The sequence below is a fragment of the Pontibacter kalidii genome (genome assembly GCF_026278245.1).
GTDB lineage: Bacteria > Bacteroidota > Bacteroidia > Cytophagales > Hymenobacteraceae > Pontibacter > Pontibacter kalidii.
This window is the reverse complement of record NZ_CP111079.1, coordinates 115,344-173,014: the sequence shown is the minus strand read 5'-3', so window position 1 is coordinate 173,014 and position 57,671 is coordinate 115,344. Positions and strand designations below refer to the sequence as shown.

At 53.0% G+C, this 57,671-nt stretch carries 55 protein-coding genes and 1 tRNA gene (2 of these 56 cut by a window edge); 24 read left to right on the top strand and 32 right to left on the bottom strand.

The features are described from left to right. A protein-coding gene (pyrF, locus tag OH144_RS00780) for an orotidine-5'-phosphate decarboxylase (RefSeq protein ID WP_266204386.1) crosses the window boundary here: on the bottom strand, positions 1-450 show its 5' portion. It extends 378 nt beyond the left edge of the window; only the first 450 of its 828 coding nucleotides appear in the window; the start codon lies at positions 448-450; the stop codon falls past the left edge of the window. Positions 451-576: 126 nt separating this feature from the next. Here pyrF and OH144_RS00775 point away from each other — a divergent pair, with 126 nt between their 5' ends. Continuing rightward, entirely contained in the window at positions 577-1,095 is a 519-nt protein-coding gene (locus tag OH144_RS00775; protein ID WP_266204385.1) for a carboxypeptidase regulatory-like domain-containing protein, read from the top strand. A gap of 203 nt (positions 1,096-1,298) precedes the next feature. Here the strand turns inward: OH144_RS00775 and OH144_RS00770 are convergent, their stop codons facing one another. From OH144_RS00770 to xerD, 6 genes are all read right to left on the bottom strand, one after another. Further along, positions 1,299-1,943, bottom strand: a complete 645-nt coding sequence (locus OH144_RS00770) for a LolA family protein (protein ID WP_266204384.1) — start codon at positions 1,941-1,943, stop codon at positions 1,299-1,301. A gap of 27 nt (positions 1,944-1,970) precedes the next feature. Beyond that, positions 1,971-4,571 carry an FtsK/SpoIIIE family DNA translocase gene (locus OH144_RS00765; RefSeq protein ID WP_266204383.1) on the bottom strand — a complete coding sequence of 867 codons (2,601 nt, stop codon included), beginning with the start codon at positions 4,569-4,571 and terminating at the stop codon, positions 1,971-1,973. 75 nt (positions 4,572-4,646) lie between these two features. Continuing rightward, positions 4,647-5,678 (bottom strand): quinone-dependent dihydroorotate dehydrogenase, encoded by a 1,032-nt coding sequence (locus OH144_RS00760; protein ID WP_266204382.1) that lies wholly within the window; start codon positions 5,676-5,678, stop codon positions 4,647-4,649. 201 nt (positions 5,679-5,879) lie between these two features. Beyond that, positions 5,880-7,427, bottom strand: a complete 1,548-nt coding sequence (locus tag OH144_RS00755; RefSeq protein WP_266204381.1) for a beta-N-acetylhexosaminidase — start codon at positions 7,425-7,427, stop codon at positions 5,880-5,882. A 247-nt stretch (positions 7,428-7,674) separates the two neighbouring features. Then, positions 7,675-8,388 (bottom strand): VIT1/CCC1 transporter family protein, encoded by a 714-nt coding sequence (locus OH144_RS00750; protein WP_266204380.1) that lies wholly within the window; start codon positions 8,386-8,388, stop codon positions 7,675-7,677. A gap of 32 nt (positions 8,389-8,420) precedes the next feature. Further along, positions 8,421-9,320: a site-specific tyrosine recombinase XerD gene (xerD, locus tag OH144_RS00745; RefSeq protein WP_266204379.1), complete on the bottom strand. Its 900-nt coding sequence runs from the start codon at positions 9,318-9,320 to the stop codon at positions 8,421-8,423. A 189-nt stretch (positions 9,321-9,509) separates the two neighbouring features. On the opposite strand from xerD, the gene aroQ reads away from it, so the two are divergent. From aroQ to OH144_RS00720, 5 genes are all read left to right on the top strand, one after another. Beyond that, positions 9,510-9,956 (top strand): type II 3-dehydroquinate dehydratase, encoded by a 447-nt coding sequence (aroQ, locus tag OH144_RS00740; RefSeq protein ID WP_266204378.1) that lies wholly within the window; start codon positions 9,510-9,512, stop codon positions 9,954-9,956. A gap of 81 nt (positions 9,957-10,037) precedes the next feature. Next, positions 10,038-11,099 carry an aminotransferase class V-fold PLP-dependent enzyme gene (locus tag OH144_RS00735; RefSeq protein ID WP_266204377.1) on the top strand — a complete coding sequence of 354 codons (1,062 nt, stop codon included), beginning with the start codon at positions 10,038-10,040 and terminating at the stop codon, positions 11,097-11,099. A 120-nt stretch (positions 11,100-11,219) separates the two neighbouring features. Next, positions 11,220-11,780 (top strand): MarC family protein, encoded by a 561-nt coding sequence (locus tag OH144_RS00730; RefSeq protein WP_266204376.1) that lies wholly within the window; start codon positions 11,220-11,222, stop codon positions 11,778-11,780. A gap of 82 nt (positions 11,781-11,862) precedes the next feature. Continuing rightward, entirely contained in the window at positions 11,863-12,327 is a 465-nt protein-coding gene (gene rnhA, locus OH144_RS00725) for a ribonuclease HI (protein ID WP_266204375.1), read from the top strand. A 168-nt stretch (positions 12,328-12,495) separates the two neighbouring features. Next, the gene (locus OH144_RS00720; RefSeq protein ID WP_266204374.1) at positions 12,496-13,209 is read left to right on the top strand and encodes a tRNA1(Val) (adenine(37)-N6)-methyltransferase; all 714 of its coding nucleotides are present in this window, start codon (positions 12,496-12,498) and stop codon (positions 13,207-13,209) included. A gap of 46 nt (positions 13,210-13,255) precedes the next feature. Here OH144_RS00720 and OH144_RS00715 read toward each other — a convergent pair whose 3' ends face one another. Both OH144_RS00715 and OH144_RS00710 read right to left on the bottom strand, forming a co-directional pair. Further along, positions 13,256-13,642, bottom strand: coding sequence for a nuclear transport factor 2 family protein (locus tag OH144_RS00715; protein ID WP_266204373.1), 387 nt, complete (start codon positions 13,640-13,642; stop codon positions 13,256-13,258). Positions 13,643-13,721: 79 nt separating this feature from the next. After that, positions 13,722-15,071 (bottom strand): saccharopine dehydrogenase C-terminal domain-containing protein, encoded by a 1,350-nt coding sequence (locus tag OH144_RS00710; RefSeq protein WP_266204372.1) that lies wholly within the window; start codon positions 15,069-15,071, stop codon positions 13,722-13,724. Between the two features lie 128 nt (positions 15,072-15,199). On the opposite strand from OH144_RS00710, the gene cdd reads away from it, so the two are divergent. After that, positions 15,200-15,682, top strand: a complete 483-nt coding sequence (gene cdd / locus OH144_RS00705; protein WP_266204371.1) for a cytidine deaminase — start codon at positions 15,200-15,202, stop codon at positions 15,680-15,682. A 190-nt stretch (positions 15,683-15,872) separates the two neighbouring features. Next, positions 15,873-16,541 carry an alpha/beta hydrolase gene (locus tag OH144_RS00700; RefSeq protein WP_266204370.1) on the top strand — a complete coding sequence of 223 codons (669 nt, stop codon included), beginning with the start codon at positions 15,873-15,875 and terminating at the stop codon, positions 16,539-16,541. Here OH144_RS00700 and OH144_RS00695 read toward each other — a convergent pair. Continuing rightward, positions 16,531-17,745, bottom strand: coding sequence for a sensor histidine kinase (locus OH144_RS00695; RefSeq protein ID WP_266204369.1), 1,215 nt, complete (start codon positions 17,743-17,745; stop codon positions 16,531-16,533). The genes OH144_RS00700 and OH144_RS00695 overlap by 11 nt on opposite strands. A 116-nt stretch (positions 17,746-17,861) precedes the next feature. Beyond that, positions 17,862-18,260, bottom strand: coding sequence for a VOC family protein (locus OH144_RS00690; RefSeq protein ID WP_266204368.1), 399 nt, complete (start codon positions 18,258-18,260; stop codon positions 17,862-17,864). Between the two features lie 126 nt (positions 18,261-18,386). Here OH144_RS00690 and OH144_RS00685 point away from each other — a divergent pair, with 126 nt between their 5' ends. Further along, positions 18,387-19,229, top strand: coding sequence for a hypothetical protein (locus OH144_RS00685; protein ID WP_266204367.1), 843 nt, complete (start codon positions 18,387-18,389; stop codon positions 19,227-19,229). A 178-nt stretch (positions 19,230-19,407) separates the two neighbouring features. On the opposite strand, the gene lgt is transcribed toward OH144_RS00685, so the two are convergent. Beyond that, complete coding sequence (gene lgt, locus OH144_RS00680; protein ID WP_266204366.1) at positions 19,408-20,247, bottom strand: prolipoprotein diacylglyceryl transferase; 840 nt, start codon at positions 20,245-20,247, stop codon at positions 19,408-19,410. Positions 20,248-20,342: 95 nt separating this feature from the next. On the opposite strand from lgt, the gene OH144_RS00675 reads away from it, so the two are divergent. Continuing rightward, positions 20,343-20,672 carry an SdpI family protein gene (locus OH144_RS00675; protein ID WP_266204365.1) on the top strand — a complete coding sequence of 110 codons (330 nt, stop codon included), beginning with the start codon at positions 20,343-20,345 and terminating at the stop codon, positions 20,670-20,672. 190 nt (positions 20,673-20,862) lie between these two features. Here the strand turns inward: OH144_RS00675 and nadE are convergent, their stop codons facing one another. The 4 genes from nadE to OH144_RS00655 form a co-directional block, all read right to left on the bottom strand. Then, the gene (gene nadE, locus OH144_RS00670; RefSeq protein WP_266204364.1) at positions 20,863-22,749 is read right to left on the bottom strand and encodes an NAD(+) synthase; all 1,887 of its coding nucleotides are present in this window, start codon (positions 22,747-22,749) and stop codon (positions 20,863-20,865) included. Positions 22,750-22,997: 248 nt separating this feature from the next. Further along, positions 22,998-23,738, bottom strand: coding sequence for a ribonuclease III (rnc, locus tag OH144_RS00665; protein WP_266204363.1), 741 nt, complete (start codon positions 23,736-23,738; stop codon positions 22,998-23,000). Then, entirely contained in the window at positions 23,738-24,991 is a 1,254-nt protein-coding gene (gene fabF, locus OH144_RS00660) for a beta-ketoacyl-ACP synthase II (protein WP_266204362.1), read from the bottom strand. The genes rnc and fabF overlap by 1 nt, the downstream gene beginning before the upstream one ends. A gap of 56 nt (positions 24,992-25,047) precedes the next feature. Beyond that, a complete protein-coding gene (locus OH144_RS00655; protein ID WP_018477241.1) occupies positions 25,048-25,284 on the bottom strand; it encodes an acyl carrier protein in 237 nt (78 codons plus the stop codon). 154 nt (positions 25,285-25,438) lie between these two features. On the opposite strand from OH144_RS00655, the gene OH144_RS00650 reads away from it, so the two are divergent. Continuing rightward, complete coding sequence (locus OH144_RS00650) at positions 25,439-25,867, top strand: IPExxxVDY family protein (RefSeq protein ID WP_266204361.1); 429 nt, start codon at positions 25,439-25,441, stop codon at positions 25,865-25,867. Positions 25,868-25,869: 2 nt separating this feature from the next. Beyond that, positions 25,870-27,297 (top strand): pyruvate kinase, encoded by a 1,428-nt coding sequence (pyk, locus tag OH144_RS00645; protein WP_266204360.1) that lies wholly within the window; start codon positions 25,870-25,872, stop codon positions 27,295-27,297. Between the two features lie 444 nt (positions 27,298-27,741). Here the strand turns inward: pyk and rpsT are convergent, their stop codons facing one another. Both rpsT and OH144_RS00635 read right to left on the bottom strand, forming a co-directional pair. Next, positions 27,742-27,999, bottom strand: coding sequence for a 30S ribosomal protein S20 (gene rpsT, locus OH144_RS00640; protein ID WP_046310636.1), 258 nt, complete (start codon positions 27,997-27,999; stop codon positions 27,742-27,744). 396 nt (positions 28,000-28,395) lie between these two features. Beyond that, the gene (locus tag OH144_RS00635) at positions 28,396-28,815 is read right to left on the bottom strand and encodes a hypothetical protein (RefSeq protein ID WP_266204359.1); all 420 of its coding nucleotides are present in this window, start codon (positions 28,813-28,815) and stop codon (positions 28,396-28,398) included. A 132-nt stretch (positions 28,816-28,947) separates the two neighbouring features. On the opposite strand from OH144_RS00635, the gene OH144_RS00630 reads away from it, so the two are divergent. Then, entirely contained in the window at positions 28,948-29,904 is a 957-nt protein-coding gene (locus tag OH144_RS00630) for a YheT family hydrolase (RefSeq protein ID WP_266204358.1), read from the top strand. 17 nt (positions 29,905-29,921) lie between these two features. Here the strand turns inward: OH144_RS00630 and OH144_RS00625 are convergent, their stop codons facing one another. The 5 genes from OH144_RS00625 to OH144_RS00605 all read right to left on the bottom strand — a co-directional run bounded on the left by OH144_RS00625 (position 29,922) and on the right by OH144_RS00605 (position 33,348). After that, entirely contained in the window at positions 29,922-30,452 is a 531-nt protein-coding gene (locus OH144_RS00625; RefSeq protein ID WP_266204357.1) for a DUF4269 domain-containing protein, read from the bottom strand. 24 nt (positions 30,453-30,476) lie between these two features. Beyond that, positions 30,477-31,127, bottom strand: a complete 651-nt coding sequence (gene rsmG / locus OH144_RS00620) for a 16S rRNA (guanine(527)-N(7))-methyltransferase RsmG (protein WP_266204356.1) — start codon at positions 31,125-31,127, stop codon at positions 30,477-30,479. A gap of 122 nt (positions 31,128-31,249) precedes the next feature. Further along, positions 31,250-31,471 carry a hypothetical protein gene (locus tag OH144_RS00615; protein ID WP_266204355.1) on the bottom strand — a complete coding sequence of 74 codons (222 nt, stop codon included), beginning with the start codon at positions 31,469-31,471 and terminating at the stop codon, positions 31,250-31,252. A gap of 177 nt (positions 31,472-31,648) precedes the next feature. Continuing rightward, a complete protein-coding gene (locus tag OH144_RS00610) occupies positions 31,649-32,257 on the bottom strand; it encodes an RNA polymerase sigma factor (protein ID WP_073853209.1) in 609 nt (202 codons plus the stop codon). Further along, a complete protein-coding gene (locus tag OH144_RS00605) occupies positions 32,248-33,348 on the bottom strand; it encodes a glycosyltransferase (protein WP_266204354.1) in 1,101 nt (366 codons plus the stop codon). The genes OH144_RS00610 and OH144_RS00605 overlap by 10 nt, the downstream gene beginning before the upstream one ends. A 358-nt stretch (positions 33,349-33,706) precedes the next feature. On the opposite strand from OH144_RS00605, the gene tgt reads away from it, so the two are divergent. The 3 genes from tgt to OH144_RS00590 all read left to right on the top strand — a co-directional run bounded on the left by tgt (position 33,707) and on the right by OH144_RS00590 (position 36,965). After that, positions 33,707-34,837, top strand: coding sequence for a tRNA guanosine(34) transglycosylase Tgt (gene tgt / locus OH144_RS00600; protein ID WP_266204353.1), 1,131 nt, complete (start codon positions 33,707-33,709; stop codon positions 34,835-34,837). Positions 34,838-34,946: 109 nt separating this feature from the next. Beyond that, positions 34,947-36,023 (top strand): LptF/LptG family permease, encoded by a 1,077-nt coding sequence (locus OH144_RS00595; protein ID WP_266204352.1) that lies wholly within the window; start codon positions 34,947-34,949, stop codon positions 36,021-36,023. Continuing rightward, complete coding sequence (locus OH144_RS00590; RefSeq protein ID WP_266204351.1) at positions 36,024-36,965, top strand: DMT family transporter; 942 nt, start codon at positions 36,024-36,026, stop codon at positions 36,963-36,965. Here the strand turns inward: OH144_RS00590 and ispE are convergent. Then, a complete protein-coding gene (gene ispE / locus OH144_RS00585) occupies positions 36,921-37,736 on the bottom strand; it encodes a 4-(cytidine 5'-diphospho)-2-C-methyl-D-erythritol kinase (protein ID WP_266204350.1) in 816 nt (271 codons plus the stop codon). The genes OH144_RS00590 and ispE overlap by 45 nt on opposite strands. Positions 37,737-37,970: 234 nt before the next feature. Between ispE and OH144_RS00580 the strand changes: the two genes are divergently transcribed. Further along, positions 37,971-39,104 (top strand): aminotransferase class V-fold PLP-dependent enzyme, encoded by a 1,134-nt coding sequence (locus tag OH144_RS00580; protein WP_266204349.1) that lies wholly within the window; start codon positions 37,971-37,973, stop codon positions 39,102-39,104. 729 nt (positions 39,105-39,833) lie between these two features. On the opposite strand, the gene OH144_RS00575 is transcribed toward OH144_RS00580, so the two are convergent. The 6 genes from OH144_RS00575 to OH144_RS00550 all read right to left on the bottom strand — a co-directional run bounded on the left by OH144_RS00575 (position 39,834) and on the right by OH144_RS00550 (position 45,776). Continuing rightward, the gene (locus OH144_RS00575) at positions 39,834-40,964 is read right to left on the bottom strand and encodes a trans-sulfuration enzyme family protein (protein ID WP_266204348.1); all 1,131 of its coding nucleotides are present in this window, start codon (positions 40,962-40,964) and stop codon (positions 39,834-39,836) included. Between the two features lie 192 nt (positions 40,965-41,156). Then, on the bottom strand, positions 41,157-42,575 hold the full coding sequence (locus OH144_RS00570; protein WP_266204347.1) for a S8 family peptidase: 1,419 nt from the start codon (positions 42,573-42,575) through the stop codon (positions 41,157-41,159). Between the two features lie 363 nt (positions 42,576-42,938). Next, positions 42,939-43,184, bottom strand: a complete 246-nt coding sequence (gene atpC, locus OH144_RS00565) for an ATP synthase F1 subunit epsilon (RefSeq protein WP_266204346.1) — start codon at positions 43,182-43,184, stop codon at positions 42,939-42,941. Positions 43,185-43,258: 74 nt separating this feature from the next. Continuing rightward, entirely contained in the window at positions 43,259-44,770 is a 1,512-nt protein-coding gene (gene atpD, locus OH144_RS00560; protein ID WP_266204345.1) for a F0F1 ATP synthase subunit beta, read from the bottom strand. 199 nt (positions 44,771-44,969) lie between these two features. Further along, on the bottom strand, positions 44,970-45,470 hold the full coding sequence (locus OH144_RS00555; protein WP_266204344.1) for a hypothetical protein: 501 nt from the start codon (positions 45,468-45,470) through the stop codon (positions 44,970-44,972). An 81-nt stretch (positions 45,471-45,551) separates the two neighbouring features. Next, positions 45,552-45,776, bottom strand: a complete 225-nt coding sequence (locus tag OH144_RS00550; protein WP_266204343.1) for a hypothetical protein — start codon at positions 45,774-45,776, stop codon at positions 45,552-45,554. 258 nt (positions 45,777-46,034) lie between these two features. On the opposite strand from OH144_RS00550, the gene purL reads away from it, so the two are divergent. The 6 genes from purL to OH144_RS00520 all read left to right on the top strand — a co-directional run bounded on the left by purL (position 46,035) and on the right by OH144_RS00520 (position 52,490). Continuing rightward, positions 46,035-48,251: a phosphoribosylformylglycinamidine synthase subunit PurL gene (purL, locus tag OH144_RS00545; protein ID WP_266204342.1), complete on the top strand. Its 2,217-nt coding sequence runs from the start codon at positions 46,035-46,037 to the stop codon at positions 48,249-48,251. A gap of 108 nt (positions 48,252-48,359) precedes the next feature. Then, a tRNA-Gln gene (locus tag OH144_RS00540) sits at positions 48,360-48,432 on the top strand. A gap of 169 nt (positions 48,433-48,601) precedes the next feature. Further along, positions 48,602-49,531, top strand: a complete 930-nt coding sequence (locus OH144_RS00535; RefSeq protein ID WP_266204341.1) for a ribose-phosphate pyrophosphokinase — start codon at positions 48,602-48,604, stop codon at positions 49,529-49,531. 123 nt (positions 49,532-49,654) lie between these two features. Beyond that, positions 49,655-50,239, top strand: a complete 585-nt coding sequence (locus OH144_RS00530; protein ID WP_266204340.1) for a 50S ribosomal protein L25/general stress protein Ctc — start codon at positions 49,655-49,657, stop codon at positions 50,237-50,239. Positions 50,240-50,527: 288 nt separating this feature from the next. Then, positions 50,528-51,091, top strand: coding sequence for an aminoacyl-tRNA hydrolase (gene pth / locus OH144_RS00525; RefSeq protein ID WP_266206370.1), 564 nt, complete (start codon positions 50,528-50,530; stop codon positions 51,089-51,091). Between the two features lie 133 nt (positions 51,092-51,224). Continuing rightward, positions 51,225-52,490, top strand: coding sequence for an MFS transporter (locus OH144_RS00520; protein ID WP_266204339.1), 1,266 nt, complete (start codon positions 51,225-51,227; stop codon positions 52,488-52,490). 46 nt (positions 52,491-52,536) lie between these two features. Here OH144_RS00520 and OH144_RS00515 read toward each other — a convergent pair whose 3' ends face one another. Continuing rightward, complete coding sequence (locus tag OH144_RS00515; RefSeq protein ID WP_266204338.1) at positions 52,537-54,525, bottom strand: adenylate/guanylate cyclase domain-containing protein; 1,989 nt, start codon at positions 54,523-54,525, stop codon at positions 52,537-52,539. A 401-nt stretch (positions 54,526-54,926) separates the two neighbouring features. On the opposite strand from OH144_RS00515, the gene OH144_RS00510 reads away from it, so the two are divergent. Continuing rightward, positions 54,927-56,111: a Pycsar system effector family protein gene (locus tag OH144_RS00510; RefSeq protein WP_266204337.1), complete on the top strand. Its 1,185-nt coding sequence runs from the start codon at positions 54,927-54,929 to the stop codon at positions 56,109-56,111. A gap of 119 nt (positions 56,112-56,230) precedes the next feature. Here the strand turns inward: OH144_RS00510 and metG are convergent, their stop codons facing one another. After that, positions 56,231-57,671, bottom strand: the 3' portion of a protein-coding gene (gene metG, locus OH144_RS00505) for a methionine--tRNA ligase (RefSeq protein WP_407676620.1). Its footprint extends 599 nt past the window's final position; the window shows 1,441 of its 2,040 coding nt (coding positions 600-2,040); its start codon lies off the right edge, out of view; its stop codon occupies positions 56,231-56,233.

The following is a 57,671-nucleotide window of genomic DNA, read 5'->3' as shown; positions in this document are numbered from 1 at the left end:
GCTGCCGGCGTTGGAGGTCAGGGCCAGCAGAATCACCCACTTGCCGGCCTGCGTCAGGAAAGGCTTCACGGAGTCCGCTCCCATGTAGGGGGCCACCGTAATGGAGTCAAAATCCATGTTCTCGAAAAAGGCCCTGGCATAAAGCTCCGAGGTGTTGCCAATATCACCGCGCTTGGCATCGGCAATTGTGAAAATATCCTGCGGAATTACCTGCAATGTTTTTTGCAGACTTACCCAGCCCTGCGGCCCCTGTGCCTCATAAAAAGCAATGTTAGGCTTGTAAGCCACACAAAGGTCGGCGGTAGCCTCTATGATCTGGCGGTTAAATTCAAACACCGGGTCCTCCTGGTCCAGCAGGTGCTGCGGGAGTTTCAGCGGATCGGTATCGAGGCCGATACACAAGTATGATTTCTTGGTCAGAATCTGCTCGAAAAGCTGCTCTCTAGTCATGGTTTACAGGCGTGGTTGGTTTTTACAAAAGTATGAATTTGCTTCAGAGGCCGAAACTTTCCGGTTCCTTTCCTGTATTTGCAACCTATCTTTATGTTAAAGGGTCTATAGATTAAAGTAAAAGACATGAAAGTAGCCTCCTCCTTGCTTACCCTTGCCTTTTCGGCACTTCTCTTTGGCGGGTGCAGCAAAGCCGACAGCGAGGCAACTCCGAACCGCTGGATAAACAACACAGCGGAGCTGATGCAGCAGAACAAGAAGAAAGTTACCATTTCCCAGGGCATTACCGGCACGCTCACGCTGATAGAAGGTAATTGCATGCCCATCATCGGGCCGAACAGCACCTGCAAAGAGTATCCGGTCAGGCGAAAGGTTGTTATCTACCCTTACACCACCATGCAAGAGGCTAGGCAACATGACTTTGTCTACTATATCATAGCCGCCAAACCTGTTTTAACCGTGGAGTGCGATGCCGATGGTTTTTACCAGGCCAGGCTGGCTACGGGCACCTACTCTGTGTTTATCCAGGAAAACGGGAAACTGTATGCCAATGGCCTTGACGGACAGGGCGGCTTAAACCCGGTGCGTGTGGAGGAGGATGAGGTGGTAAATTTCAACCTCCGACTGAATTATGCGGTTTATTAACTGATGTTGCGCTAAGTGTACGGTTCGTGAAAGTATAAATCAAGCCATCAACGCAAGCTGAAAGCTTGCTCTATGGCAAACCACAAGTTGAAAACTCGCGGCAGGAATGTTTGCGTTGCACCAAACAACGGCCCCAAAGTATAAAAAGCAAAAAGGCTACCCCAATCAGGAGCAGCCTTTTTAGTATTATAAATCGGTTGGCTTTATCTTAAATCTACCACGCTTACGCCTTTATACTTGGCCTTGTTAAAAGTGAAGGCATCGGTGGCAAGCGCTGGGTTTGCCTCAAAGTTGCTGATGGTGTACGTATAGCGGTTGCCATTATTACGGAACATCTGCCAGCTCTTCAAAGTCTTGTCTTTCTGGCTAATGTACAGGCGCACTTTATAGATCGGGTTTTTGCGGTCTTCCGGCGCAAGCTCCACCACATCATGCTTCACGCCTCCCACCGTCTCGGTGCCCGCATAGGCATACTTGTAGCCTTTCTTATACATGTCGAAGATCTTACTTGGGGCCATGGCCTCTGCCTCTTCGTCTGACTCAGTAATGGTTACCTCGTTGGCATCCTTCAGGAAAGTATACAGGGTCTTGCCATCGCTGATGATCTCCTGCCCGCTCACTCCCAGTCTATACTTTTCGCCGCTCACGGTAATGCTGCCGTTCATGGTTTCCTTCACCTTGGCCGATGGGTTTTCCAGTGTCTGGGCAAAATCAGCTTTGAAGGCTTTCATAGAGCGGTACTTCTGGCTCATGGCGTTAAGTATCTTGGTCGCCTCAGGGTCTTGCTGTGCCTGGGCCACCGATACGAACATCAGTGCAACCAGCAGTAAAGAGAGTAATTTTTTCATGTCGTGTGTAAAGTACTTTTTAGGTTTCTACCCAAGCGTATTCAATAACTGTTCCAAACTGTACTCATCGGTAATTAAAACTTCGCGGGCCTTGCTCCCCTCAAACGGACCTACTATTCCGGCACTTTCCAGTTGGTCAATCAGGCGACCGGCGCGGTTGTAGCCCAGCTTCAGGCGGCGTTGCAGCAGCGAGGTGCTTCCCTGCTGATGCTGCACAATTACGCGGGCGGCTTCCTCAAACAAAGGATCGCGGTTACTCGGATCAAAATCGGCTTTATCGTTTCCGCCCTCGTCGCCCACAAACTCTGGCAGCAAGTACGCATCGCTGTAGCCCTGCTGCTCCCCAATGTGGTCGCAGATTCTGTCCACTTCCGGCGTATCCACAAAAGCACACTGGATACGGATCATATCTGAGCCGATGGAGAAGAGCATATCCCCCTGGCCGATCAACTGATCAGCACCACCGGCATCAAGAATGGTGCGGGAGTCGATCTTGGAGGTTACTTTAAAAGAGATACGCGCCGGGAAGTTGGCTTTGATGATACCCGTGATCACGTTCACCGACGGACGCTGTGTGGCCACCACCAGGTGTATACCGATGGCACGGGCCAGCTGCGCAAGGCGGGCAATCGGCGTTTCCACCTCTTTACCGGCCGTCATCATCAGGTCGGCCAGCTCGTCTATCACCAGCACAATGTAGGGCATAAAACGGTGACCCTTCTGCGGGTTCAGCTTGCGCTCCACAAACTTGCGGTTATACTCTTTCAGGTTACGGCAGCCGGCATCCTTCAGCAGGTCGTAGCGCATATCCATTTCCATACACAGCGAGTTGAGCGTGTTCACCACCTTTTTCGTGTCGGTGATGATGGCCTCGTCGGTATCGGGCAGCTTGGCCAGGAAGTGGCGCTCTATCTTGTTGAACAGCGAGAGTTCCACCTTCTTCGGATCGACCAGCACGAACTTAAGCTGCGATGGGTGGCGCTTGTAAAGCAGCGAGGTCAGGATGGTGTTCAGGCCTACGGACTTACCCTGTCCCGTGGCACCCGCCATGAGCAAGTGAGGCATCTTAGCCAAATCGGTAATGAAAACTTCGTTGGTGATGGTCTTGCCAAAAGCGATCGGCAGGTCCATATCGCTCTTCATGAACTTCTCCGTGGAAAGTATGGAGCGGATGGAAACCATCTCTTTCTTCGTGTTCGGCACCTCGATACCGATGGTACCCTTGCCCGGGATCGGCGCAATGATACGGATACCCAGGGCCGCTAAGCTCAGGGCAATGTCATCCTCCAGGTTCTTGATCTTGGAGATACGTACCCCGGCATCCGGCACGATCTCGTATAGGGTAACTGTAGGGCCGATGGTGGCTTTAATGCTGGCGATGCCGATGTTATAATGGCCCAACGTGGCCACGATCTTGTCTTTATTCTCCTCCAGCTCTTCCTTGGTTACCTGTATCTTATTGGTACCGTAGTCGTTCAGCAGCTCGATGTTCGGGTACTGGTACCGGGCCAGGTCCAGCGTGGGGTCATAGTTCTCCATATCACCGACGAGAGTTTCCTCCTCCGGTGTCTCCTCAATCTGCAGGGCCATCTCTGGCTCTTCTTCCAGTTCATCCTCCAGCTCCAGGTCTTCGGGAAGATCTATGTCCAGTTCCAGTGATGGCGAATCATTCTTGGCAGGCGGTTCCGGCTTTTTCTGTTGCTCCAGTGCGTGCAGCTCCATCTCCAGCGCACGGTTTATTTCCTCGTCGTCCTCGTCGAAGGGTGCTTCGTCCTCCTCTTCTTCATACTCCAGAGAGGCGGTAGGGTCAGTGTTGTGGTTGATGTTATTTGTTTTAGCGCCCAGCACATCGCCCAGGCTTTCGGCGTAGTTCTTCTGTGCGCCAGCGCCTTCCGTAGCCAGGGCAGGTTTAGCGCTGCCCCAGTTTATACTTGTAACGTTAAAGAAACTCACCACAAATACCAGCAGCAGGAAGCCCAGCAGCAACCACGAACCCCAGCCAATCAGGCTGTTGAGCCAGATGGCCGCCTCAATGCCCACGGCGCCTCCCAAGAAGCCGTACTGCCCGATCGTACCCAAAGAGAAGACGATGTAGCCCATCATCAGACTCAGCCACAGCATGCTGAAGCTACACAAGCCCAGCACATAGCTTAGCGACACGCTTACGCGCTTAAACACGATCTTGGAGCCCGTAAAGAACAGCACAGGTATAAGAAAGAAGGCACCAATGCCCACCAGGTCATTGATGAAGAAGTGCGAAATCCAGGCACCCACCAAACCCAGCCAGTTCTCTGCCTCCTGCCCCGACTCCTTCAGGCCTGTGCCGCTCACGGTTTCCACCACGCTTTGGTCGGCGTTGCCGGTAAAGAGGTAAGACACAAAGGCAATGGTCAGGAAAAAGGAGATAAGCAGGAACGTGAAGCCGGCCGAGAGCTTAAAGCGGCGGTCGTGCAGGAACCCGATTCTTAGATTAATCCGGGGTCTTGGAATCCGGAAAGACCATTTTTTCTTCTCCTTCCTCGGCTTCTGCCCCTTCGGCACATTTGCCCCACGCGGCTCATTCTTACCGCGCACCTCATTCTTCCGTCCTGCTTGCAGCGTGTCGTCTCTGTACGTGTTCTTGGCCATACCCTCAGCTATCGTTAGAATCCCAAATTTACACTTTTTCGTGGCAATGCCTTAGCCTTGCCACCCGAATGTAGCTTATCTGGAAAGTAATTTTTTATTGATCTGGCTTACCAGGGAGGGGCCCTCGTAGATGAAACCGGTGTAAAGCTGCACCAGGTCGGCACCGGCGTTCACTTTATCGATCGCGTCCTGCGCCGTCATGATGCCACCCACCCCGATCAGACGAATTTCAGGGGGCAAAAACGTGCGCAGGTGCTGTATTATTTGTGTGGATGGTGTCGTCAGTGGCTTTCCGCTCAGGCCGCCCATGCCGATCTCCTGCACCCGCGCCTCCGCCGTTTGCAGGCCCTGGCGGCTGATGGTGGTGTTCGTGGCGATGATGCCGCTGAGCTTGGCTTCCTGAGCGATCGCGATGATGTCGTTGAGCTGGTCCAGGTTCAGGTCCGGGGCTATTTTGAGCAGCAGTGGTTTGGGGGTGCCCATCTTCTGGTTCTCCTCCTGCAGCGACACCAGCAGCCTCTGTAGCGGCTCCTTGTCCTGCAGGGCGCGCAGGTCCGGCGTGTTGGGCGAGCTCACGTTCACCACAAAGTAATCCACCACGTGGAACAGTGCCCTGAAGCAGTACAAGTAGTCGCTGAGCGCCTCCTCGTTTGGCGTCACCTTGTTCTTGCCAATGTTGCCGCCCACGATGATATTGCTCTTGCGCTGCTCCAGCCTCCGCACGGCAGCGTCCACGCCCTGGTTGTTGAAGCCCATGCGGTTGATGATGGCTTGGTCCTGCGGCAGGCGGAACAGGCGCGGCTTGTCGTTACCAGCCTGTGGTTTCGGCGTCAGGGTGCCGATTTCCACAAAGCCAAAGCCCAGTTCGGCCAGTTCGTCCACCAGCATCGCGTCCTTATCAAAGCCTGCAGCCAGGCCCACCGGGTTCGGGAACCTTAGGCCAAACAACTCGCGCTCCAGCCTCGTGTCCTCCACCTTAAACATACTTTCGGCAATGCTTTTAGCAAAAGGCAGTCTCAGGGAGGCGCGCAGGGCGTCGGTAGACAGGTAATGCACTTTTTCAGGGTCGAGCTGGAAAAGCAGCGGGCGCAGCAGGCTTTTATACACGGCGTATCAGGTTAGGTTATACTTGCCTGCAAAGATAGGATTAGGATTTAATGATTGTTGGGTAAAGCGGATCTTTTAGATAAGCAAGCTCTGAGGAGGGCCACTTTGCCTCCTGCCCCACCCTGAGCCAGCAGAAGAATCTCTCCCTTGCCTGCGCTAGCAAAGCTGCCCGGATTCAGAAACAGTTTGTGTCGCCCTTCTTTACTTCTCCGCCGTCCATTGCTCAAAATTACGGAAATAGGCAGCTCCCCAATACTCATACCGCGGGATGATGGCTTGTTCAAGCCTCCTTTTGAAGTCCTGGTAATCTCTCTTGTGGCGTGGGGACCAGAGCACCTCACTCAGGGCCGTCATTCTTGGGAAGATCATGTACTCCACCTTGGCCGGGCTACCCATGTATTCGGTCCATACATTGCCTTGCGCGCCTATGATGTAGTGGTCCAGGTTGAGTTTGCGCAGCGTGTCAGGCACCGGCTCAAAAGCGTATACCGCATCTACCGGATTGTAACCATGAATGGCCAGGCTGTCGCTGGGGTCTTTGGACTGGTAGTGGTCAAAGTACAGCGGCTTGCCCGGCGACATGATCACCTGGTGCCCACGCGTAGCAGCGGCTATACCTTCCTTCTCCCCTCCCCAGTTCATGATCAGGGTGGAGGTGTTCAGGTCGCCTTCCAGTATCTCGTGCCAGCCAATTACTTTCTTGCCTTTGGCGTTGAGGTATCCGGCCACCTGCTCCACAAAGTAGGTCTGCAGCCCCTTCTCATCTTTCAGGTTGTGGTCTTGGATAAACTGCTGCGAAACCGGGTCAGCTTTCCACCACATTTTGCTGCACTCATCCCCACCCAGGTGGAAGTACGGGGCCGGAAACAGCTCTGCCACCTCTTGAAAAACCGTCTCCAGGAACTTAAAGGTAGCGGGGTTTGGCTGCAGCACGTTGTTCTGGCGGTTGTACATGCCCCAGGTGGTCGCCACATTCCAGGTAGTATCGGGGCGGGTGCTAAACTCCGGATAGGCCGCTATGGTAGCCCGGCTATGGCCAGGTATGTCTATTTCAGGAATGATACTGATCCCGCGGACTGCTGCATAGCGAATTACCTCGCGCACCTCCTCCTTGGTGTAATAGCCGCCATAGCGGGTCGAGTCATAGCGGGCGGGCGCATCTTTAAAGTGGCCAATCAGGGTTGCCTCGCGCCAGGAACCGATGGTGTTAAGTTTGGGGTAAGACTCTATTTCGATGCGCCACCCCTGGTCGTCGGTCAGGTGCCAGTGGAAGGTGTTGAATTTATGGAAGGCAAGGTAGTCGATATACTTTTTGATGAACTCAAGCGGAAACATATGCCGTACCACGTCCAGGTGCATGCCCCTGTAGGAAAAGCGCGGATAGTCTTTTATCTCCACGTTAGGAATCCTCACTTCGGCTACCTGCTCCAGCGGGAAGAGCTGCAGCAGTGTCTGGATACCGTATACCATACCGCCTGTATCTTTAGCCCTGATGATGACATCTTTACCCGAAACGGTTAAGGTATACATTTCCGCCTTTGTGATAGCCCGCCCACCAAACAGCAGGCGTATGCGGTGGCTGGCAGCGCTTTTCTGCCGGTTGTTCGGCTGTAGGGCCAGGCGCATCCCGGTCTGGGCAGCCAGCATTTCCTCCAGATAAGCGGCCTGGTCCGCAAACTGCGCATCATACACAATCTGTGCTTCCCGGTTAATGGTGACATGCCCTCTACCCTTCTGGTTAACCTGCACAGGTGCAGGCGTAATGTCTCCTATGGATTGGGGTAGTGCGAGAAAAGGAATAAAGAGAAATAAAACAAACGTAAGGCTGCAAAGAGATCGCTTCATTTGATGTATCAGGGTGTAGTAAGTATAAAGATTGCTGTGCATCCGGCACTAACGTGAATAACTGCTCTGGGGCAAAGATATTGTAATCTGATTAGTTGGCCAGCTGGTTCAGGAAACTTAAAGCAAGTATAAAAGTACAGATGCAACCGCATCACCTGAACAGGTTTTCCAGAAAATCCCCGGCGAAGTAGGCTAGGATGGCTGCTATGCCGCCAAGAAAGAGTGTTTCAGCCACGCCCTGCAGCACATTTTTGTTGTTGACCGCGCTCTTGAGCACCCCGATTATACTTAGCGCCACGCCCGTGAGCAGGCAGGCGTAGAGAAACAGGTTGTCCTGACTGGTATTAAAGAGCAAGGCAAAAACATAAGCTGCCAAAGGTATGAACCCTATCAGCAGGAAAGAGAAAAAGGTCATGCCGGCCGTTTGGTAAGGAGATTTGCGGTCTTTGGATAGCTCCAGTTCCTCCTTCATCATCGTATCCACCCATACGTCCCTGTTAGAAGTGATCACGCCCACCACCTGCTCCAGCAGCTCCCCCTCAAATCCTTTCTTCCGGTAAATGTCGCGGATCTCCTCCACCTCTGTCTCCCGCAGGTTCTCGATCTCCCAGTACTCTGTGGCTTTATGCTTGTCGTAGGCATCCACGCTTGCCTTGGAAGAGAAAAAGTTGCCTACCGACATGGAGAAGCCATCTGCCACCAGGTTGGCAAAACCAAGTATGATGACCACCGGAATATCAAAATTGGCACCTGTGGCACCGGCCACCACGGCAAAGGTGGTAATGGCTCCGTCTATGCCACCGTACACAAATTCGGGCAGAAACTCCTTAAAACCGGACCCGTTGGTTGCGTGTGGTTCTGCCATCGTTGTGTGCGCTTAGCTATACTTATACTTTATCAGCTTCGTGGGTGGTAATCCTTAATTACCTGCTTGAGGTAATCGCGGTCGAGGTGGGTGTAAATCTCAGTGGTGGTGATGGACTCGTGGCCCAGCATCTCCTGCACGGCGCGCAGATCGGCACCGCCCTCAATTAGGTGCGTGGCAAAGGAGTGGCGGAAGGTGTGGGGGCTCACCGTTTTCTGGATACCGGCCTTTGCTGCCAAATCTTTGATAATGGTGAATACCATCACGCGCGTCATTTTAGCGCCCCGGCGGTTGAGGAAGAGGATATCCTCATGCCCTTTCTTGATGTTGAGGTGGCAGCGGATGCCCTCGCGGTAAAGTTTTATGTGCTTCAGCGCATCGCGCCCGATCGGCACCAGGCGCTCTTTCTCTCCTTTACCGGAAATCTTTAGGAACCCGGCATCTTCATACAAATTGCTGATGCGCAGGTCCAGCAGCTCCGAGACGCGGAGGCCGGAGCTATAGAGCGTTTCCAGCATAGCGCGGTTGCGGGTGCCCTCGGGCGTGGAGAGGTCGATGGCCGCCAGCAACTCCTCAATCTCATGGAAGGCGAGCGTGTCGGGCAATTTCCGGCTCAGCTTCGGGGCCTCGATGGTGTCGGTGGGGTCGGTCTGCATCATGTCCTCCATGATGAGGAACTTGTAAAAGGCGCGGATGCCGGAGAGGGTACGGGCCTGCGAGTGCGGCGTCATGCCCAGCTCGTTTATCCACTCCAGGAAATCACGAAGTATGGCCGGCGTTATATCCTCCGGGGATACCTGCAGCCCGCGCGCATCCAGGAACTCGACCAATTTGCGCACATCGCGCCCGTAAGCCTCCACCGAGTGGCGCGAGAGCGACTTCTCCAGTTTCAGGTATTCCTCGAATTGCTTGCTGCAGATGCGCCAGTTCACGGTTGGGAGTTTGGGAGTTAGAGAGTTTAGGAGTTAGAGAGTTAGAGAGTTTTGAATGAGGGAATCTTAATCCTGCGCATTCTTTCATCCTGATCCAACAATTTAGCTGCCCAACAATTAAACAATTATTATCAAGCAAAGATAGTTAATCCTTACCTTTGTAGCTTTGGAAATTTGGATACTTTAACTATGAAGATACTCATCCTGAACGGCCCGAACCTGAATTTGCTGGGGGTGCGCGAGAAATCGGTGTACGGCAACCGCTCCTTCGAAGATTATTTTGAGGAGCTGCAAGCGGCGTTCCCGGCGCTGGAGCTTTCGTATTTCCAGTCGAACACGGAAGGCGTACTGATTGATAAGCTGCACGAGGTGGGCTTTAGCTACAAGGGCATCGTGTTTAATGCCGGTGCCTATACCCATACGTCGGTGGCCATATCGGATGCCATCAGGGCCATCGACACGCCGGTGGTGGAAGTGCATATTTCCAATATCCACGCCCGGGAGGCGTGGCGGCAGAAAAGTATGATCGCGCCTTACTGCAAAGGCAGCATCAGCGGCTTCGGACTGGAAAGCTATCGGCTTGCGCTACAATATTTTGAGCGCCTGAAGCCGAAACAGATCGGCTTTAATGTATGATTTCCGCAACCTGCACCGTTATAGGTTCGTTAAATACAATTTTTATAATATAGCATAAAAGCTATATCAAATCACCGTCCCATGCTCAACTTCTATCCCGGCCCCTCTAAAGTTTACCCTGAAGTACGCACCTATCTTGTAGACGCGTATGACGAGGGCATTCTGAACACTCCACACCGGGGTGAGCAATTTGTGCAGGTGTCGCGGGCGGTGGTGGGCTCTATCAAGCGCAAGCTCAACATCCCGCAGGATTACTACATTTTCTTCGCTACCTCGGCCACCGAGTGCTGGGAAATCCTGATACAGAGCCTTACCAAGCAGAAGAGCTTCCATATTTACAACGGCTCGTTCGGGGAGAAGTGGTTTGAATACGCCAAGAAGCTGCGCCCCGAAGCGGAGGGCTTCCAGTTCGACTTTAATGAGCCGATGCCGGTGAGCGAGCTGCAGATCAGCGCCGACACCGAACTGATCTGCTTTACGCAGAACGAGACATCCAACGGCACCCAGGTAAGCCCTACCACCATCCTGAACCTGCACAACCGCTTCCGCGACACCCTGATTGCGGTGGATGCCACCTCCTCCATGGCTGGCCTGAACCTGAAGCTGATCAAGGCCGACATCTGGTTTGCCTCGGTGCAGAAGTGCTTTGGCCTGCCGCCAGGGCTGGCTGTGATGGCCTGCTCGCCCCGCTCTATTTTCAGGGCGAAGAAGATGGCTGAGCGCAACCACTACAACAGCCTGGTGCCGATCTATGAGAAGATGCTGAACTACCAGACCACGCATACGCCCAACGAGCTCAACATTTACCTGCTCAAGCGCATGCTCGAGGACCGGCCGTTTATCAAAGGCATCGACCAGCACCTGACCGACCGTGCGCAGGACCTTTATACTTTCTTTGAGCAGTTTGCCGATTTCAGGCCGCTGATAGAGAACGAGGAGGTGCGGTCCAAGACCGTGCTAACGCTGCAGGGCAACGATAAAATGGTGGATGATGCCAAGAAGCGCGCCCTGCACCACAACATACGCCTGGGCAACGGCTACGGCACCTGGGCCCGCACCACATTCCGCATCGCCAACTTCCCGGCCATACAGGATGAGGAGTACGAAGAGCTGAAGCGCTTTTTCCTGCATTATTACGCCTGATTGGAGTTAGACAGTTTGGGAGTTAGCGAGTTTAGGAGTTCTTTTGCATTTTAATAGTGAAGGCTTCCTGAACCATAACTAACTCTTTAACTTTATAACTCTCTAACTCATTAATCTACTGTGTTTAGCATAAAAGAAATCGCATCGGTTACGCTCACGCTGTTTGCCGTGATCGATATCATCGGCTCCATCCCGATCATCATAAACCTGCGCAAGCGCGAGGGCAGGATCGAGTCAGAGAAGGCCACCATTATTTCAGGCATCCTGATGATCGCGTTCCTGTTTCTGGGGCAGTCTATCCTGAAGCTCTTCGGCATCGACTTTGAGTCGTTTGCCATGGCCGGTGCCATTATCATCTTCCTGATCGGCCTGGAGATGATCCTGGGCAAGGACTTTTTCCATACCGATCCGGATGCCAAAAGCGGCTCCATTGTGCCGCTGGCCTTCCCGCTCATCGTGGGTGCCGGCACCATGACGACGCTGCTCTCGCTGCGGGCCGCCTACTCGCTGCCCAACGTTCTGGTAGGTATTGTGCTCAACCTGGTATTCGTGTACATCGTGCTCAAGTCCAGCAGCTGGATAGAGGCTAAACTGGGCAAGGGCGGGGCAGACGTGCTGCGCAAGGTCTTCGGCGTTATCCTGCTGGCCATCGCCATCAAACTGTTTAAGACTAATCTGTAATTTTGAATGAGCGATTGAGTGGATGAGTGAATCTTTTAACATTCTCTCATTCATTCAATCGCTCATTCACTCATTAAAAAATATGATCGAACTATACACTGACGGAGCCTCACGCGGAAACCCGGGACCAGGTGGCTACGGCACTATTTTGCGCTGGAAACAGCACGAGAAAGAGCTGACGGAGGGGTTCCGGAAGACAACCAACAACCGCATGGAGCTGCTGGCCGTGATCAAAGGGCTGGAGGCGATTACCAAGCCGGGCATGCCGGTTACCGTTTACTCCGACTCCAAGTATGTGGTGGATGCCGTGGAGAAGGGCTGGGTGTTCGGCTGGCAGAAGAAAGGCTTTAAAGGCAAAGCCAACGCCGATCTGTGGGGCCGCTTCCTGCGCGTGTACCCGAAGCACAAGGTAAAGTTCGTATGGATACGCGGCCACGCCGGCCACCCCGAGAACGAGCGCTGCGATGTGCTGGCTGTAAACAGCGCCCTCTCCCCTAACCTGCTCGTAGACCAGGGCTTTGAGTCGGGTGCCTACCTGCCGAGCTGATTCAATTTTGAATGAGTGATTGAGCGGATAAGCGAATTATTTTTTATCCCTCGAAAAGAATCAGCTTAAGCAACTGTTAAAGGCATCATACTTTCTTCCGGGAATCCTGTGTGTTGATTCCAAACCCATTACTCATTCACTCACCCACTCATTCAAAACTAACCTCCCATGCCTAACACCTACTTCCAGTTCAAGCAGTTCCGGGTGGAGCAGGACAGGTGCGCTATGAAGGTGTGCACCGATTCCTGCGTGTTTGGGGCCTATGTAGCGGTTGAGGAGGCGCAACGGATACTCGACATTGGCGCCGGAACCGGTTTGCTCTCGCTGATGGTGGCGCAGCGGAGCAAGGCAGGTATAGATGCCGTGGAAATAAACCCGGAGGCGCAACAGCAGACGCAGGAGAACTTTGCCGCCAGCCCCTGGGCCAACCGGCTGCAGTTGCACCCGCAGAGCCTGCAGGAGTTTGCCGGGCAGGAGCGCCCAAAGTATGATGTTATACTTTCCAACCCACCCTTTTTCCTTTCCTCGCTCAAATCGCCGGATGTAGCGAAGAATACCGCCAAACACACCGGCGAGCTGCTGTTTGAGGACATTTTATACTTTGCCCAGCAGCACCTATCGGAGCAGGGAAAGTTATACTTGCTGCTGCCCCCGGCCGAGGCTTTATACTTTGCCAGACTGGCCAAAGCCTCTGATTTATACTTGCAGGAGGAGTTGCAGGTGTACACCTACCACGGCGGTAAGTGCATCCGCCACATTCAAACGTATACTTTTGCGCCTGCAGCGCCTGTCCTCAAGGACTTCTTTATCAGAGAAGAGGATAAGGTAACGTACACTGCAGCGTTCACAGGGCTGCTGCGGGAGTATTACCTGGCCTTCTAGCACCAGACGCTCGCAGCACCTCCGGACACAGTGAGGTCTTCAGGCATCAACTGATATCCTGCAGTTTGATGATCTTATCGCCGGAGAAGTGGAAGATGGACTTCCCTTCCATACTTACCTTCTCTCCCGCCTGCATGCCGTTGGGCAGGTCCACAGCCACCGTACCCTCGTAAGCAATGGCCACTTCGGCTACGCCGTCCTGAAAGCTGATGCTTTTTACCCGTTGCTCCCGCTCCTGAAAAAACTCCGTGGCCTGCTCAGCCTGTGTCCTGAAACCGGAAATACCTTGGATCTTGAGGATGGTCATCCCGTCCGAGATGTTCTCGAATACCACATCTGGGTGCATGTCTTTCACCATTCCGGCCACATCGAAGGTGTTATAGGCCTTGATGTAGTCTTCTATGATTTGCCGCTGGCGCGCTTGGTTATCCATTCTTATAAGGTTAAATCAGAACAGTCAGGGTATAAACCCTCACCTTCCTCTTGATTTGCAATGATTTTAAATGCAGCTGCTACCCCCGCTCCACCACCCTTTCCGTCTCCACAAAGCGGATTCCATACTCCTCCAGCTCTGCCAGCACCGGCTCGTACAACTCCGGGTAGATCGGGATCACCACGCCGCGATGGGTGATCCTGCCCTGCAGCAGCAGCTTGGCTAGTATACCTACCGGCAGCCCCACGGTTTTTGCCATGGCCGTCTGCACTTCATCTTCTCCAAGAGCTACCAAGGTGGAAGTTATCTCGCGTTGCTCCCCATTCAGTTCATACCCAAACTGGTGCTGCATCACGATCATGTCCTTGTCGCCGGGCGCGAGGCTGAGCTTCTCCTTCAGGATCTTCTCCAGAATTTGCGCCGGCGTGGCAGCTTCCAGCCCGACAGGCGTTTCCTCAAACAGGCCCAGCCACTCCAGTTTCTGCAGCACCTCGCCTCCCACAGGTATACCCAAGTATAAACTTACCCGTTCGGCCATACGTTTCTCCGGTGAGGCGGCAGGTGGCAAAAAGGATTCCACAAAGGTGCGGTAGGTCATACGCTCCGAGCCGTCTAACGTGTAGCTGTCGTCGGTCAGGCCGAGCTGCACGAATACGTCCCAGGCTTCGCAGTAGCCTTTGCGGCGCAGGGTGCCCCGCAGCATGGTCGGGATGTCGAGCAGGCCGTAGGGTTCGCGGTAACTCAGGGAGTCGCGGTTGGCATAGCCCTCAAAATGGCCGTAGCCCTCCACGTAGAATTCATCGGTGCGCTTAAACAGCTTGTGGTACGGGATATACTTGTACTGCCCTTCTTTGATGTACTTGGCCGTGCCCTGCCCCGCCAACACCACGTTGCGCGGGTTCCAGGTAAACTTGTAGTTCCACGGGTTGTTATCCGATTCAGGGGCTACCAGCCCGCCTGTGTAGGATTTAAAAGAGGTAAGCTTGCCACCCGCCGCTTTTATACTTCGGATCACGCGCATGGCCGACATGTGGTCGATGCCCGGGTCCAGGCCGGATTCCATCAGGATCGTCAGGTTCTTTTGCTGGGCCTCGGCGTGCAGCGCCAGAAAGTCCGGCGACACGTAACTGGCTGTGATCAGGTGCTTCTCCTGCTTAAGGCATTCCCGTGCCACCTCAATATGAAAGATGGCCGGCAGCAGCGAAATCACCAGGTCGGCCTTGCCTACCTCCGCAGCCCGTTGCTTGGCATCGTGCACGTTAAAGGTGATGGTTTCGGCAAAAGCTATTGGCTCTACGAGCGGCTGCAGGTGCGTTATACTTATATCGCCGATGGTGATGTGCCAGTTCTCGGCAGTGGCGTTATCAAATAAATATTTTATCAGCGATGAAGCCGAGCGGCCGGCGCCCAATAGCAGGATCTTTTTCATAGTAGGGTTTCGGGTTTGGCCATAAGATAGAAATTACGCAGTGCAAGGCAAAGATTAAGTATGGTTTTATCAGAATATTAACTTAAATTTATAGCCCTTTTCTCATTTTTGAACCTACGCATACCTATATGGCAAGTAAGCTGGAAGTACAAATAAGCGTGGATGTGCTGGAGGCGCAGGAGCTGACGCCACAGGAGCAGCAGGCCATGGACTTGGCCCGGGAGGCTGCCAACGATGCCTATGCCCCTTACTCCAACTTTCTGGTGGGGGCTGCGCTTCTGTTAGAAGATGGCTCCTTGTTTAAGGGCAGCAACCAGGAAAACGCCGCTTACCCCTCAGGCCTGTGCGCTGAGCGCACCGCCTTGTTTGCCCTGAGTGCACATTACCCCAAATCCAGGATAAAGCTGTTGGCCGTAACAGCACGCCGCCGCCACGAGCAGGAATTTATGCCCGCCATGCCCTGCGGCGCATGCCGCCAGGTAATGGCCGAGTATGAGTTCCGGCAACAAGAGCCGATACCGGTGCTGTTGCAGGCGTCAGACGGTAAGTACTACCGCTTTAAATCAGTTGGCGACCTGCTGCCTTTCCAGTTCACGCCGGAAAGCCTGTAGGGAGAGGTTGGGAGGTAGAGAGTTTGGGAGTTTGGGATTGCAGTTTGTGCCTTTAAATGACGTTTGGTTACTAACCCAACTTGTCCGGAGGAGCAGATACTTTATACTTAGGAAGCAATCTGGTAGCTAGACAGCAGAAGTATAAACCTACATGCGCCTAACTTTAATTCATGATTAATATCTTTAGATCATGAACGAACACAGCCTTACCGTACCGCGCACGGCCCGCTATTATTCCCTAGGTACGCCCTCCGAAAGTATAACAGACCTTTGGATCGTGTGCCACGGCTACGGCCAGCTGGCCCGCTTCTTTCTGCGGCACTTCAGTGTGCTGGACAACGGGCAGACGCTGGTGGTGGCACCGGAGGCGCTGTCGCGGTTTTACCTGGAGCGGTTCTCCGGCCGTGTGGGCGCCACTTGGATGACGAAGGAAGACCGGCTCTCTGAGATAGAGGACCAAGCCAGCTATCTGAACCTGCTGCTGCAGGAGCAACTGCGCCAGCTGCCTGAAAACGTGCGTATCACGGTGCTGGGCTTTTCGCAGGGCGGCGCCACGGTTAGCCGCTGGCTGGCCACGCAAAACGTGCCTGTGCACCGGCTTATACTTTGGGCTGCCTCCTTCCCCGAAGACATCGACTTTGCCACCGGGAAAGCCGCTTTCTCGAACTTGCCCGTCGCCATAGTTTACGGTACCGAAGACGAGTTCATCACTCCTGAAGCGCTACAGCGCAAGCAGCGACTGATGCAGGAGCTGGGAATCCACCCAAAGGTTTATACGTTCGAAGGCGGCCATACTTTGCATCCGGAGACGCTGGCGCGGGTGGACAGGGAGTTGGAACAGGCTGGCTTTAGAAGGTGATCGTAAAGGTAGTACCTTCCCCTAAGGCGCTATGAAACCGGATCTGCTTTCTACTGTTGTCGAGAATCCTTTTTACGATGTACAAGCCGAGGCCGCTTCCTTCCACGTGGTCATGAAAGCGTTTGAACATGGTGAAGACCTTGTTCTGCTTTTCAACCGGAATGCCCATGCCGTTATCCGAAACCGACAATTGCACCTTTCCATCCACCTGGGCCATCCTCAACAGCACTACCGGTATTCTCTCGGGTGATCTGTACTTAATAGCATTGCTCAAGAGGTTGTAAATGATGCTTCGGAAGTTCTTTTTAGAGAAGCTAAGCACAAGCCCCTCCTCAACCTCCACCTCTATTTTAGCACCGGACGATGCGATCAAACTAACGAGGTCATACTTTACATGCTCCACTACCTCCTGCAGGTTTATATCTTCAGCATCCGCATTGTCGCTGTTCTTATCCACCTCCACTATCGTTGTAAGATCCCTTATCGTCACGGCAAAGCGCTTAAAAGAATGCCGCATCACAGTTATGAGCTGCCGAACATCTTCTTTGTCCAGATGCTCTCTGGCGATGGCCCCAGATAATTCATCAAGCAGGCCTTCTATATTGGATAGGGGAGATTTCAGATCGTGGGAAGCGGAGTAGACAAAACTCTCCAGGTCGAAGTTCTCCTGCGTTAAAGCCTTGTTTTCGTGGTGTAGCTCGGAAGTTACCGTATGGCTGCGCTCCAGTAACTCCAGGCTTTGCAGGTGAAAGGCCAGCAGCTCGGCAAACATGGTAAACATGCCGATCACCTTAGCGTTGTTCACTTTAGCCGGCTTGGTATCTATCGCGCACAGTGTCCCGAAGAAAGCTCCGTTTTTAAGTATGATGGGAATAGAGATGTAGCTTTGCAACCCATATATCCTGGGTGTATGGTGATCTTTGTACAGCGGGTCTTCTGCAACACAATCAATAACGATGGGCTTGCGGTGATCTCTGATTTCGTTGCAGAGGGTGGTCTCGATCTCTAGCTCTCCTCCGGCCTCCAACCCAAACTGTACGTCGTCCCTTACGCTGCAGGCCAGCCACCTGTCGTGGGTTACCCGCGCCACGGCAGCAAACCCCATGCCTGTGGTCTCACAAATTACGTTGAGCATGGTAGGCACAACGGGGATTTGCCTTACCGCCTCCAGGTCTTTCAGTAATGTATCGTGGCTGTCAATCATTTAGGGGGGAACTATGGGCTTAGAGGGTGATCGGAAATCTCTAAATTAGCTAAAAAAATCTGAAAGAAAAAACAGATCCCAGCAGCTCTCCGTTACAACAATGAACAGCCAAAGCATCATCCTCCCCGCTCCCACATGCCCTCCATTACTACCTCCAGCAGGTGCTCGTCGGGGTCGCGGAAATAGAACGACAGGAAGCCGCCGCCCCAGTCATACTCCTGCTCTATGGCAATGCCGAGGTCCTGCACCTGCTGTTTCCATACTTCATACTGTTCCTTCTCCACCTCAAAGGCCAGGTGCAGCTGCCCCGAGCCAAAGTGCGGCGGCAGGCTTTTACTTACTTTAGAGGCCTCGGGGTTAAAACACAGCAGCACCGACGCCCCCGCCCGGAAGAACACGTGCCTGCCCGCCACCTCACCGATCACCTTAAAGCCGAGCTTGTTATGGTAGAAGTCTTTGCTCGCCGCCAGGTCCTGCACGTACAGGCAGGTCTCTTTTATCTTTGTAATATCCATTTGATTCAGCTGTTGTAGAAGGGAAGTATAAATCGCCCCTCAAAATAACGTCATTTTTATACTTCTTTGTCTTAACGCGTCCTGCCACTTCTCGTTTATACTAGCACTGTACTACTGGTTTACTACATGAAGCTACTGATTCTGATTACGGCAATTTTCCTGGCGATCATTGGGCTGGGAGCATACTTTTTCCGGGATACATTTTCGGGGAAAGCCCCTGCAGTGCCTGCTGGCCTGGAGCACCTGGCCACGTTGCCCGGTGAGGTAAGCGAGAGTTCGGGCCTGGCGGTGCTTGCCAAAGGCGAGTACCTGACTCATAACGACGCCGGCAACGGCCCCAACCTCTACAGGCTCAACGATCAGGGCAAACTGGAGGGAACCATTGGGCTAAATCTCCCGAACGTGGACTGGGAAGACCTGGCGCAGGACTCTGAGGGAAACATCTACATAGCCGACACCGGCAACAACGACAACAAGCGCCGCGAGCTGGCTGTGTACAAGGTAAACCCGGAGCAGCCGCGGCAGGTGCAGGCCATCCGCTTCACCTATGAGGATCAGAAGCAGTTCCCACCCCCTAAAAAAGACCGCAACTTCGACTCCGAGGCCCTTTTCTGGAGCAACGACCACCTGTACATCATCTCCAAGGACCGTGGCCGCAGCCAGACGGCCAAAGTATATCAACTCCCCGCAGCGGAAGGCACCTACAGGGCCAGGCTTATCGGCAGCCATACGTTAAATGCACAAGTGACAGGAGCCGCCATCAGCCCCGACCAAAAAACGGTGGTACTGCTCAGCGAAGGGGAACTGCACGTATTCAGCGACTTTGACAGCGTAGAGAAGTTTTACGAGGGCACGTACGAGAAGCGGGCGCTGAAAGGCACAGGGCAGACAGAAGCCGTGGCCTTTGAAGACGACGGGGTGCTGATCATCACCAGCGAAGGCGGTAATTTATTCCGCTATACGTTATAGGCACCCACAAAAAAACATCCCCTTCTGCCATAAAGCCTAAGGGGATGTTTTTTTCCGTTTATAAGTATGGGGCAGGATGCACTTGAAGTATAAATAGAGCAGTAATAGCCCTTTCGCTCAGAGCGATTTATACTTTAAACGTCTTATGCCCTTTTCGAAAACTCTTTTGTTCTGGCACTTATACTTTGCTGCCTTCCTTCGGCCTGCCACCCGGCAGGGCTGGTTTGGGGTTCTGCCATACTTTAAAAAGTATAAACAGGCCTGCGATAATCAGCGGGATGCTCAAAAGCTGGCCAATATTCAGGGCCATCGTTGCCTCTTTCTCCACCTGGTCCTCTTTGAGGAACTCCACAAAGAAACGGAAGGTAAACAGCGCCGTTACGAAGATACCGAACAGTAAGCCCTTAGGCAGCGCACCTTTATACTTCTTCCAGAGCCAGTAGAGCAGCACGAACAGCGCAAACACGCTCAGCGACTCATAGAGCTGCGTAGGGTGGCGCGGCACATGTGAGTACTCGTTCTGCTGCAAGAAAACGAAGCCCCACGGCAGGTTGGTTGGGTGGCCAAATATTTCGGAGTTCATCAGGTTGCCTAGGCGGATGAGGGCGCCGCCCAGTGCCACCACAATCACGATGCGGTCCAGCACCCACATATAATCGAAGCTATACTTACGACTAAACAGCCACAGCGCTAGCAGGATACCGATGGTTGCTCCGTGGCTCGCCAGCCCGCCTTCCCATATCTTCAGGATCTCTATCGGGTTGCTCAGGTAATACTCTGGCGAGTAAAACAGGGTATGGCCCAAACGCGCACCTACTACGGTACCGATGATCATGTAAATGGTGATCACGTCCACATCGCCCTCGGTCCGGCCCTCGGCTACGTATATTTTGGTAAGGATGCGTTGCCCGATGATAAAGCCCAGGGCGAACAGCAGCCCGTACCAACGGATGCTCAGGGGCCCTATATTGAAGATCTCCGGGTCAACATCCCAGGTTATATAGTTTAGTATACTCATAAGGGTGCTCATATCTTACAAAGTTAAGAGAAATCGGCCACCGAAAAAACGGAAGATGCCGCGCCCCCATAGCCACACACTTTATACTTTAGCCGATGCTGTTTCTGCACCTATTGCCCGGCCTGCTGGTACTGCTGATCGGGGTTCTGCTACATACCAGGCCTCCCAAACGGATTAACTGGCTCTATGGCTTCCGCACGCACTACTCCATGCGAGACATGGAAAACTGGCAGGAGGCCAACCGCTACTATGCCAGGGTGCTAATCGGTATTGGGCTGGCCGCTATGTTGGCGGGCTTTATACTTTCCTTGCTATTGATTTTTCCGTTAAGCGCGCTGGTGCTGGCAGGGCTGCTGCTGTTGCTCCTGATGGGCAGTATCATCCTTACAAATGAGCACCTGAAGCGCAAGTATGGAGAATGGTAAAAACAAAAAGGCGCTGCCGGATGTGGCAGCGCCTTTACGCCTACTTTATTTCCCAAGTTGCGATCCACTCATGATGTGCAGGTGTAAACCCACCCCTAACCCCTCCGAGGAGGGGAATCACCTACTCTTTTGCGAAATTCCCCTCCTCGGAGGGGCAGGGGTGGGTTAATCGCAACTTGAGTTTTATACTTTATTTCCCCTGCACCCGCTGCAGTTCTTCTTTAAAGCCACCGCTCAGGATCGGGAAACGCAGCCAGCTGCGTGGGTCCACGTTGTAATCGTCGAGGTGAAAGGCCGGGGCATAGCGCTCGCGCTTCCACTGATTGCGGCTCCAGAGGCTATAGAACTTCGTGATCCAGGTCTTCACAGACTCCGGTGCGCCCACCTGCCGCTCCAGCAGGATGTCGTATACTTCCTCCGGCGAATAACGGTCGTGGAAAGCCAGGCGCTCGATCATGTTCAGCACCTCGTAGGGCATCAGGTCCTTCTCGTCGGTCTGCGCCTCCTCCTGCGGCCGCAGCTCCGCGCTAGGCTGCAGGTTGTTTACGTACTGCAGACCGGTGTAACCCAGTTCCTGCTGCGCCCACACCAGGAACTGCCGGATAAAGGCCTTGTCGATGCCCGCGATCGGCGAAATGCTGCCGGCCGTATCGCCATCCATGGTGGCATAGCCTACCGAGGCCTCGCTGCGGTTAGAGGTGGCCATCAGCAGCGCATACTTTATGTTGGCCAGCATCCAGATGGCGGGGGCGCGTACCCGGGCCTGTATGTTCTGCAGCGTCACGTCGTCTTGCTGCCAGGTGAGCTGGCGGCCCAGCGCATGCTCCACCTTGGAAGTATAGCCCTGCACCTCCTCGTCGATCGTCCAGTTATAGAATGTAGCCCCAATGGAGTCCGCCAGCTCTTTGGCAGAAGTATAGGTGTCGTCGGAGGAGTTGATGGTGCCCTGGTAGGCGCAGGTTAATAGCTTGCCCGTAATGGCCTTCCGAGCCTCTTCCTGCGGCAACTGCCTGAACCGGGCCTTATCGTCTTCTGAGAACAGCAGTGCCTTCTCCACAAACGCCTCCAGGCCGATGCTTTCCACTCCCCGGCGCACCATTTCGGCCACCGCCACGGCACACAGCGAGGAATCCGCCCCGCCGCTTAGGGAAAGTACAAAGCCACGGCTGCGGCTCTTGCGCATGTAGTCGAACAGGGCCAGGCTCAGCGCAGCAATCAGTTCCTTGTTTTCATCGATCGGTGGCAGGTACTCTATTACCTCGGCAATTGCCGGTTTGTCAGAGAAGCATACTTCGGCGCACTCCAGGTCCACATCCTTAAAGCACAACAGGTCGTTGCGGCGGATCAGCTTGCCGTTCTGCGCGATCAGCACCTCCCCGTCGTAAATCATCTTCCCCGATTCGTTGCCCAGCAGGTTGGCGTACATGTAGGCGCATTGGTACTTCTTGGAGGCATCCACCACCAGCCTGTGGCGCACATCGGTTTTGCTCAGGGCAAAGTGGCTGGCGCTCGGGTTAAGTATAAGCTGTACGCCTTTGGACATGTGGCGCTCGGCCGGGCGGTTCTCCCGCCAGGCATCCTCGCAAATCTCGAAGGCATACTTTACGCCCTGCTCCTCATAAATGATATCGCCTATTTGATACGTCTGCCCCAGCATCTCAAACTCCTGTACCTCGTTGGCGGGCCAGGGCGTAAACCAGCGCGGCTCGTAATGCACCCCATCGTTTGCCAGAAACTGCTTGGCCGTAAAGCCAAGGATCTCCTTGTTTCTGATGACGCAGGCGGTGTTGTATACTTTCTTATCGAGGAAAAGGGGAAGCCCGACAGCCACCGTAAGGCCATCGCACCATTCTTTTACCTGCAGCAACTGGTGAAAGGCCATCTCCGAGAGCCACGGGCTCAGGAACATGTCTTCGCAGCCATAGCCGGTGATGCAAAGCTCAGGCAGTAGCAGGATGTGGGTGTTATTTTGTCTCGCCTCTGAGATGGCGGTGCGTATGTTCTGCAGGTTCCCGGCCCAGTTCATAGGGGTTTGGTTAAGGGCGGCCGCTGCCAGCATTAATCTTGTTTCTTCCATAGGTGTTTATAACGCATGTATACGGGAGCAAGTTAAACCTTAAGGGCAATTGTTCCAGTGCAGGGCGGCTAATTTATTAGGGGAGGATTGCTGTGACGGGCTTGTTTGTATAAGTATAAAAAGCCGGCGCAGCCCCAAGGCTCCACCGGCTTTTTATACTTCCGTGCCCCTGTTGCAGCCGCAGGTATAAACCAGAAAGGCTGCGAAGTATACTTCCCAGCCCTTAGTTCACCATTCAACAAGCAAGTTTAAGTGATATTCAGAAAATCCAGGCCTTTCTCGGCAGCGGCCTGGTCGGCTTTTTTCTTGGAGAGGCCTACGCCAATGGCAATCGGTTTTTCGTCGATGTACACTTCGGAGGTAAACTCGGTGGTGTTGCCTTGCTGCTTGCGTTTGATGATGTCGAAACGGATCTCGAGGTTTTGGCTCTGCGCCCACTCAATCAGCTTGCTCTTAAAATTAGCCGTGGTGTTCACCAACTGGTGCAGGTCTACGTGCGGCTTTACCAGCTTGGCAAGTATAAATTGGCGGGTAGTGTTATAGCCTTTGTCCAGGTAAATGGCCCCGACCAGTGCCTCCAGCGCATTGCCGTTCACCGACTTGTGGCGCATGCTGTGGCTGGAGCTGTCTACCTTCACCAGCAGGTTCAACCCGATCTTCAGGGCAATGTGGTTGAGCGACTCCCGGTTTACGATGCGCGAGCGGATCTCCGTCAGGAAGCCCTCGTCTTCGTACGGGAACTTCTTGAACAGCAGTTCAGCCACCACAGCACCCAGCACCGCATCGCCCAGAAACTCCAGGCGCTCGTTGGTTTCATGCTTGCCGGCAGAGTTCTGGCGGGCGAAGGACGTATGGGTAAGGGCGAGCTTATACAGCCGCAGGTTATCAGGTGTACTGCCAATAATACCAGCGAGCGAGCGTACTAATGCTTTATCCTTATTAAATAACCTGTGGTAAGCGCGCCGAACTGGTTTAAATGGCCCAAACACTAATCGATGTATTGACGGAATATAACAGAGGTATTGTGTCCACCGAAACCAAACGTATTGCTCATGGCCACTTTCACCTCACGCTCCTGCGCCTTGTTGAACGTGAAGTTCAGGCGGCTGTCGAAGCTCTCGTCATCGGTGAAGTGGTTAATGGTCGGCGGCACGATGTTATTACGAACAGCCATGATAGAGGCGATGGCCTCAATGGCACCGGCGGCACCCAGCAGGTGGCCCGTCATGGACTTGGTGGAACTGATGTTCAGGTTATAGGCGTGGTCGCCGAATACCGTCTCAATCGCCTTCACCTCGCTGATGTCGCCAAGTGGAGTGGATGTGCCGTGTACGTTGATGTAGCCAACTTCCTCCGGCTTGATATTGGCATCGCGCAGCACGTTTTTCATCACGTTGAGTGCGCCCAGGCCTTCCGGGTGGGGAGCCGTGATGTGGTAGGCGTCGGCAGACATGCCACCGCCTATGATCTCGGCGTAAATTTTTGCGCCACGCGCTTTGGCGTGCTCGTACTCCTCCAGAATCAGGGCACCGGCACCCTCGCCCAGCACAAAGCCATCACGGTCTTTGTCAAACGGGCGCGATGCGGTCTCCGGTGAGTCGTTACGCTCAGAAAGGGCTTTCAGGGCGTTAAAACCACCGATACCAGCCTCTGTTACGGCAGCCTCAGAACCACCCGTCACGATCGCGTCGGCCATACCCAAGCGGATATAGTTGAACGAGTCGATGATGGCGTTGGTGGCGGAGGCGCAGGCAGAAACGGTAACGAAGTTAGGGCCGCGGAAGCCGTGTTTAATGGAAATGTGGCCGGCACTGATGTCGGCGATCATCTTCGGAATGAAGAATGGGTTGAAGCGCGGCGTGCCGTCACCGTTGGCAAAGTTCACACATTCCTCCTGGAAGGTGCGCAAGCCCCCGATGCCGGAGCCCCATATCACCCCCACGCGCTCCGGATCATAGCTACCCTCAGTCAGGTTTGCGTCAGCCACGGCCTGATCGGCCGCCACCATGGCAAACTGAGAAAACAGGTCCATTTTGCGGGCCTCTTTCCGGTCGAAATAAGTTTCCGGGTCGTATCCTTTTACCTCACAGGCAAATTGGGTCTTAAACTTACTCGCATCAAAGCGTGTGATAGGTGCAGCGCCACTCACACCATTGATCAGACCGTTCCAATACTCCGTAACGGTATTCCCAAGTGGCGTGAGTGCGCCTAGCCCAGTAACTACGACTCTCTTAAGCTCCATAAGCTGTTAGTAGAGGGATAGATAGTAGAAATTCTTAATAACTAAGGGGAGGTATATTACTTCGCGTGCTCTTCCAGGTAGCTTACAGCCTGACCTACAGTAGCGATGTTCTCAGCCTGATCATCTGGGATAGATACGTTGAATTCTTTCTCGAATTCCATGATAAGCTCAACTGTATCCAATGAGTCGGCGCCAAGGTCGTTAGTGAAGCTAGCCTCCGGAGTAACCTCTGACTCTTCAACACCAAGCTTATCGATGATGATAGCTTTTACTTTTTCTGCGATTTCTGACATTTTTCTTATAGTTAATTAAAACACTGTGCAAAGAAATAGCTTTTAACAGACAATGTCAAAAAAAATTACTCTATTCGCAGCGTAACAAAAGTTTTATACCTTACGCTCCCTTTTACAGGCAGAGGTTCTTATTTTAGCGTTTCGATCAGAATGCATGAAAACGCACCGCCTGCATATAGAGTATGACTATAGCTTTGACTTATACGGCTTGGTTACGTCAGTAAAAGACTATAAGTTAGCCTGGTCGCTTAACCGGCTGCTGGATCTACGCCTGAAAAAGCAAAAGGACCTGTGTTACGACCTGCTGGGGAAGGAGCGCCTGCTGATCGCTAACTACCAGTGTATCACAGAGCATAGTGAGGTGCGGCTTTTCCGCAACAGGGCGCTTGGCAGCTCCACCCTGAAGAAACCATTTTTACTGCCAGACATTAAAGAGTATGATTATGTGCTGCAAATAACCGGGGCCATGCAGCAGCTGCACCCACAAGAGCTTACCAGGAAACTGCTGCGGGCTCCGCTGGTACAGTATGTGAAAAAGTTTGACCCGCTCACTTTAAAATTTAAAGAGAACCTGATTTTCTAAGTATGGAAGTTACATTTAATAAGACCAAAGTTCTGGCCACTGTAGGGCCAGCCAGTGATTCGTCTGAGCGCCTGCTGGCGCTTGTACAAACGGGTGTGAATGCATTTCGCCTCAACTTCTCGCACGGCGCCTATGAGGCGCACCAGAAGGTGATAGACCGTGTGCGCGAGATCAACCGCCAGCATAAAACCAACATCTGCCTGGTGCAGGACTTGCAGGGACCAAAGATCAGGGTAGGCGACGTAGAGAACGGCGGCGTAGAGATACGCGAAGGCCAGTTCATCAAGATCATGTGCGACGGCTCCCTGAGCACTTCGGAGCAGCTGGCCACCAACTACACCGAACTGGCAAGAGACGTAAACCCCGGCGACTCCATACTGCTGGATGACGGCAAGCTGGAGGTGATCGTCACCAAGACCGATAAAAAGAGCGAGGTTGAAGCGAAGGTAAAGTATGGCGGCATCGTAAAGCCACGCAAAGGCATCAACCTGCCCAACACGCGGGTATCGGCCCCATCCCTGACGGAGAAAGACATTAAAGACCTGCACTTCGGCCTGGATAACGATGTGGAGTGGGTGGCCCTTTCTTTTGTGCGTAAGGTGGAGGATATCCACGAGATCAAGCGCATTATACAGGAACGTGGCAAGGACACCCGCGTGATCGCGAAGATCGAGAAGCCGGAGGCCATCGAGAATATCGACGAGATCATTGCCGCCACAGACGCCATCATGGTGGCGCGCGGCGACCTGGGCGTGGAAGTGGGCATGGAGAAAGTGCCAATGATCCAGAAAATGCTGATCGACAAGTGCAACGTGGCCGCCAAGCCCGTGATTGTGGCCACGCAGATGATGGAAAGCATGATCGTGAACCCACGCCCTACCCGCGCGGAGACAAACGACGTAGCCAACGCCGTGATTGACGGCGCGCACTGCCTGATGCTGAGCGCAGAGACAGCCGTAGGAGCCTACCCGATCGAGACGATCGAGAGCATGGTGCTCACCATCCGCACGGTGGAGGAGCACCAGGAGGGATTCCATAAGGTATACTCGCCAAACCCGAACTCTGAAACATTCCTCAGCGACATCCTGGTAGCCAACGCCTGCAACCTGGCCCGCGACACCAACGCCAAAGCCATCATCGGCATGACCAAGTCCGGCTACACGGCGTTTCAGCTGGCCAAGTACCGTCCGCAGGCGCACATCTTTGTCTTTACGGAGAACCACCGCCTGCTGAACACCCTGAACCTGGTATGGGGCGTACGTGGCTTCTACTACGACAAGTTCGATTCTACCGACAACACGATTGCCGACATCAAGGAAACGCTGCTGAAAGAGGGGCACATCCAGAAGGGCGATGTGTTCATCAACACGGCCAGCATGCCGATCAACGAGCAGAAGCGCACCAACATGATCAAGCTAAGCATCGCCTAACAGCTATACTTAGCAATATAAAAAGCGCCCGGTGCTTCGGCCCCGGGCGCTTTTTTTTTGTGGCTGGCTTATACTTGCGCGGCAGTTGCTAAAGTATAAAACTCAAGTTGCGATTAATTAGTCTCTTGCATGTGTCAACCCACCCCCACCCCTCCGAGGAGGGAAATCCCGACAAGTGTAATTTGATTCCCCTCCTTGGAGGGATTGGGGTGGATAAATTGCAACTTAGATTATAAAATATAAGGCAGGCGCGCGACTTCCATAGGTTTATACTTGCGAGGGCGGCTTTTCTGCATTCTTGCCAGGGGCAGTAAGTTCTAATCAAAGCCATCCTATCATACTTCACCTGTCAATGGCAAAGCCTTACTCAAGTGGGGCAGCCACAAACACAAAAGCCCTGCACGGGATGTGCAGGGCTTTTGCAAAGTATGGTTCCGTCAAAAATTAAGCAGCGATGCTGTTAACGAACTTAGCCAGTTTAGACTTGTTGTTCGCTGCCTTGTTTTTGTGGATGATGTTTTTCTTAGCCAGACGGTCAAGCATAGAAGAAACTGTCTTGTACAGTTCCTGCGCCTCGGCCTTGTCAGTTGTGTTTCTCAGCTTCTTGATGAAAGTACGAGTAGTTTTCGCCTGGTATCTGTTACGAAGACGTTTAGCGTTGTTCGCTCTGATTCTCTTTAATGCCGACTTATGGTTAGCCATGTTATTCTAATATATTATTTCTGTCTGATGCTTTTCCTAATGAGTTTGCAAAGGTAAACCCTTTGGCATTAATTTCCAAAACACCCCACTCAAAAATATTTTAGTGCGGTTCTCAGTCACAAATATAACAAATTCAGCGGTTTGGTCCTACCCTTACCATCGAAACTGCATGACACTTGAAGCAGTTTTCAGGCCTGCCACCCGGCGCCGCGAGGCGGAGCCGGGTGGCAGGCCTTATACTTTCTGCACCGCCAGTTCCCTTACTAGACACGGTTATCCTACCAAGGGCTGTTAGGGCGGTTGCATCAAAGTATACTGTTGACGTTGGGGTATAAAAAAATCCGCTGCGGAAAACTCCCGCAGCGGATTTTATACTTCTCTTAAACCCGCCTGAGGCTAGTTGTTGTCGCGCTTTACGTCTACATCTACGTCAATGTCATCCACCTCTCCCAAGCGCTGCTGCACCTTGTTCTCGAACTCGTTCCAATCGGCCTTGGTTTTCTCCCAGGCCTGGCGGGTCTCATCGTCCCAGGTAGAGGACTCGGCCTCCACCTCGGCCTCACGGCGTTTGTACTCTGTGCGCATCTCGCGGTACTCATCCTCGGTTACCGTCTCGGCACGATCTGTGTTGGTATTCACCCAAGCCTCGAAGTCGTCGTAAGAGGACCGTGCCTCCATGTTTTCTTCGGTCATTTCAGCCTGCGCCTCATTTACTTCTGCGTTGGTCTCGTTCTGCGTCTCCTGGCTACAGGCAAACATAAACGAACCCAGGGCAAGCGCAAACCCAATAGTTTTTATCTTTGATGTAATTTCCATAGTTGTATAGTTATTAGTATTTAGCAGTTTATACGGAAAGAACGAAATATTGATATATAACATCCTAGGTACAGCCGTTTTTCCCGGATTTATCGTATTTACAAATAGTCAAGTATAAGTTTTTTTACCCCTATGCCATTACTATTATCGAAGCACCGGGCGCCCTTTTATCTTTTCAACGGGCATCTGCAAACCATCATCCCGGGTTTGTTCAGGCAGGTGGAGGGCGTGCAGTACGAGCGTGAGCGCCTTCTAACCCCTGACGATGACTTTATCGATGTAGACTGGTCGAGGGTTGGGGCCGATTCGCTGCTGGTGCTCTCGCACGGACTGGAGGGCGATTCTCACCGGCCCTACATTACGGGCATGGTCAAGGCATTTAACGCGGAGGGTGTGGATGCCCTGGCCTGGAATTACCGCAGCTGCAGCGGCGAGCCCAACAAGCTGCTCCGCTCCTACCACCTCGGCGCCTCCGACGACCTGGACTTTGTGCTGCGGCACGCCCTGGCCTCGGGCAAGTATAAGAACGTGTACCTGGTGGGATTCAGCGCCGGCGGCAACATCACGCTCAAATACTTAGGTGAGGCCCCGGAGCAAGTGCCAGAGCAGGTAAAGCGCGTCACCGTGTTCTCCACTCCCGTAGACCTGAAGGGATCGGCCCAGAAGATATCCAAAGTATACACCCAGCGCTTCCTGCGCACGCTAGGCGAGAAACTAGAGCAAAAGCGGCAAATGTACCCCAACGACCTGGACCTGACAGACTACAGCCTGCTCTGGAGCTTTCCCGAGTTCGACGACCGCTACACCGCCCCTATCCATGGGTTCAAGAATGCGGAAGAGTACTATGCCCGCGTCAGTTCCAGGCAGTTCCTCAAAGATATCAGGGTGCCGACGCTGCTCGTGAACGCCAAGAACGACCCCTTCTTGTCACAGGAGTGCTACCCAGTGCAGGAGGCGGAGGCTAACCCATACTTTTACCTGGAGATGCCCGAAGAAGGGGGCCACGTGGGTTTTGCCGAGAACTTCCGGAAAAACCGTTATTACTCCGAAGAGCGGGCACTGAGGTTTATACTTTCGGGGCAGGCTTAGGGGCAATGGCAGCTGTATCAGTCTGGTTTCAGCTGCAGCAAGGCATCATACGGGTTGCCGGGCAGGTTAAGCAGTTGGGCAAAGGCGGGCTCTGTCTTAACGCCCTGCTGCTTTAGGCGCACGACCTCCTTTCTAAACAACTCACCATACTTTTGCAGCAGCTTGTACTCTACCAGCATATGTTTGTAGGCATGCTGTTCACGGGACGGTACATTTTGCCCGAATACCTCCACTTCAAAAGCATCTAACCGAAAGTTTGCCACTATACTTTCCTGCCCCCTCACGGGTAGCTCCCTTAGCCGAAACCCGGCACAGTCAGAAAAGTGTAGCAACAGGGCTTGCCGAAAATCTGTTCTGGATTTCCAATAGCAGATAATGTCCAGGTCGCTCTGCGCCACATCTACCCCGATGGGAATTGTACCGGCCAGCAGCGGATCGAAAGCAGCCAGCTTCTCCACTACCTCATACTTGACCAGCACCTGGTAGGCCGCCCGCTGCCGCTCATTACCGTGCTGCAGGTATTCTATCGTGTCGAAGAAGCGGCTCATGAGTAGTCGGGAAGCCTAGGCTGGCTATTTCTTAGGTCTTTCCAGCGGCACATACACCACCTTTTTCGTTTCGAAGAACTCCTCCTGGAAGTAGTCCTTCAGGTCGTAGGCTTTGGTGATAAGGCCGGACTCGGCAATCTCCTCCTCCAGGTCGCCGCCTTTCAGGTAGTACAGGCCCTCGTGCTCCAGGCCGGTTTTCTTGAAGCTGTTCATGACCCAGGGCCAGAAGTTGGCCAGGCGGGTAACGGCGCGGCTCACAATAAAATCATACTTGTCGCGCACCTGCTCAGCGCGGGTGTGGCTGGCCGTCACGTTGTGCAGGTGCAGCTCGCGGGCTATCTCGTTTACCACATGTATCTTCTTGCCGATGGAGTCTACCAGATGAAACCTGACCTCCGGGAACATCACCGCCAGCGGCAGGCCCGGTAGACCGCCTCCGGTCCCCACGTCCATCACGGAGGTGTGATCGGGAAACCGAACCACCTTGGCAATGCCCAGCGAGTGCAGGATGTGGTGCAGGCCAATCTGGTCCATGTCCTTTCTGGAGATCACGTTGATCTTCTGGTTCCACTCCTGGTAGAGTTCGCCCATGTGTTCATACTTCTGCAACTGGTCTTCGGAAAGCTCCGGGAAGTAGCCGGAAAGCAGGGTACGGATGGCGGTAGAATGAGGCATATGTTGAGTTAGAGAATTTAAGAGTTAGAGAGTTTGGGAGTGATTCCCAATATACTTCGCTTAGTTTAGCTTAAGTATAGCTAACCAATTCTGATAGAAGACAGAAGGGTTGGGAGTTGAACTCATGCCACGGAAATGTATAGAATAGCCGTGCCCACAAAGGCAAAGGCCACCACGCCCAGCGCCATCAGAAAGTCGAACAGCAGCATGAGTCCGGCATTACGGTACTGCCCTTCATACTTTACGCTAAGCTCACGCTTTATCCTTCCGGGCGCTCGCAGGCGCAGGTACAGGTACAGTTTCCCTGCCTTGGTCAGTAATTTGTTTCCTAGAGCTGTCTTCATGGTGTGGGTATGTAGCATCGGTTACAAAAGTATAAAATAAGTACGGGATATGCATAAAATGACAAAACCCCTGCTGCTTACGGGCAACAGGGGCTTCTAACGTAATCAATATATTAACCTTAATTCAATGCTGTAAAGGGTGTTACCGGGCCTGCTGCTCAAACAACTATCCGGCAATTAAATCAGGTGCTTCTTGTTCTTCACCATGTCATAGAGCAGCTCGCGGGCGCGGTGCAGCTGTGCTTTTACGGTGCCCAGCGGTGCATTCAGTTCGGTGGCGATCTCCTCGTAGCTCAGTTCGTTAAAGTAGCGCAGCGTAACCAGGCGCTGATACTTCTCCGGCAGCTTGGCCACCACGTACTGCATAATCTCGATCTTCTGGTTCTTGATGGCCTCTTCCTGCGGGTTCAGGTTCTTGTCCTTAAAGTCGATCGTGATCTCATCGCCGTTATCGATCTTAATGGCCGAGTCGATCGACATGGTTTTGATCCTGTTCTTGCGGATAAAGTCGATGCAGTTGTTGGTGGCGATGCGGAACAGCCAGGTACTGAAGGCGTACTCGGGGTTGAATTTATGCAGGTTCTTGAATGCTTTGGCAAAAGCCTCTATCGTCAGGTCCTCTGCGTCGTCGGCGTTACGCACCATTTTCAGCACCACGTGGTACACCGGCTTTTTGTAGATGCTCATGAGTTCGGCGTAGGCCTTCTCATCCTTCTCTTCTACCGCTGCCTGAATAAGCTTAAAATCGTGCTTTGCTTTCGCAGAGAATTGTTTGTTTACTTCCATCTGAATTGTTTATACAGTACAACAGATATCCCAAGGAACAGGTAGTTTACAAAGTAAACCAGGTCCAGCACAGGCATCAGCAACAAGGATATTCTATCGTCGAGTCTTCGGGCAGCTGTCAGGTAAACGGGAAATACCGTGAGGTAACGAACACCTACAAGCGCTCCCAAGATAGCTAAATGGCTATTGAGAACAAGAAGAACCAAGAAAAGTATGTAAAAAAGTATATTCGATCCTACAAAAGCCCCTATCCTTCTTCTGTCTGTTGCTTTATAGCGCCCCCCGACCGACAAATGCCTCCTTTTCTGAACGACCCACTCCCGAAACGTCTTTTTGGGAATGCTGGTAGCCTGCGCCTCCTTGTCGATAACAATACTAACCTTACTATTGTTGGCGGCATCGCGGACAAAAAGATCATCGTCGCCGCCCGTTAATTTGATATGAGATGCAAACCCCTTGTTTTTAAAGAAACAAGACTTCGTGTAAGATAAGTTTCGGCCAACACCCATATATGCGCGACCAGCGTTTGCTTGAGACAAATACTGGATTCCGGTCAGTAAGGTTTCATAGCGGATAAGCTGATTCAAAAATCCTTTTAATTGTACATACGGAGAATAGCCAAGTACAACATCTGCCCCGTTGGCGTAGCCAGCCTGCATTTTTGCAATCCAGTTCGGGCTGCAGGGGCGGCAGTCGGCGTCCGTAAACAGCAGGTGCTCGTACCGGGCAGCGCGTATCCCCAGGGCCAGGGCATACTTCTTCGGGTTCAGGTACTCCGGCGTTTTTTTAACCGTTACCACCCTGAAGTTCGGGTAGAGGCGCTCCAGCTCATAGGTATAAAACTCGGTGTCGTCGTCGGAGCGGTCGTTTACCAGCAGTACCTCGAACTCGGGGTAGTCCTGGTCCAGCAGCGCGGGCAGCAGTTCCATCAGGTTCTCCAGCTCGTTATGCGCGGCCACCACCACCGATACCGGCCGCTGCACGTCAGGCTCCGGGTCCTGGTGCCGGGTCAGGGGCATGAACCTGAAAAAGGCAAAGTATAACTGCACCAGCACGCACACAGCCAGCACACCCAGAAGTATAAGTGTCACCAAATTATATTACTGATTTTTTGGAATGCAAAATAGTTGTGCAGCCGGGCTGCAGCAGGTTTCCCTTTTCAAAAATAGGCAAAGTATAGCCATTTACGAAGCAAGTGCGGCTATTAAGGCACGATAATATCCGGTTTTTTTAATAAATCGGGCCCGTAGGTTCTCCCCAGGTATAAATTGCACTGCAAACGATGATTTTTAGCCTTACGCATGTGCCGATGCATGGTTTGTGCAGGCGTAGTTCGTATCTTTGCCGGTTCATTAATTTTTAACAGAACTTAAAGAAAGAGAAGCCCTTGCGGGAAAGCCGGCTTTTGGTGTTGTTTTTGCAAGATGATGCGCCGGCAACCATACAACCATGCAGTTTAATTTAGTAGCAACAGACCCTCAGTCCAAAGCCCGCGCCGGGGTGGTGCAAACCGACCACGGCGCCATCGAAACGCCTATCTTTATGCCGGTGGGCACGGCCGGCACGGTAAAAGCCGTGCACCAGCGCGAGCTGAAGGAAGACATAAAAGCCGAGATCATACTTGGCAACACCTACCATTTGTACCTGCGCCCAGGGCTGGATATACTGGAGCAGGCAGGCGGCCTGCACAAGTTCAACGGCTGGGACCGCCCCATCCTAACCGACAGCGGCGGGTATCAGGTGTTCTCGCTGGCCGGCACGCGCAAGATCAAGGAGGAAGGCGTAAAGTTTAAATCACACATCGATGGCTCCACGCTCAACTTCACCCCGGAGAACGTGATGGATACGCAGCGCACCATCGGCGCCGACATCATCATGGCCTTCGACGAGTGCACCCCCTACCCTTGCGACTATACGTATGCCAAGCACTCGATGGAGCGCACGCACCGCTGGCTGCAGCGCTGCGTAGACCGCTTCGACAGTACCGACCCGAAGTATGGCTATAACCAGACGCTCTTCCCGATCGTGCAGGGCAGCACCTACAAAGACCTGCGGGTGCAGTCGGCGGAGACTATTGCCAGCTTCGGCCGCGAGGGCAACGCTATTGGGGGCCTGTCAGTAGGCGAGCCGGCCGAGATGATGTATGAGATGACCGAGGTGGTGTGCGACATACTGCCCAAGGACAAGCCGCGTTACCTGATGGGCGTGGGCACACCAGCCAACATCCTGGAGAATATCGCCCTGGGCGTGGATATGTTCGACTGCGTGCTGCCAACGCGCAATGCCCGTAACGGCATGCTGTTCACTACGCAGGGCATCATCAACATCCGGAATAAAAAGTGGGCCGATGATTTCAGCCCGATCGATGCGGAGCTTGGTGGCTACGTGAGCACGTTTTATACCAAAGCCTACCTGCGCCACCTCATTCACAGCACCGAGTACCTGGCCGGCCAGATTGCCAGCGTGCACAACCTCACGTTTTACCTGTGGTTAGTAAAGCAGGCCCGCCAGCACATCCTGAACGGAACTTTCCGCGACTGGAAAGACCTGATGGTAAAGAAACTGATGACACGTTTGTAGAGTTAGAGAATTGTGGCGTTTGGGAGTTAGAGAGTTAACCATTCCTATTCTCTAAACTCCCTACTTTCTAACTCTCTAACTTTTTAACTTTCTAACTCTCTAACTTAAGTTGAAGCTCCTCGACAAGTACATCCTCAAGAAGTTCCTGACCACCTACGTGTTCACGGTGCTGATTATGGTGGCCGTTATTCTGGTGATTGACTTCACGGAGAAGAACGACGACTTCATCAAGACCAACCCGAGCATAGGCGAGATCCTGTTCGATTATTACCTGAACCTGATCCCCTTCTATGCCAACATGCTCAGCCCGATCACGGTGTTCATTGCCACGGTGTTTGTTACGGCCAAGCTGGCCTCGCATACCGAGATCGTGGCTATGCTGAGCAGCGGCATCAGCTTCCGGCGCCTTTTGGTGCCTTACCTGATAGGTGCCTCGATCATCGGGGCCACCATATTCGTGCTGATCGGCTGGGTGATCCCGAACGCGAACAAGGAGAGCGTGGCCTTCCAGGTGAAGTACATCAAGAGCCCCTTTACCTACGACAGCCGCAACATCCACATCAAAATTGGCCCGGAGACATACGTGTACATGGAGAGCTACAACAACTCGGCGCACATTGGCTACAACTTTGCCATGGAAACCATAAAGGGCACCAACCTGCGCCAGAAGCTCAGCGCCAGCAGCATCTCCTGGAACGCCGAGAAAGAGAAGTGGCACATCAACCAGTACACGCTGCGCACCTTCGATGGCGAGAAGGAAACCCTCTACAAGGGCACCAACCTGGACACCACGCTGAACATGTGGCCCAAGGACTTCGAGAGCACCTATAAACTGGAGCAGACCCTGACGTTGACACAGCTAAACGACTACATCAACGAGAAAATATCCCGGGGTGCCGACGACATAGAGATCTACCTGATCGAGAAATATGAGCGCTTCAGCTATCCGTTTGCCATCATCATACTTACCGTGATCGGGGTGATCGTGAGTGCGCGCAAGGCGCGAGGTGGCGTGGGCTTCCAGATTGCGCTTGGCTTTTTGCTGGCCTTCATCTTCATCATTTTCGTGATCACAAGCCGAAGTCTGGCGCAGGTGGGCGATATTGCGCCGCAGATCGCAGCATGGATTCCGACCATCGTATTTACGGGTATCGGCTTTTTATTGTATCGTTACGTACCGCGCTAAATGCCACGTCTTAAAGATTTTATCGAGCTCCACTTTGTTATCTTCCTGTGGGGCTTCACGGCCATACTTGGCAAACTGATCACCATTCCAGCCGTGGAACTGGTAACGGTCCGTACCCTCATCACAGCCCTGGCGCTGGGCGCCATCATGCATAGAAGCGGCACACCTTTTGGGATAGGCCGCGCCACCATCACGAAGATCATGTTGGTAGGCCTGGTTATAGCGGCCCATTGGGTCCTGTTCTTTGCGGCGGCGCGCGTGTCCTCGGTGTCCATAAGCCTGGTGGGCCTCTCCACCAGCAGTCTTTGGACGGCTTTCCTGGAACCGCTCTTTAACAAAGGCAAAATCAAGCCGCACGAGATTTTCCTGGCCCTGCTCGTGATCATGGGGCTCTACATCATTTTCCAGCACGAGACCAGCTTCGACAGTGTGCTGGGCATCAGTATGGCGATCGGGGCGGCGCTGCTGGGTTCCATCTTCACCATCATCAATGCCAACCTGGTCAAGACGATACCATCTACCACCATTACCATGTATGAGATGGCCGGGGCGTGTGTGGGTACGATGCTGTTCTTTCCTATCTATACATTATACTTTACGGAGGGCAGCCTTAATTTCGGCCTCACCGGCATGGACTGGGTATACCTGCTGGTGCTGGCGCTGGCTTGCACGGTGTATGCTTACACCGCCTCGGTCCGGCTGATGCAGCGCATCTCGGCCTACACGGTAAACCTGACCGTGAACCTCGAGCCGGTGTATGGCATCGTTCTGGCGTGGTTCATCTTTAACGAGGGCGAGCAGATGTCGCAGGGCTTTTACATCGGTGCCGGGGTTATCCTGCTCAGCGTGTTTATCTACCCTGTGCTGGATATGCTGGAGAAGCGCCGCCAACGGAAGCTACAGCAGCCCCTGCCAGACAACGTAATGAGCGGGAAAGACTAAGTTGGGCGGCGTTCCTTTAAACAGGCCATACACGGCTGAGCCCGAGCCCGTCATGGCGGCGTAGGTGGCACCGGCCTCGTAGAGCTGCTCCTTTAGCTGCGGCAACTCCGGGTATTTCGGGAACAGGGCTTCCTCAAAATCATTCTTCAGCACCTCTTTCCATACTTTCACGTCCTGCTTCAGGAGCATTTCCATGGTGCAGGAAGGTTGTTGCGGCTTTATACTTGCGTAAGCCTCAGCCGTGGTGATATGGATGCCCGGGTAAACGATCACACAGGTATAGCCGCTCAGGTCCAGGTTTACCGGCGTGAACACATCGCCGCGTTCGGTAGCTATCACAGGCTTGTTCTGTATAAAAAAGGCGCAGTCGGAACCCAGCTGGCGGGCGTAGTTCTCCAGTGCCTCAGCATTCAGGTTCAGTTCGAACAACTGGTTAAGGATGCGCAGCGTGAAAGCCGCATCCGCAGAGCCGCCTCCCAGCCCCGCCCCCATGGGCAAAACCTTGTGCAGGTGCAGGTGCACGGGCGGCAGGTTGTGGTCCTGCTGCAGCAGCTTATAGGCTTTCAGACACAGGTTCGTCTCCGGGTCTCCTGGCACCGGCAGGCCCGTCATGTCAAACTGTATTTCCTCCGCCGGCAGAATCTCCAGGGCATCGCACCAGCGCACCGGGTAAAAGCACGACTGCAGGTTATGAAAGCCGTCGGGGCGCTTCTCGGTGATGTAGAGGCCCAGGTTTATTTTGGCGTTAGGGAAATCAAGCATCGTCTGCATTGTTGGGTTTGGAGATTGCAATCTATGAATTTACGCTGAAAACGCGGCCATGGCACACCGCTTCCTAAAAAAGTATAGGACTAAACTGTTATACTTTGCGGGAAAATGGTATATTAAAGGGCACTAATACAGCACCTTTGCTGACCAGGACAGCCAAATTGGCGCCGGCGCCGTATGATAGCATCTGAACCCGAGGCTTCGCAGCCGCAAAAGCCCCACCTCACATTTAGCTATATGATCTACAGGCCAGGACGAATTTTCCTCTCGGTGCCGCACATGGGCGGGCATGAGAAGAACTATGCTTTAAAAGCAATAGAGGATAATTGGGTGACCACTGCCGGGCCAAACCTTGCAGGCTTTGAGCACGACATTTGCCAGCACACCAACGCCCGCCATGCCGTTGCCCTCAGTTCCGGCACCGCCGCCCTGCACCTGGCCTTGCAGGTGGTAGGCGTAAGGCCAGGCGATGAGGTGCTTTGCTCTACCTTTACCTTTGTGGCCTCGGCCAATCCAATTTTATACTTAGGCGCCCAGCCCGTATTTGTAGAGAGTGAGCCTGAAACGTGGAACATGAGCCCCGAAGCCCTACACGAAGCCATTGCCGATCGCCTGCGCCTCGGAAAACGCCCGGCTGCCATCATGCTGGTGCACCTGTATGGCATGCCTGCCAAGATGAAAGAGATCATGAGCATTGCACATGAGTTTGGGATTCCGGTGGTGGAGGATGCGGCAGAAGCACTTGGCTCCCGCTACAGCGGACACCAGGTGGGCACATTCGGGCGTGTGGGTGTCTTCTCTTTTAATGGCAACAAGATCATTACCACATCCGGGGGCGGCGCGCTCATCTCAGAAGATGAGCAGTTGGTGGAGCAGGCACGATTCCTGTCCACGCAGGCCAAAGATCCCGCACCGTACTACGAGCATTCGCAGATGGGCTATAACTACCGCATGAGCAACATCAGCGCTGGCATTGGCCGCGGGCAGATGGAGGTACTGGAGAAGCGCATTAAGCAACGCAGGGAGATCTTCCAGTTTTACAGGCAGCAACTGGGGCATATAGAGGGGCTGGAGTTTGTGGCGGAGCCTAAAGCCTGCTTCTCTAACCGCTGGCTCACCACCGTGCTGCTCCCCTCCCCGCACACGCCGGAAAGTATACGCCTGGCCCTGGAGGAGGAAAACATCGAGACACGCGCCCTCTGGAAACCCATGCACCTGCAGCCACTCTTTGCCCATCACCCTTACGTGGGCAACAACCTCAGTGGTAAGCTTTTTGAACGCGGCCTCTGCCTACCCAGCAGCAGCAGTATGACGGAGGAGGATTTAGCCAAGGTAGTGAAGCACCTGAGGCGCTTGCTGGAAGTGGTGTAGCCACCGCTTCCTTATTCTTAGAGTCCAACCACCCCTGCCCCTCCCTCGAAACAAGTTCGAGATGTGAGAATTAGCTAAGCAGGGAAGTTTCTGTAGTTGGTTTAGCCAAAGTATAAGCTTCGTAGCCGCTGTCCTCGCACGGACAGGTCGCGACCTGTCCCTACAAAGTATAAACCCACCCCTGGCCCCTCCGAGGAGGGGAATCATACTTGCCACATTCCTTGTCATCTCTCCCATAGGTCGAGATGACAGTAAGGGCAGCGGCTATCGAACTAGAACCCAGTCCTTGGGTTGAGCGCCTTGTGAGATCCGGTGCCCGCAGGGCAGCGCCTTGGCGCAGGAGGGAACACAGCGCGATGCCAAAGGACGAGCCCTCTCGGGCCTGAGAGCACCAAAGTCAGAGATGAAACGAGCAGGTAGTAAAGCCGTGGGTGAACGGTAGCCAACAAGGATAACTTGTATCAAGCTGAAGGAAGCAGCATCTCATGGAAGGCACAAGCGGACGCTTGCGCCAGAGAAGCATAAAGTACAGCGGAAGTATAAAGTACGGCTCTGCGAGCCAGTCGAGTCACAGACTCAACCCATCATAGGGCACAAGCCGGAAGACTTACGCTAGAAAAAAGATAAGCAAGTATAACTCGTCAAACTCGTCAGTCTAGAACCCAGACTCTACAGTTGTAGACAGGTCCGAAGACCTGCGCCTGGGGATTGGGACAAGTACAGCCCCCATTAAACAGCTGCCAACGCTGTTTCCAGTTCAGCAATCAGCTCCTCCGGCTCCTCTATCCCCACCGAGAACCGGATAACGCCCACAGTTATACCTAATTTCAGCTGCTGCTCAGGCGAAAGGGAGCGGTGTGAAGTACCTAGCGGGTGAGAGATAGACGTATTAACTCCTGCCAGTGACGGCGCGAAAGGTATGCTTGGCAGCGCCTGCATAAATCGGTTCACGGCCGCAGCCTCGTCTTTGATCCTGAAGCTGAGCATGCCCCCGAACAGGCCCTGCCCTTGCTGCCTGGCCAGCTCGTGCTGCGGATGCTCTTCCAAACCTGGATACCATACTTTCTCCACCTTCGGGTGCTGCTGCAGGTATTGCGCTATTTGCAGGGCATTGCTGCAATGCTGCTTCATGCGCAAGCGCAGCGTTTTCAGGCCACGTGCCGCTAACCAGCCTTCAAAAGGACTCAGGTTCAGGCCGTAGGTCCGCATCACCGTTTGCACGCGCTGCAGGTCTTCCTGTTTCCGGCAAACTACCACGCCCGCTGTTACATCGCTGTGGCCTGAGAGGTACTTGGTTACGCTATGAATGACGAGGTCGGTGCCAAGCGCTAAGGGCTTGGTAAGTATAGGGGTGGCGAAGGTGTTGTCGATCACCAGTTTTATACTTTGTTTTCTAGTTTCTTCGACCAATTTTGCGATGTCCAGCACCTGCAGCAGGGGATTGCTCATGGTTTCTGCCAGCATCAGGCGCGTGTTGGGTTTTGTATACTTCTGCAACGTATAAGTATCGGCCGTTGGCACGTAGCTAACCTCTATGCCGATACGCGTCAGTTCCTGGCTCAGCAGGGCGGCAGAGCCCCCGTAAATCTCCTCGGCGCACAGCACATGGTCCCCGGCTTTGCAAATGGCCAGTATTGCCGCCAGTATCGCCGACATACCCGAAGAGGTGACCACCCCTCCTGCTCCGCCTTCCAGCTTGTTTACCTCCCGAGCCAGTTCATCGGTGTTGGGATTGCCGTACCGGGTGTACATGTAGTTCTGCCCCGGCTGCTCAAAGTAAAGCTCCAGCGCATTCAGATCATCGAAAGTAAATACTGAGGTCTGGTAAATGGGGGGGGTTTTGGGGTGGATATCAGGCATGTTGTGCAAGTATAATTCTGGCTTAATTTAAGGAGGATTTCTCACAATGAGTATTTAGAAGCCAAAATTGTTCTGGTGAGAACCCACTAAACAAATCGGACAGCGCAGTTGCATGCCCACAGATACGCAGAAAGCCCGAGAGCCATTCCTGGTCCAGGAATGGCTCTCGGGCTTTCTGCTTATAGTGTTATCTTACTGAACTACTCCAAGTGCTGCATCGGCAGTGATAAACCCATGTCCAACTTCATTCGCTTTCCACTCAGGGCTGGAAATAGCGACAGACTCCAAGATATTCTCCGTTTGAACTGCCGTAATAGATGGGTTCTTCTGTGCCATTAGCGCAACAATACCTGCCACGTGCGGGCTTGCCATAGAAGTACCCGTCAGGTAGTAGAAGGACAGCTGTCCGCTGTTTAACTGATAAGGACCTACAATATTGGAGCCAGGCGCCATTACATCCAGATCTTGCCCGGTCTTTGCACGGCTAGAGGATGGGGCAATGTAAAACTCATTCAGATCTGTAGGATCAGGCACATTATAGGCATACCACCAGGCCGGTACCGAGAATTCTGCTTTTAGCCCAGCGTTAGCCACACTAATAACAGGCGCGTAAGCCGCCGGATAGCCCATACCGGCTGTCCCGCTGTTACCAGCTGACGCCACAATGATCACTCCTTTGCTGATGGCATAGTCAATGGCAGCTTTTTCAACTGCATCCAATACGCCGCCTCCTAGGCTCATGTTAACAACAACTGGAGAGCCTTTTAGAGGACCAGCTTTCAGGTTGGCCATGTACACAATGCCACGTGCAATTACAGAAGACCAACCGGAGCCATTCTGGTTCAGTACCTTTACCGGTACAATGGTCGCTTTAGGAGCAACTCCGTTGACGGCAGTACCGCCCAGATCAAAGCCGATAATTGTGCTGGTTACGTGGGTACCATGCGAGTTCTGGTCGTGCTCCCATTTGTTTGGTTGCTCCGACACATTGCCGCTCATACCACCACCGCCTCCAAATGACTTGGCATATTGTGTTGCAATTCGCTCTTGCGGGAAATACTGTCTCCAGGAATCCAACAGGCCCGTATCCAGCACCCCGACATAAACACCTGTTGCATCCTGTGCTACCGTTCGGCCTGCTCTAAAATCTGTCACGTTGATTGCATCCAGGTTCCATGTATTCAGACCAGTAGAAAAGTCCGCCACGGATACCGCATCTATAGGTGCCCCCTTCCGCTCCGCATCTGGGTTGGCAGTATCCACAAAGGATAACTTTTGAACAACAGGTAGCTTATCTTTTGCTAACCTCATGGTCAGAGCATTGATTTCTGGAATCACATCCAGCACTGTACCGTGTGCACCCAATTCACTCAGAATGGCATCTGTCACGGCTACATTAAGCAAAACGTTTACTCCCACCATCCCCTTTGCCTGTTGCAAACTTGCATCCTGGCCTAGTTCTGTTACAGGTTCTACAGATTCTTCCGCGTTATCGCATGCTGGCAATAACGCAAGGGAAGATGCGGCAGTTAACAGGGTGAGTAACTTTCCGAAGCGCACATTTCTCCCAGCATTGAGCAAGTGCGTCAATTGTACATAGCTTCTTTTCATAAGTAACTTTTGATTTGTATAGAGTTAAAAAGACAAGACTTTTTATTCATTTAATTCAAATACAAAATAGATACGTACAATAATTCAAGTTAACTGATAAATATCTGCTCTATAGGCAAATAATTAGGTGAGCATCATCTATAGCAGGCTTAACAGCCTATAATTAAAGGTTAATGGATTACAACAAAAGCACCTGTAATTGCTACGGGTATTGTTATGCATATTTACAGCAAAAAGGCTTCCTGAAGGGGTATTATAGCACTTTTCTACCCTATATTTGAGTATCTCTATATAGGCCTAAAGCAACAAGGCCTCCTGCTCACGAAGAACAGGAGGCCTTATTTTATACTTTGTTACCGGCTGTTAGGCTGTTACAGACTCAGCCAGTACGATGATCTTGTTATTCAGTACTTCTACCACACCACCGTCCACGGTAAAGAACTCCTGTCCTTTGCTGGTAGTGATACGGATATTTCCTTTGTCAAGGGTGCTGATGAGCGGGGCGTGCATGTCCAGTACCTCGAAAGAGCCGTTGGCTCCCGGAAACTGAGCGGCCTCTACCTCACCGGCATAAACCTTTTTGTCAGGTGTGATTATCTCTAAATACATGCGTTTCGATTAACAATTAACAGCTACCGGTTATCAAAAGGTGCTAATTGATAACTGGTAGCTGATAAATGAATTTATTTTGCTTCGGCCATCATCTTCTCGCCTTTGGCAACAGCGTCTTCAATGGTTCCAACCAGGTTGAAGGCTGATTCCGGCAGGTGGTCGTGCTTGCCGTCCATGATCTCGTTAAAGCCTCTGATGGTGTCTTTGATGTCAACAAGCACACCTTTCAAGCCTGTGAACTGCTCGGCAACGTGGAATGGCTGAGACAGGAAACGCTGCACGCGGCGCGCTCTGTGCACTACCAGTTTATCCTCGTCAGAAAGCTCGTCCATACCCAGGATGGCGATGATGTCCTGAAGCTCTTTATAGCGCTGCAGGATCTCTTTTACGCGCTGTGCTGTGTTGTAGTGCTCTGCACCTACTACGTCTGGCGTCAGGATACGTGATGTAGAATCCAGCGGGTCTACCGCAGGGTAGATACCAAGCTCGGAGATTTTACGGGAAAGTACTGTTGTCGCATCCAGGTGAGCAAACGTTGTTGCCGGAGCCGGGTCAGTTAAGTCGTCGGCAGGTACGTAAACAGCCTGTACTGAAGTAATGGAACCACGCTTGGTAGACGTAATACGCTCCTGCATGGCACCCATCTCCGTTGCCAGCGTTGGCTGGTAACCTACCGCAGATGGCATACGACCCAGAAGGGCCGATACCTCAGAACCCGCCTGCGTAAAGCGGAAAATATTATCTACGAAGAACAGGATGTCACGACCAGCATCGCTTGAACCTGGCTCGCCATCACGGTAGTATTCCGCCATGGTAAGGCCGGAAAGGGCCACACGTGCACGCGCCCCAGGAGGCTCGTTCATCTGTCCGAACACGAAGGTAGCCTTCGACTCCTTCAGCTCTTCGGCATCTACTTTAGAAAGATCCCAGCCACCGTGCTCGAGCGACTCCATAAAGTTCTTGCCGTAGCGCACGATACCAGCTTCAATCATCTCGCGCAGCAGGTCGTTCCCCTCACGGGTACGCTCGCCTACACCGGCAAATACAGAAAGACCACCGTGTGCTTTCGCGATGTTGTTGATCAGCTCCTGGATCAATACAGTTTTACCAACACCGGCACCACCGAACAAACCGATCTTACCACCTTTTGCATAAGGCTCAATCAGGTCAATTACTTTGATACCTGTGTAAAGTACTTCAGAAGAAGTGGCAAGGTCCTCGAAACGAGGGGCAGCTCTGTGGATTGGCAGACCACCTGTGCTCACTGGCTGTGGAATACCGTCAATGGCTTCGCCGATCACGTTGAAAAGACGACCTTTTATGCCTTCGCCTGTCGGCATTTTGATTGGGCCTTCCAGGTCAACCACTTCAGCGCCACGGGTAAGACCTTCTGTAGAGTCCATCGCAATGGTACGGACACGGTCTTCGCCCAGGTGATTCTGAACCTCCAGCACTACTACCTGGCCGTTGTCTTTCGTCACCTGAAGGGCATCCAGAATATTTGGTAGCTTAGAGTTTTCACCCGCAAAGCTAACGTCCACCACCGGACCGATAACCTGGGTAATTCTGCCAATATTTGCCATTTGACTTTTTATATTGATTAACTAGTATAACGGAGTTATTTCAGGGTGCAAAACTAATGTATAAATCTCTTATATCCATGCAAGGGTATAAAAAGTTTTGCGCCACATGGATAGGCGTCCGCGGCGAGCACAGGAAAAGAGGTTCGGCACCCCACTGCCGTGCAAGTTACACATAAATAAGGAGAAGCGGCGACCCCTGTCAGATTTCGACGCGCACCACCCACCGGCCAGCTTCATTTACCTTAAAGCTGATCACCCGCTCATAGATCACGGTATTCATCTTATTAGGTGACTTAAAGCGCACAGTTCCCTCAAAGGGCAGTACAAAATTCTCGAAAAGTATGCGGGAGCCATCGCTCAGCTGGCTTCCGCTGCTGCCGATCATCTGCAGATCCTGCGGGTCGCGCAGCATCAGGCCGCTATCCATGATCACCAGCTCAGCATAGTATCCATCGGTGCTGCGCTGCGACACGGAGGCCCTTGTAATATTGCGCATAGAGGTTACGGCAACAGCGGCTGGCGTACGCTCATTCTTTGGCTTGATCTTCTTTTTCCGCTCCTTTGCAGAGGCCCCCTGTTGAGAGGTTGAGGTTTGCTCCTGCGCTACTGCCGGCGCCGAAGCTATGGCCGCGTTGTGGGTAACAGCAACCGTACCGGAGCCGCAACACACGCTTATCAGAAGTATGAATAAGTGTAACATGGCTGATTTGTTAAAACGCAACAATGTACGGTTTAACAAGCTGATTATAAAGCCGTAGCCTTAGAATCAGAGCACATTCACCTACAAATTCTTCAGCAGCTCTATCTGCTCGTCGTTCAGCAGAATGTAGCGGTTGTTAAAGGGGTTGGCGTAGAACTTCTCGGCAATGATGTACTCTCCTGACTTCAGCTTATGGATGTTGTAGCTGAAGAGGCTGTTAGAGCGCTCAATCACCAATTCGGTGTTGCTCAGGTCTAACACTCGTCCGCAAGTAGTTGTAATCACGTCAGGATTTACGGTAGTCATAAGCTGGGGCATAGATTAATTATTAAGGAGTTGCGGGATTCTTTACGCATAAATGTTCCCAGGGTAACGGTTTAGCTACAGAAAAAAAGAGATATTTTAATTCACTACGATCAATGCAAACACCCCATACTTTAGTGCAACAAGAAAGCCTGCTTCCGCTTTAGAAATCATAAGCCGGCTAAATGGCAGGCGTTATAGTTGTACTCTTAGGGTTTAAGTTCCTATTTTGCTAAACCGTTACAGAAGTCAGCATATCAAGTGGATCAACAACTCACTCCCGTAGAAACCGCTCAGAAGCTTGGCCTTCTGGAGGAGGAGTTTGAACACATCAAACAGATCCTGGGACGTACCCCGAACTTCACCGAGCTCAGTATCTTCTCCGTAATGTGGTCGGAGCACTGCTCTTACAAGAACTCCATTGTCTGGCTTAAAACGCTGCCAAAGGACTCGCCGCGCATGCTGGCCAAAGCCGGCGAGGAGAATGCCGGCCTGGTGGATATCGGCGACGGCTACGCCTGCAGCTTCAAAATAGAATCGCACAACCACCCATCCGCCATCGAGCCTTACCAAGGCGCGGCCACCGGCGTGGGCGGTATCAACAGAGATATTTTCACTATGGGTGCCCGCCCCATCGCGCAGCTGAACTCGCTCCGCTTCGGCAACCCGAAATCAGAGAAAACACAGCGTCTGCTGCGCGGTGTGGTAAAAGGCATCGGCGATTACGGCAATGCCTTCGGCATACCAACCGTGGGCGGCGAGTTGTTCTTCGACGAGTGCTACAACATCAACCCGCTGGTAAATGCCTTCTCGGCAGGTATCGTAAAAGTAGGCGAAACGGCTTCGGCTACTTCTTACGGCGTGGGTAACCCGGTCTTCATCGTGGGTTCGGCCACTGGTAAAGACGGTATACATGGCGCAGCTTTCGCCTCCAAAGATATTACCGAAGACTCAGCCAAAGACCTTCCCTCCGTACAGGTGGGCGACCCCTTCCAGGAGAAGCTGCTGCTGGAGGCTACGCTGGAGATCATCCAGTCGGGCCACGTGATCGGCATGCAGGACATGGGCGCTACCGGCATCACCTGCTCTACTTCCGAGATGAGCGCCAAGGGGGAGCATGGCATGGATATCTGGCTGGACAAGGTTCCTACCCGCCAGGCGAACATGGTGCCATTCGAGATCCTCCTTTCAGAAAGCCAGGAGCGCATGCTCATCGTGATGAAGAAGGGCTACGAGCAGACCATAAAGGATATCTGCGACAAGTGGGACCTGTACTGCGAGCAGATCGGTGTGGTAACCGAGGGCGGCACGCTGCGCTACTACATGAACGGCGAACTGGCTGCCGAGGTACCGGCCGATGACCTGGTACTGGGCGGAGGCGCTCCGGTTTACCACCGTGAGTACCGCGAGCCAGCCTATTTTGCCGAATCCAAGAAATTTGACATCGACCAGGTAGCCGAGCCGGAAGATTACCAGGCGGTGGCCGAATTCCTGGCCACGCACCCGAACATCGCTTCCAAGCGCTGGGTATACCGCCAGTACGACTCCATGGTAGGCACCGCCACCATGACCACCAACGCCCCTTCTGACGCCGCTCTGGTAAAGGTAAAAGGCACGGATAAATCGATTGCCGTTACCGTGGACTGCAACAGCCGCTACGTTTACGCCGACCCGGGAGAAGGAACAGCCATTGCCGTAGCTGAAGCAGCCCGTAACATCGTATGCTCCGGCGCCGAGCCGGTGGCCATCACAAACTGCCTGAACTTCGGCAACCCGTATGTGCCGGAAGTATACTGGCATTTTGTGGGCGCCATCAAAGGGATGGGCAAGGCCTGCACCGCCTTCGGCACGCCGGTAACAGGGGGCAACGTAAGCTTCTACAACCAGTCTTCCGACGAGGGCCCGGTGTTCCCGACACCAACTATTGGCATGCTGGGCATCCTGGAGGATAAGAACAACGCCATGACTTTGGCCTTCCAGAACGCGGGAGACCTGATTTACATGATCGGTGATGCGCAGAACGACATCGCCTCTTCCGAGTACCTGTACTCCTACCACAACGTGAAGCTTACCCCTGCCCCATACTTTAACATGGACGAGGAGCTGAAGCTGCAGGCTGCCCTGAAAGAGGTGATCGCGCAGAAACTGGTGAAGTCGGCGCACGACGTGGCGGACGGAGGTTTATATATCGCGCTGCTCGAGTCGGCCATGCCAAAAGAGTTGGGCTTCGACATCGAGACAGATAAGAATTTCAGAAAAGACGCGTATTTATTCGGGGAGAGCCAGAGCCGCGCAGTGGTTTCTGTTTCCGCAGCGCAGCAGGCGGCATTCGAAAGCGCCCTGCAAAATAAAGGCGTGAATTTCACGAAATTAGGCAAGGTAACAGCCCACGACTGCCACATAGACGGCGCGCTTCTCGGGGGAATCACAGTGGCCAAAAAGCACTATGACACGGCCCTGGAGCAGATTTTAGACTAATATTTTTCGAAAAATATTAGAGCAATTGTTTGCAGTTTAAAATCGTCTCTCTATCTTTGCATCACCAAACGACACAGGGACGAAAGTCCTGAAGTTTAGTAGGGAGATTGTCCGATGGTGTAACTGGCAACACGTCTGATTTTGGTTCAGAAGAGTCCAGGTTCGAGCCCTGGTCGGACAACTTAAAAAGAACAACACTCAACCGGGTGTTGTTCTTTTTTTTTGCTCCTACGGCAGCTGTAACTGGTTAAAAATCAGAAATATTTCATGCCTGCCATTAGTATTTTTGGTAGCTTTGCGGGCATAATCAACTAAACACAAACCAACCGTTATTTAGTTTTAGCACCGTTATGCCCCAAGTTAAGATCTTCTCTGGTTCAGCATCCCGTTACCTGGCTGAGAAAATAGCTGCCGCTTATGGCACTAAGCTCGGCGACCTTACCCTCTCCCGTTTCAGCGACGGCGAGATAGGCGTACATTACAATGAGTCAGTTCGTGGCGCAGAGGTGTTTATCGTACTATCCACCTTTCCGCCTGCCGACAACCTGATGGAGCTGATGCTGCTGGTGGATGCCGCCAAGCGTGCCTCGGCCCATAAAGTAATCGTGGTGATGCCCTACTATGGCTACGCCCGCCAGGACAGAAAAGACCAGCCGCGTGTGGCGATCGGTTCTAAGGTGGTAGCCAACGCCATACAATCGGTCGGCGCTGACCGCCTGATGACCTGCGACCTGCATGCAGGCCAGATCCAGGGCTTCTTCGACATTCCGGTGGATCACCTGGATGGCTCGGCCATTTTCGTGCCCTACCTGCGCAGCCTGAACCTGGGCGAGGACCTGATCTTCGCATCGCCTGACGTGGGAGGAGTGGTGAGAACAAGATCCTTTGCCAAGAACTTCGGTGCCGAGATGGTCGTTTGCGACAAACACCGCAAGCGCGCCAATGAGATCGCCTCCATGCAGGTGATCGGTGATGTGGAAGGTATGGACGTGGTGCTCGTGGACGACATGGTGGACACGGCCGGCACGATAACCAAAGCCGCCGAGCTGCTGAAGGAGAAAGGAGCAAAAACCGTTCGCGCTATCGCCACGCACCCGATTCTCTCAGGCCCCGCTTACGAGCGCGTTGAGAAATCCGTGCTGGAAGAACTGGTGGTGTCGGACACGATTCCGCTGAAGCAGCAGAGTTCCAAGATAAAGGTGTTGTCTTTTGCAGACTTGTTCGCCCGGGCGATCAACAACGTGGTCACACACGAATCGATCAGCTCGCTGTTTATTTAACTTCGTGCTTGGTTATTGGTTAGTCGTTATTCGCTCCCAATAAAATAATCTAATAACGAACAAGGGTTAACAAATTATCAAAAAAAGCCATACCTTTGCAGCTTCATTTTTAAAAACATTTTTATGAAAACGTTAGAGATTATAGGGTTTAAAAGAGCAAATCTCGGCAAGCAGCAGTCGAAAGAGCTGCGCAATGAGTCTTTAATACCGGGCGTACTGTACGGTGGCCAAGAGCAAGTTCACTTCTATGCTCCAGCTATCCTGTTCCGCGATCTGATTTACACGCCGGAGGTACACGAGGTAGACCTGAACATTGAGGGTACGCACTACCGCGCCATCCTTCAGGATTCTCAGTTCCACCCGGTAAACGAAATGCTGCTGCACGTTGACTTTCTGGAGCTGCAGGACGACAAGCCAGTGAAGATTGACGTTCCGGTTAAGTTCGTTGGTGTTTCTCCTGGTGTATTGGCTGGTGGTAAGCTGGTAACCAAGCTGCGTTCTATCAAGATCAAGGCGCTTCCTGCTAACCTGCCAGACTTCGTAGAGGTAAACATCTCTGACCTGGAACTTGGCAAGTCTATCAAGGTTTCTAAAATCCAGCCGGATAACTACGAAATCCTGACTAACCCAAGCGCTCCAATTGCTACCGTAACTATTCCGCGTGCCCTTAAGAGTGCACAGATGGAGGAGGCTCGTGGTAAAAAGTAATTTCTTGAGCCACAGCTCAGAATATTATCAAAAGTCCTGTCCTGCTCTGAGCGGGGCAGGACTTTTTGCTTCTGTTTTAGGTTAAACTGTTTATTGTTACCTGTTATTCAGCTCCAAACTATAAGTTGTTGCTCGTAAGGCAACGAATTTATACAGCAGCACATTTTTATATGCCTTCCAAACAATAAACAATCAGCTAGTAAGACCTTGAGCAATCCAACAATTAACACGATAAAAAAGTGGCTGGGTATCTCCTCTGCCGGAGCCGCCGCTGCCGAAGATACACATATGAAATACCTGATTGTGGGGCTGGGCAACATTGGCCCCGAATACGCTGAGACACGCCACAACATCGGTTTTATGGTGCTGGACTACCTGGCAAGCAAGTATGGGGGCAACTTTGACGTGAGCCGCCATGCCTTCGTAACAGAGATTAAAACCAAGGGCCGCACTTTTGTGCTGGTAAAACCAACCACCTACATGAACCTGAGTGGCAAAGCCGTGGGCCATTATTTAAATTCCCTGAAGCTAACGCCCGACCAGATGCTGGTGATCACCGACGACATTGCCCTGCCTTTTGGCAAGCTGCGCATACGCGCCAAGGGCAGTGCCGGCGGCCACAACGGCCTAAAGCACATCGAGCAGACGCTGGGGCACAACAATTACCCGCGCCTGCGCTTCGGCGTCGGCGATGCCTTCCACAAAGGCAAGCAGGTGGATTATGTGCTGAGCAAGTTCAGCGAAGACGAAAGCATCGAGCTGCAGTCGCTGATCGAGAAAGCAGCCGACTCCGCCATCGCCTTTGGCACCATTGGCCTGGAGCGCACCATGAACCAGTATAACACGAAGTAAGGCTCATATAAGAATGCCAGAGGCCCCTCCCGGTTTATACTTGTGAGGGGCTTATACTTTTAGGTGAGCAGCAGCCGAAATCTCCCCCCGAAAGTATACATTTGCCTTTGCCCCATCCTTTGGGGCCACTGCTATGAAAAGAATTCTCCTGCTCTACCGCAACGCCTTCGGTGGCCTCTCCCGCCCCGCCTGGATGCTCTCGCTCATCATGTTCATTAACAGAAGCGGGGCCATGGTGATACCGTTCCTGGGGGTTTACCTGACAGAGTCGCTTGGCTACACGTTGAGAGAGGCCGGTCTCATCCTTAGCATCTATGGCCTTGGTGCCGTGTGCGGCTCGTTCCTAGGAGGCTGGCTAACCGATAGGGTCGGTCATTTTCGGGTGCAGCTGTTCAGCCTCACCGTTGGCGGCAGTTTATACTTCATGTTCCTGTTCCTGGAGCGATTCCAGTTCATTGCGGCGGGTGTTTTTATACTTAGCCTGGTAAACGATATGCTCCGCCCTGCCAACTCTGCCTCCATTGCGCATTACGCCAGGCCCGAGAACGTCACCAGGGCTTTCTCCCTTAACCGGATGGCCCTGAACCTGGGCTTTTCCATAGGCCCGGCAATAGGGGGCCTGGTGGCGGCCATCTCCTACAAGTTCCTATTTATCGGCGATGGCGTTGCCTCCATGTTGGCGGGCCTGTTCTTCTTTATCTACTTCAGGAAACGGCAGGGGCACAAACCGCAGAAGGAAGCGGCTACTGCTGCGGCAAGTATGGAAAAGGTGCGCTCTCCGTATGCCGATGGCATGTATCTTGTTTTTATACTTCTCAACTGCGGCTTCGCGATCCTGTTTTTCCAGCTGCTCTCCACCCTGCCGCTTTACTACCGCCAGGTGTACGTGCTGCCCGAAGGCCGTATCGGCACGCTGCTGGCCCTGAACGGGTTTATCGTCTTCCTCTTCGAGATGATCCTGGTTTACCTGATCGGCGATAAAATAAAGAAGTCGTGGCTCATACCTGTAGGTGTGCTAGTGCTGGGCTCTTCTTTCGTGGTTCTAAACCTGGGGCAGCACATTGCATTGCTGTACATCGCCATGGTGCTGCTCAGCTTCTCGGAGATACTCGTGATGCCCTTTATGGCCACTATCTCCGTGGAGCGCTCCAACCACCGGAACCGCGGTTCTTACCTGGGACTGTACACCATTTCGTATGCCGCGGCGCACGTGGTTGCCCCTTTTCTGGGCACCACCATTGCCTCCCGCTACAGCTTCGGCACGCTTTGGTGGGTGCTGAGCGTACTGGCCATAGTGGTAAGCATAGGTCTATACTTTGTAGTACAGCATATAGAGCGGGCGCGGCTAAACGGGAAAGCCACAGTTGCGTCCAGCGAGGCAGGCGTAGCCGTGGGCTAGACCTGCCTCGCTGGACGCAACTACTCCTGATGAAAGCGCCGCCCAACTACCTGCTCTGGTACCGCAGGAGGTTGCGATTGTTCATTTTCTCCAGCAGTTTCGGGTAGCGTGGGTCCGCCCTGATAGCATCGGAAACCCAGTGCTCGTGCTTGAGCGAGACCAGCAGGGGGTCATGCTCCCGATAGCCTTTTTCGAAGTAATGGAAGGCCTCATCCAGGCTATCGTTTACCCAGCCAGCCGCTATTCCTATCACCGTGCACACGATGTACTCCCTTTGGGCCCGCTCCTTGAGGTTGCTGAGCTCCTGACGCGCCCGCTCCAGGTCCCCCATCTTGCTCAATGTCATGATCAGGGCTCCGTGTACGAAGTTATGCCTGTCCGAGAGCACCATCAACCGCTCAAAACAGGCCAGCGCCTTCTCATACTGCTTCAGGAACAGGTAGGAATATCCTTCATACAGCAGGCACAGGAAGGAACTGCCGTCCAGCTCCAACCCGGTTTTACAAGCTTCCAGCGCCTCACTGAACTTGCCGGCCGTGTGCAGAATCTGGGCGTAGATGCCGAAGCAGATGGCGCTAAGCGGCTCTAGTTTGATGGCCTTCCGACCATGCTCCTCCGCTTTGGCGAAATCCCCCTTCATCCAGGCCAGGTAATTCAACCCGTACCGGACATGGGCCGGCGCATAGCTAGGGTTCAGCTCTATCGACTTCAGGAAGTTCTTTTCCGCTTCGGGCAGGTCCCAGATGTAGCAATAGTAAGATCCGAGCGCACAATAGGTTTCACAGAGCATGGGGTTCAGCTTAAGAGCCGTTTCGGCGGATCGCCTGGCTTTGAGCATCACCTTGTTGGGCGGCACCAGCCCGTAAAGGCCGGCCATCAGGTTGGCGTCGGCATACTCGGCATGCGCCAGGGCAAAGCCAGGGTCCAGCTTGATGGCCTGCTCCAGGAATTTTATACCTGTGATGATATAAGTGCCCCTCCTGTTAAGGTAGAACCTGCCTTTCAGGTATAGTTCATAAGCCTCCGAGTTATGGGTAGAAGTTTCCCGTATCTTGCTCCGGCCTTTGCCCAGCAGGGTTACCTTCATTTTCTCGGTTATTTCCGTCGCGATCTGGTCCTGCACCGCAAAGATATCGTGCATATCCCCGTCATACCTCTCCGACCACATATGGAACCCGTCCTCTACTTTGGTCAGCTGGACCGTGATACGAAAGCGCTCCCCCTGTTTGCGCACACTGCCCTCCAGCACCGTGCTCACGCCAAGCTTTTCGCCCACCTCCCGCAGGTCCACGTTCCTTCTGTCGAACTTGAAGGAGGAGGTGCGGCCCGCTACCTTCAGGTCCTTTAGGTTCGACAGGGCGTTGATGATCTCCTCGGCAATCCCATCGCTGAAATACTGCTGCTCCGGGTCGTTGCTCATGTTCACGAGGGGCAGTACGGCTATACTCTTGGGCGGCGGCCTTTTTGAAGTTCTCAAGGCGGATTTTTTCTTTTGCTCCGTTTTCCCGTTCAGGGAGTTTGGGGCGGGCTTCACCAGGCCTTCGTGGTCCAGGGCGAACACCTCCACCTTCCGCTCCACGTTTTTGAATTGATAGACGCCCACGGAATAGGTCTTGATAGCCGGGTGATTCAGGACTTCATCCTGTACCTTGTCAGAGATCAGCACACTGCCGGCCACACCCAGAGACTCCACGCGGGAGGCGAGGTTTACCCCATCTCCGAAAAGCTGCTCCTCATCGAAGACCACATCCCCCATGTGCAGGCCCATGCGCACCGGAACCTGTGGCGCCTGCCGGTACGCCAACTGCATGGCCAGCGCGCACTCTACCGCACTCACGGCACTCTGGAACATACTGAGCGCCCCATCGCCATAGTACTGCACAATGCGGCCATTGTATTGCTGGTGATAGCGCTGCAGCACTTCGCGGTGCCGGTCTTTAAGAGCCAATGCCTGCTGCTCATCATGCTGCATGATAGCCGTATACCCTTCAATATCGGTAAACATAATAGCGGCAAGTTGTCTATTTCGACTCATATTCTAGTCAATTTCAGGATTACAGGTATAATTCATAGTTATACTCCATACTTCATATTTACGTCAACAGCCATAAAATGAATACTGGCAGCGAACACATTGTGTATAATTCTGTATCTGCTTTTCTGCCACGCCAGGCTGCTATAAAAAAGGGAATGAAGCCCGTGTGGCCCCCACACCTCGCGCTCCAGCACCAGGCACAGGCAACCTGTCGAAAGAGCGCCAGTCCACTATAAAAACCACGCCATTTGCTAAGTATGCAGGCACACTCTTATGATTCTAGAAATCGTATACATAACTTACTAAACAGCTATAAATACTTTACTTAGTTCTATACCTGCCCTAGCGAGTATGAACTCTGGAGCATGCTTTAAATTAGTAGAAACCTTACACCGTGCGAAATGATAGACGATGATATTCTGGATAGGGCGAATGTCTTTGTAGGGCACCACCTGCCGATGAAGGGCACGAACGAGTTAGTGGGGTTTGACCTGCAGCATACCAAAAGCCTGGTCGCCGTGGCAGAGGCCATTAGTAGGTTCTGCGACTTCAATGAGCGCGACAATAGGCTCCTCTTGCTAGCGGCCTGGCTCCATGACCTGTACTGCGACGAGGAGGGGGAGCTGCTAGAGGAGCAAAAGATTCTGCCCGTCACCGAGTTCTTAGTGAGCAGTGGCCTATCTAAGGCCGAAATACTGAAGATATCCCAAAGCATAGCTGCCACACGCTATCCCCAGCAGCCCCGGGACCTGCTGGAGGAGGCCCTTTGTGATGCCGTTGCCAGTTTCCTGGCCGCAGAAGACTTTGTGCCCAGGGCCGAGCAGAAAGCAGGCGCCTCCACCACGAAAATCGGGCAGTATAATTGGATCGAAAGGCACATCACGCTTCTCAAAAAGCATTATTACTTTACCAAGTACGCTAAACGCGCCTTCTCGGGCGGCAAAGAGAGCAACCTGAAGCTCCTAAAGAAAAAGCGCAAGGAACTCAGCCAAGACAACGCCGAGCTGGAAGCACTTTGGGAGGAGAATAAAAGCCTGAAGAAAGACCTACGGAAGGAGAAAGAGCAGAAGGTCAGCAAAGGGATAGAAACCATGTTCCGGACCACTATGGCCAGCCACCTGCAGCTAAGCGTGATTGCCGATAACAAAGCCAACATGCTCATCTCGGTGAATGCCATCATCGCCTCCATCATGATATCGTCCTTCTTCAGCAAGTTTCAGGATGTGCCGCACCTGCTTCTCCCTTCCATCCTGCTCACGGTGGTTTGCCTTGTCACCGTTATCCTGGCCATCCGCTCCACCCGGCCCAACATCAAGAACATGGCCGTACCGGACAACAAGATAGACTTTCTCTTCTTCGGAGATTTCGTGCAACTGGACTCCGGCACGTACCGGGAGGGTATCCGCAACATCATGCGCGACCACAACCTGCTCTACAACAGCATGGCCGACAACATCTACCTGCAGGGAAAAGTGCTGTCCAGGAAATACCGCTTGCTCAAGCTCGCCTATACCGTCTTTGCGTTGGGCATAGGCCTTGTTTTGTTAAGCTATGTGCTGGCGTGGTTATTCTTTAGCGATAGCTGAAACGGAGTTGCCAAGTTCGTTTTTCACCTCTGCCATTAAAATAAAAAACCTCACCTGCCTATTAAGACCGGTGAGGTTTATACTTTAAGAGACTGTTTATACTTTGTGAGAGTATACTTCTAGCTGACTGTTCCGCCGTTCTTGATCTCTTTGCCTGGCTGCACAAAGGCCAGCGAGCCATCGGCATTCTCGGCCATCAGGATCATACCCTGGCTGGTGATGCCTTTGATCTCGCGCGGAGCCAGGTTCACCAATATACTTACCTGCTGCCCGATGATCTCTTCCGGGCTAAAGAACTCGGCAATGCCGCTGACGACCGTGCGCTGGTCAATCCCGGTGTCGATCTTGAGCTTCAGGAGCTTTTTGGTTTTGGCGACCTTCTCAGCCTCCAGGATGGTACCGATGCGGATGTCCATTTTAGAGAACTCCTCGAACGTGATGTTCTCCTTAGCAGGTGCTGCCACGGCGTTTGCCATTTCGTTGGCCTTTTTCGTGTCCAGCAGTTTCTGTACCTGGGCTTCCACGGCGGCGTCTTCCACTTTCTCGAACAGCAGCTCCGGCTTACCGATTACGTGGCCGGCAGGCAGCAAGTCAGCAGAACCGGCCGTAGACCAGTTGCCCTGCTCCTGGTTGAGCATGTTGCGCAGCTTTTCGGCAGAGGTTGGCAGGAACGGCTCCATCAGAATGCTCAGGCTGGCAGAAATCTGCAGCGCAATGTTCATGATGGTTTTCACGCGCTCCTGGTCTGTTTTGATCAGCTTCCAGGGCTCTGTGTCGGCCAGGTATTTATTGCCCAGGCGGGCCAGGTTCATCAGTTCGGCCAGCGCATCCCGGAAACGGTAACGCTCCAAATAGGTGGCAATCACCATCGGCATTCCCTCCAGATCCTCCAACACGGTTTTATCGTAGTCGGTTAGCTCGCCACGCGTAGGCACGGCACCCTCGTAGTACTTTTGGGTAAGTACCACCGCGCGGTTGATGAAGTTACCAAGTATGGCCAGCAACTCATTGTTGTTGCGGGCCTGGTAATCTTTCCAGGTAAAATCGTTGTCTTTTGTTTCAGGCGCATTGGCACACAAGGTATACCGCAGCACGTCGCCTTTGCCCGGGAAGTCCTGCAGGTACTCGTGCAGCCATACCGCCCAGTTACGGGAAGTAGATATCTTGTCGCCTTCCAGGTTCAGGAACTCGTTGGCCGGCACGTTATCCGGAAGTATAAAGTCGCCGTGTGCCTTGAGCATGCTCGGGAAGATGATACAGTGGAACACGATGTTATCCTTGCCGATGAAGTGTACCAGCTTGGTGTCCTCGTCTTTCCAATACTTCTCCCAATCATCCGTAAGCGCTTTGGTGGCGGAGATATAGCCGATCGGCGCATCGAACCACACGTACAGCACCTTGCCTTCAGCCCCTTCTACCGGCACCGGCACGCCCCAGTCCAGGTCGCGGGTTACGGCGCGTGGCTGCAAGCCCTGGTCTATCCAGCTTTTGCACTGCCCGTACACATTCGATTTCCAGTCGCCTTTGTGGCCCTCTACGATCCACTCGCGCAGCCATGGC

Bases quoted from the DNA above. Each gene is read 5' to 3' on its own strand.
- OH144_RS00775 (WP_266204385.1), top strand. From the start codon at position 577: ATGAAAGTAGCCTCCTCCTTGCTTACCCTTGCCTTTTCGGCACTTCTC.
- OH144_RS00770 (WP_266204384.1), bottom strand. From the start codon at position 1,943: ATGAAAAAATTACTCTCTTTACTGCTGGTTGCACTGATGTTCGTATCG.
- OH144_RS00765 (WP_266204383.1), bottom strand. From the start codon at position 4,571: ATGGCCAAGAACACGTACAGAGACGACACGCTGCAAGCAGGACGGAAG.
- OH144_RS00750 (WP_266204380.1), bottom strand. From the start codon at position 8,388: ATGGCAGAACCACACGCAACCAACGGGTCCGGTTTTAAGGAGTTTCTG.
- aroQ (WP_266204378.1), top strand. From the start codon at position 9,510: ATGAAGATACTCATCCTGAACGGCCCGAACCTGAATTTGCTGGGGGTG.
- OH144_RS00735 (WP_266204377.1), top strand. From the start codon at position 10,038: ATGCTCAACTTCTATCCCGGCCCCTCTAAAGTTTACCCTGAAGTACGC.
- rnhA (WP_266204375.1), top strand. From the start codon at position 11,863: ATGATCGAACTATACACTGACGGAGCCTCACGCGGAAACCCGGGACCA.
- OH144_RS00720 (WP_266204374.1), top strand. From the start codon at position 12,496: ATGCCTAACACCTACTTCCAGTTCAAGCAGTTCCGGGTGGAGCAGGAC.
- OH144_RS00715 (WP_266204373.1), bottom strand. From the start codon at position 13,642: ATGGATAACCAAGCGCGCCAGCGGCAAATCATAGAAGACTACATCAAG.
- OH144_RS00710 (WP_266204372.1), bottom strand. From the start codon at position 15,071: ATGAAAAAGATCCTGCTATTGGGCGCCGGCCGCTCGGCTTCATCGCTG.
- cdd (WP_266204371.1), top strand. From the start codon at position 15,200: ATGGCAAGTAAGCTGGAAGTACAAATAAGCGTGGATGTGCTGGAGGCG.
- OH144_RS00700 (WP_266204370.1), top strand. From the start codon at position 15,873: ATGAACGAACACAGCCTTACCGTACCGCGCACGGCCCGCTATTATTCC.
- OH144_RS00695 (WP_266204369.1), bottom strand. From the start codon at position 17,745: ATGATTGACAGCCACGATACATTACTGAAAGACCTGGAGGCGGTAAGG.
- OH144_RS00690 (WP_266204368.1), bottom strand. From the start codon at position 18,260: ATGGATATTACAAAGATAAAAGAGACCTGCCTGTACGTGCAGGACCTG.
- OH144_RS00685 (WP_266204367.1), top strand. From the start codon at position 18,387: ATGAAGCTACTGATTCTGATTACGGCAATTTTCCTGGCGATCATTGGG.
- lgt (WP_266204366.1), bottom strand. From the start codon at position 20,247: ATGAGTATACTAAACTATATAACCTGGGATGTTGACCCGGAGATCTTC.
- OH144_RS00675 (WP_266204365.1), top strand. From the start codon at position 20,343: ATGCTGTTTCTGCACCTATTGCCCGGCCTGCTGGTACTGCTGATCGGG.
- nadE (WP_266204364.1), bottom strand. From the start codon at position 22,749: ATGGAAGAAACAAGATTAATGCTGGCAGCGGCCGCCCTTAACCAAACC.
- fabF (WP_266204362.1), bottom strand. From the start codon at position 24,991: ATGGAGCTTAAGAGAGTCGTAGTTACTGGGCTAGGCGCACTCACGCCA.
- OH144_RS00655 (WP_018477241.1), bottom strand. From the start codon at position 25,284: ATGTCAGAAATCGCAGAAAAAGTAAAAGCTATCATCATCGATAAGCTT.
- OH144_RS00650 (WP_266204361.1), top strand. From the start codon at position 25,439: ATGAAAACGCACCGCCTGCATATAGAGTATGACTATAGCTTTGACTTA.
- pyk (WP_266204360.1), top strand. From the start codon at position 25,870: ATGGAAGTTACATTTAATAAGACCAAAGTTCTGGCCACTGTAGGGCCA.
- rpsT (WP_046310636.1), bottom strand. From the start codon at position 27,999: ATGGCTAACCATAAGTCGGCATTAAAGAGAATCAGAGCGAACAACGCT.
- OH144_RS00635 (WP_266204359.1), bottom strand. From the start codon at position 28,815: ATGGAAATTACATCAAAGATAAAAACTATTGGGTTTGCGCTTGCCCTG.
- OH144_RS00630 (WP_266204358.1), top strand. From the start codon at position 28,948: ATGCCATTACTATTATCGAAGCACCGGGCGCCCTTTTATCTTTTCAAC.
- OH144_RS00625 (WP_266204357.1), bottom strand. From the start codon at position 30,452: ATGAGCCGCTTCTTCGACACGATAGAATACCTGCAGCACGGTAATGAG.
- rsmG (WP_266204356.1), bottom strand. From the start codon at position 31,127: ATGCCTCATTCTACCGCCATCCGTACCCTGCTTTCCGGCTACTTCCCG.
- OH144_RS00615 (WP_266204355.1), bottom strand. From the start codon at position 31,471: ATGAAGACAGCTCTAGGAAACAAATTACTGACCAAGGCAGGGAAACTG.
- OH144_RS00610 (WP_073853209.1), bottom strand. From the start codon at position 32,257: ATGGAAGTAAACAAACAATTCTCTGCGAAAGCAAAGCACGATTTTAAG.
- tgt (WP_266204353.1), top strand. From the start codon at position 33,707: ATGCAGTTTAATTTAGTAGCAACAGACCCTCAGTCCAAAGCCCGCGCC.
- OH144_RS00590 (WP_266204351.1), top strand. From the start codon at position 36,024: ATGCCACGTCTTAAAGATTTTATCGAGCTCCACTTTGTTATCTTCCTG.
- ispE (WP_266204350.1), bottom strand. From the start codon at position 37,736: ATGCAGACGATGCTTGATTTCCCTAACGCCAAAATAAACCTGGGCCTC.
- OH144_RS00580 (WP_266204349.1), top strand. From the start codon at position 37,971: ATGATCTACAGGCCAGGACGAATTTTCCTCTCGGTGCCGCACATGGGC.
- OH144_RS00575 (WP_266204348.1), bottom strand. From the start codon at position 40,964: ATGCCTGATATCCACCCCAAAACCCCCCCCATTTACCAGACCTCAGTA.
- OH144_RS00570 (WP_266204347.1), bottom strand. From the start codon at position 42,575: ATGAAAAGAAGCTATGTACAATTGACGCACTTGCTCAATGCTGGGAGA.
- atpC (WP_266204346.1), bottom strand. From the start codon at position 43,184: ATGTATTTAGAGATAATCACACCTGACAAAAAGGTTTATGCCGGTGAG.
- atpD (WP_266204345.1), bottom strand. From the start codon at position 44,770: ATGGCAAATATTGGCAGAATTACCCAGGTTATCGGTCCGGTGGTGGAC.
- OH144_RS00555 (WP_266204344.1), bottom strand. From the start codon at position 45,470: ATGTTACACTTATTCATACTTCTGATAAGCGTGTGTTGCGGCTCCGGT.
- OH144_RS00550 (WP_266204343.1), bottom strand. From the start codon at position 45,776: ATGACTACCGTAAATCCTGACGTGATTACAACTACTTGCGGACGAGTG.
- OH144_RS00535 (WP_266204341.1), top strand. From the start codon at position 48,602: ATGCCCCAAGTTAAGATCTTCTCTGGTTCAGCATCCCGTTACCTGGCT.
- OH144_RS00530 (WP_266204340.1), top strand. From the start codon at position 49,655: ATGAAAACGTTAGAGATTATAGGGTTTAAAAGAGCAAATCTCGGCAAG.
- pth (WP_266206370.1), top strand. From the start codon at position 50,528: ATGAAATACCTGATTGTGGGGCTGGGCAACATTGGCCCCGAATACGCT.
- OH144_RS00520 (WP_266204339.1), top strand. From the start codon at position 51,225: ATGAAAAGAATTCTCCTGCTCTACCGCAACGCCTTCGGTGGCCTCTCC.
- OH144_RS00515 (WP_266204338.1), bottom strand. From the start codon at position 54,525: ATGAGTCGAAATAGACAACTTGCCGCTATTATGTTTACCGATATTGAA.
- OH144_RS00510 (WP_266204337.1), top strand. From the start codon at position 54,927: ATGATAGACGATGATATTCTGGATAGGGCGAATGTCTTTGTAGGGCAC.